The sequence below is a fragment of the Cupriavidus plantarum genome (assembly GCF_905397285.1).
In the GTDB taxonomy this organism is placed as follows: Bacteria; Pseudomonadota; Gammaproteobacteria; order Burkholderiales; family Burkholderiaceae; genus Cupriavidus; species Cupriavidus plantarum.
The window spans coordinates 975,156-1,031,402 of record NZ_CAJPUX010000002.1 but is presented as its reverse complement, the minus strand read 5'-3'; the positions used below and the strand labels follow the sequence as shown (position 1 = coordinate 1,031,402).

The window sequence follows — 56,247 nt, the reverse complement described above, 5'->3', positions numbered from 1 at the left end:
GGAAACTCCAATATTGCTTATATCTGACAAAAGTACCGTCCGTGCGATATCAGACAGACACCGACAGCGCGGCCGATTCGGGCGAACTACATTGGAACTCAGGATCTGACCCATCCTGAAACACCCCCCGAATCACCCCCTGCTCCCCGCCGGCTCCCCCGGCGGGTTTTTTTTTTGCGGGTTGCGCCAGCGGCTTACGCCACCTTCTGCCGCGGCACGTCGAACGCCCGGCACTGCGCAATCGCCTTGCCGAAGGATGCGACCGCGGCATCGACGTCCGCCTCGGTGGTAAATCGCCCAAGGCTCAACCGCACCGTCCGTTCCGCCGCTTCCGCGCTCAGCCCGATGCCGGTCAGCACGTGCGAAGGCTTGCCCGCCGCCGAATTGCATGCCGACGTGGACGACACGGCCAACTCGTCCGCCAGCATGAACGGAAAGAAGTTGGGCGAGTCCACCGTCAGGCTCAGCGTATGCGGAATGCGCGGCGCGTCGCAGGCGTTCTGCGTCACGATCTCCAACGCGCCCACGCCCGCCAGAAGCCGAGCGCTCAATGACGCGATACGGGCGTTGTCCGCCGCCATCTCCATGCGCGCCACCTCGCAGGCCGTCCCCATGCCGACGATCTGATGCGTGGGAAGCGTGCCCGACCGCAGGCCCTGCTCATGCCCGCCCCCATGCATCTGGCAGGCAATACGCGGCGCCACGTCGCGGCTCACATAGAGCGCGCCGATCCCCTTGGGACCATAGAGCTTGTGCGCCGACATCGACAGCAGATCGATGCCCATCGCCTTGACGTCGATCTCTACCTTGCCCGCGGCCTGCGCGGCGTCCACGTGCAGCAACGCGCCGGCGGCATGCACCACACGTGAGATGGCGGCGACGTCGGTCAGCGTGCCGATCTCGTTGTTGACCATCATCAGCGATACAAGTCCCGTATCGCGTCCGATCGCCGCCTCCACCGCGGCCACCGTGATTTCGCCCGACGCATCCGGCACAAGGCAGGTCACCGACGCCCCGCGCCGCTCGAGGTGCGAGGCGGTATCCAGAATCGCCTTGTGCTCGAGGCTGCTGGTCACGAGATGACGCCGTCCCTGCTCGGCCTCGAAGAAACCCTTGAGCGCCAGATTGTTGGACTCCGTCGCACCGGACGTCCATACGATCTCCGACGGCGCGGCACCGATCAGATCCGCTACCTGGGCACGCGCCGTTTCGACGAGGTGTTTCGCCTTCAGTCCCGCCGTATGCGAACTCGACGCGGGATTCCCGAACACCCCTCCGGCCCCGAGGCACCCAAACATTGCCTCCATGACGCGAAGGTCGGCGGGCGTGGTGGCGGCGTAGTCGAAGTAGCGCTGGGTGTCGGTACTCATGATTCCAATCTCCTGAACGAAGCGGTCATGCTACGACGCGCCCGCGGAAAGTGGATTCCAAGATCGCCCAAGGATGACCTCATTCAAGGAATGCCATGCCATGGATCCCCGGCATAGAGAAATTTTATTCCCGCATATGGCGCACGCGCCGCTGGAGACGAGGAAACGAAGATCCGAGCGCTCGCCTCCACACGCGTAAAATGGCGCCCGTGCCCCATACCGAAGCCAAGCTGTCCCTCGACCTCGCCCACCCCCGGGACAAGATTTCTCTCCTGCGGCGCGACATCGCCGCATGCACCCACTGCGCCGCGCATCTGCAAGCCGGCCCGCGCCCGGTGGTGCAGTTCAGCGCCACCTCTCGCATCCTGATCGTTGGCCAGGCGCCCGGCTCGCGCGTGCATGCGAGCGGCGTGCCGTTCGACGATGCCAGCGGCGATCGCCTGCGGGACTGGCTCGGCATCGGCAAGGAGGTGTTCTACGATGCCTCGCGAATTGCCCTGATGCCCATGGGGTTCTGCTATCCCGGGAAAGGCGGCAGCGGAGACCTGCCGCCACGGCGCGAATGTGCGCCGCTGTGGCATCAGCGCGTGCTGGACGCCCTGCCGGCGGACCGCCTGACGCTGCTCGTGGGCAGTTACGCGCAGGCCGCCTACCTCCCTCGGCGGCCCAGGCGCTCGATGGCCGAGGCCGTCGCCGATTTCGCGGCATTTGGGCCGAATGTGTTTCCGCTGCCGCATCCGTCGTGGCGCGTGGTGCTCTGGATGCGGCAAAACCCGTGGTTCGAGGCCACTTTGCTGCCCACTTTGCGCCGCGCCGTGCACGCCCGATTGCGATGACTCTAAAAAAATACATTGACGCGGACGGCCAGCCTCTGTATAAACAGTCCTCGCAGGATCTCAAGTTGTTGCTCGAAGTACCTGACGTGCTACGTCATTCATTGTTGCTTCCTTGATCGTCATGCCTCGGCGGTGTTTTTGCCGGCCGAGAAACTCTTTTAAGGAATCCAACATGGAAACCGGTACCGTTAAGTGGTTCAACGACGCAAAGGGCTTTGGCTTCATCACCCCGGACGCAGGTGGTAACGACCTGTTCGCGCACTTCTCCGAGATCCAGGGCAGCGGCTTCAAGTCGCTCGCAGAAGGCCAGAAGGTTCGCTACGTCGCTGGCGTTGGCCAAAAGGGCCCGGCCGCAACGAAGATCGAAGCGATCTAAGCTTGCTGCTCGCCTGATAAAAAACCCCGCCCAGCGGGGTTTTTTTACGCCCATCGTTTTTGTACGCCCGTAGCTCCTGATTCAGGATTCGCACCGGCTGGCATCGATATTGCCCCGCATCGGGCATTCGAACTCCCCGGCGTCCGCCAACCGAGGGCGCCCCATCAGCCATGCAAAACTGGCGCACCGGTCTTTCCCACTCGAGAAACTTCTTCATCCTGCTCAGAGACACGGTCTCGGCATGGCTCGACGACTATGCGCCGAGCATGGGCGCGGCGCTGGCCTACTACACCGTGTTCTCCGTCGCGCCGCTGCTGCTGATCGTCATCAGCGTGGCGGGGCTCGTGTTCGGGGCGGATGCGGCGCGCGGCGCCGTGGTGCAGCAGATCGGCGGGTTGGTGGGCACCGATGGCGCGGAGGCGATCGAGGCGATGCTCGTGTCGCTGAATCGGCCTGGCGCGGGCACGCTCACCGCGATCGTCGGAGCCATCACGCTGTTCGTTGGCGCGACGACGGTCTTCGCCGAGCTTCAGGACGCGCTCGATCGCATATGGCGCGTTCCGGAGCGCAAGAAGGCTTCGGGCATCGTCGAGCTGATTCGCACGCGCGTGCTGTCGTTCGGGATGGTGCTCGGCATCGGCTTCCTGCTGATCGTCTCCCTGGTCGCCAGCGCGGCGGTGTCCGCGCTCGGACGCGCGTGGACGACGGATGGCGAGGTGGAGGCCGTGGCGCACGGTATCGACCTGCTGCTGAGCTTTGGCCTCACGACGGTGGTCTTCGCGATGATCTACAAGATCATGCCGCACGCCAGGGTCCGGTGGCTGGACGTATGGCTCGGCGCCCTGGTGACGGCGACCCTTTTCACGATCGGCAAGGTGCTGATCGGCCTGTATATCGGCAAGACCGGCGTTGCGTCAGGGTACGGGGCCGCCGGCTCGCTGGTGATCGTGCTGGTCTGGGTGTATTACTCCGCGCAGATCTTCCTGCTGGGCGCGGAGTTCACGTGGCTGTACGCAAACCGGTACGGCTCGCTCAAAGCTGCGCCCCAATCAGGGACGACAGCGCATCCGCAAACTTCTGCCGCAACGGGCGCTGCTTCCACGCGTCGTACGTAATCGGCTGGGAGCGCTTGAGGTCGTCCTCGAAAATCGCGGTCTGCTCGGCCGCGAACTTGGGATCGAGGATGTTCAGCGTGGCCTCGTCGTTGAGCCGGAACGAGCGGTTGTCGAAGTTCGTGGAGCCGACGGACACCAGCAGCCCATCCACGATCATCACCTTGCAGTGGTACATCGTCGGCTTGTACTCAGCGATGAGAACGCCGCGTTTCAGCAGTTCTCCCCAGCGCTGGCGCGATGCGGCGCGCACAGTCTCGGAGTCGATGTGTTCGCCCGGCACGATGATGCGCACGCGCACGCCGCGGTCGATGGCGGCGAGCAGCGCATGTTCGGTGACGCGGTCCGGCACGAAATACGCGGCCGACAGGTCGATCGAGGATTTCGCGGCCGTGATCGCGAGCTGGTACATGAGCGCCATGCTCTCGCTGCCGCCGGTCGGCGAGCTGCTGAACATCTGCGCGCGCCCTTCCCCGGCCGGCTTCGGCAGCGGGAAGTATTCCGGACCATGCGAGACGCGGCCCGCCACCTTGATCCAGTTGTCGACGAATACCGCCTGCATCTGGCCGACCACGGGCCCTTCCACCTCGAAGTGCGTATCGCGCCAGTGGTCCGGGTCCTGCGCATGGCCGGTCCACTCGGGCGCGATGCCCACGCCACCCGTAAAGCCGACGGTGCCGTCGACGATCAGCAGCTTGCGGTGTGTGCGGTTGTTGAGCTTGCTCAGCGTGTACCAGCGCACGGGGTGGAACATGCGGACGTCGACGCCCGCATTCGTCATCGTGTCCAGCACAGACTGCTCGACCTTGGCGCTGCCGACGGCATCGAGCAGCACCTGCACCTTGACGCCATGGCGCGCACGTTCGCTCAGCGCTTCGGCGAACGCCATGCCGATGTCGCCGGACCAGTAGATATAGGACTCGAAGTTGATGGTCTTCCGCGCGCGCCGGATCGCTTCCAGCATGGCGGGAAAGATTTCGTCGCCGTTGCGCAGCACGCGATAGCGGTTGCCATCGACCACGGGCGGCCCGAGCAGCACGCCGAGTTCATGCGCGAACTGCGGGTCCTCCAGGCTGTAGAGGCGATCGACCCGGCGCTCGATATGCCTGTCGTCCCCCGCAATGTTCCAGACGACGGCGCCGCAGATGGCCGACAGCACCACGAGCGCCACCAGGGCGACGAAAGAGATCGCGGTACGCGGGGCGCGTCCGGCTTGGTAACGGCCGATGATCGACATGGCTTGATCGCCCTTGCGAAGCAGAGGTGCCCATCATTCCATCGGAGGTACCAAAATGCCATCGGCGCCCCTCCTACAACGTGCTCAGCCGAACCGATCGAGCAGGCTGTACCACGCCACCCCCGCGGCGACATAGAAGCGCTGGAGGCCATGCATCGGGATCGGCACGATCGGCGAGATGGGATACGGGAAGCTGTCGCCTGCCCCCGCGCCCTCACCGGTGAGCCGTCCGGCAATATGCTTGCCGAAGCTCGTGCACAGCGCGATGCCGCGGCCGTTACAGCCGACAGCGACCGTGACGCCGGGGGCGGGTTCGTGCACGTGCGGCATGAAGTCGCGCGTGACCGCGATGCGGCCGCTCCAGCGGTATGCATAGTCGAGCGGCCCCAGCTGCGGGAACAGCAGCTCCAGCGAGCGCTCCAGATGCGCGAAATCGTCAGGGCTCCGCGGATCGGCAAAGAAGCCTCGGCCGCCCATGAGCAACCGCCCTTCGCTGTCCTTGCGGAAATACAGCAGCAGGCGCTGCGACGTCGACGCCGTTTCGCCGCGCGCGAGAATGGCGTCCGCCGCGGCCGAAGACAGCCGGCGCGTGGCCACGATAAAGCTGTTGGCCGTGAGGAGCGTGCTGGACAGGCCCGGCCATAGCGGCCCGGTGTAGCCATTGGTCGCGATGACTACATGCTCCGCTTCCACGGTCGCCCCCGTGGAGAGCGTGGCTTTCCATCGGCCTTGCCCCGACGCCGCCTGCCGCGCGAGCGAGACCACGGCGGTGTCGCCATGGATCGATGCTCCCGCGCGCTGGGCCGCGTTGGCAAGCCCGCGGGTATACGACAGCGGCTGGATCGCCCCGGCACGGCCATCGAGCCAGCCGCCGGCGAACGCATCGGTGCCGACGCGCCGGGCCACGGCGTCGCGGTTTAGCATCTCCACCTTGACGCCCCGCCGCTCCCACTGCCGCGCGCGCGCGTGCATGCCGTCCACGGCCTTCGCCGTGTAGCCCAGCTGCAGCCAGCCCGCGCGGACCGGCTGGCAATCGATGCGGTGCCGCGCGATCAGGTCGAACACGAGGTCCGCGGAACCCGAGATCGCATCGATCAGCGGCTCGGCGCGCGCGGCACCGAACTTGCGTACGAGTTCGTCGGGATCGTACTTGAGCGTGGGATTGACCTGGCCGCCATTGCGGCCGGACGCGCCCCAGCCCGGCTGATGGCTATCGACGACGCGGACGGCGGCCCCCTGCTCCGCGAGGTGCAATGCGGTGGAGAGCCCCGTGAACCCCGCGCCGATGACCAGCACATCGGCCCGCGCCGATGCCGTCAGCGCCGGCGCCGGCGGCGCCTCGATGGCGGTGGCGGCCCACAGGGACGGCGGCAACGCGCGCCCGCTCATGGCGCTGTCGGTCATGGTGTGATGGGTCATGACACGCTCTCTGTTTCGCCCGCGCCCGCGGCATCCACCGGTTTCTGCAGCACGCGGCGCAGGAAGTCCTGCGTGCGGGCCTGCCGCGGGGCGCCTAGCACCTGCGCGGCCGGTCCTTCCTCCACGATCCTGCCGCCGTGCAGAAAGCAGACACGGTCCGCCACCTCGCGCGCGAAGCCCATCTCGTGCGTCACCACGATCATCGTCATGCCTTCCCTGGCGAGATTGCGCATGACCTCCAGCACGTCGCCGACAAGTTCGGGGTCGAGGGCGGAGGTCGGTTCGTCGAACAGCATCGCTTCCGGCTGCATGGCGAGCGCGCGCGCGATGGCCACGCGCTGCTGCTGGCCGCCGGATAACTGGGCGGGATGTGCGTCCGCCTTTGCCGCCAGGCCGACCTTGTCGAGCAATGCCATGGCGCGCTCGCGTGCGGCCTGCTTCGACTCCCCGCGCACGTACACCGGGCCTTCCATCACGTTCTCCAGCACCGTGCGATGCGGGAACAGGTTGAAGCGCTGGAACACCATGCCCATGCGGCTGCGCAGCCGGTGAATGTCGCGGCCCTCGCGGTCCACGCGTTCGCCGAACGCGCGGATCTCGCCGCCCTCATAGGACTCGAGGCCGTTGATGCACCGCAGTACGGTCGATTTGCCCGATCCCGACGGACCGATCAGGCAAACGACCTGACCCTTGTCCACGTGCAGGTCTACGCCATGCAGCACCTGATGGTCGCCAAATCGCTTCTGCAGGTTCTCGATATCGATCATGGTCGCTTCCTTCCGGCGCCAAAGCGGTGTTCCACGCGGCGCAGCGCATAGACGAGCGGCAAACTCATCAGCAGGTACAGCAGCGCGACGAGCGTGTAGACGGTCATGTTCTGGAACGTCGACGAGGCGATGAGCTGACCGGCGCGCGTCATCTCGGCCACCGTGATCGTGGAGACCAGCGACGAGTCCTTGAGCATCATCACGAGGGTGTTGCCATACGGCGGCAGCGCGATGCGGAACGCCTGCGGGAGGATGACGCGCCGCAGGATCAGCGGCCCGCGCATGCCCATGGCCTGCGCGGCTTCGCGCTGGCCGGGATCCACGGCCTCGATGCCCGCGCGGAAGTTCTCCGCCTGATACGCGGAATACGCGATACCGAGGCCGATCACGCCAGCCTGGAACGCGGTCAGGTGAATGCCGGCATCGGGCAGCACGAAATAGATATAGAACAGCTGCACGATGATCGGCAGCCCGCGAATCACGTTGACGATCGTGGAGCCGGTGACGGACAACGCGCGGACCGGCGACAGTTTCATCAGCGCGAGGCCCAGCCCCAGCACGCTGCTCAGCAGGAACGACAGCACGGTGACCTCCACCGTGACCACCGCGCCTTTCAGCAGGATGGGCAGGAACTCGCGCGCGTTCTCGAGGAAGGTTGCGAGCGCCATCCTCTTACATGCCCCACTTCTGCACGATCTTCGCCAGCGTGCCATCGGCCTTGATGGCGGCGATGGCCTTGTTCACGCGCGCGAGCGTCTCGGTGTCGCCCTTCCGCACGACGAGGCAGACGTCGCCGACGTTGACGGACTTGTAGCTGCCGACGAGCTTCACGCCTGGAAACGCGTTCTGGCGAATCTGATAGGCGATCAGCGGCTGATCGCCGAGGCCGGCCTTGATGCGGCCGAGCGAGAGATCGCGCGACATGTCGGCGATGGAGTCGTAGCTGCGCACCTCCTTGAAGATGCCCTTCTTGTTCAGCATGTCGAGGAAGACGGTGCCGACCTGCGCGCCGACGACTTCGCCCTTGAGATCGTCGAGCGACGTGTACGCCTTGGCATCGTCGGCCTTGACCATCAGGCCTTCGCCGTACGAATAGACCGGATCGCTGAACGACACCACCTGCTCGCGCGCGGGCGTCTTGAGCATGGCCGCGGAGATGATGTCGATCTTGTTCGAGGTCAGCGACGGAATCAGGGCCGCGAACGCGGTCTGCTGCACGTTCACCTGAAAGCCGCCTGCCTTGCCCACCGCCGTCACCGTATCGACCATCATCCCCTGGATGGTGTTGGTCTTGACGTCGAGGAACGTGAACGGAACGCCCGTGGCGGTCGCGCCGACGTTATACGTAGCCGGTGCACTGCCTTGGGCCCACGCGAGGGAAGAAACGGTGCCGGCGAGGCACAGAAGCAGTGCGTGGCGGCGGGCGCGGTTGACGATGGACATGCTGACACTCCTTGTGAAGGGGGTTCTCGGGGGCGCGCGAAGGTGCGCGGCACATTTGCTACGCAACCTGTATGCCAATAGTCGATGAACATCCATCGCTTTTTAATCCGCGAAAACCATTAGTTGCATCAGACGAATCGATATGCGATTCTTCAACCTCCTCGCCACCGGTCACGCGTGATGCCAACTTCTCAGACGGAATCGAGTCAGCTGTTCAACCAGTCGCTGGAAAAGGGGCTGGCGGTGCTGGCCGCCTTCAGCGCGTCCCGCCGCACGATGACCATCGCGGAGATCGCCGAGGTGGCGGGCATCAACAAGAGTTCGGCGCAGCGGATGGTTTTCACGCTCGAGCAGCTGGGCTATCTGCGCAAGCATCCGCAGACGCGCCGCTACCAGCTGACGCTGCAGGTGATGAAGGTCGGCTACAACTATCTGGCGGCGGATCCGCTGATCGACGTGGCCAATCCGTTCCTGTCCGAGCTGACCAAGGTCACCGCGGAGACGACCTGTCTGACGGAGCCCGATGGCGACGAGATGGTGTACCTCGCGCGTTTCGTCAGCGCGCATTTCGTGCCGGTGCACATGCCGATCGGCAGCCGGATTCCCATGTATTGCACGGCATCGGGCCGCGCCTATCTCAGCGCGCTGCCTGACGGCGAAGCGCGCGCCATCGTCGAACAGTCCGCGCGTATCGCGCATACCTCCTTCACGCTCACGTCCGTGGACGACGTCATGGCGGAACTGCAAAAGGCGCGGGTACGCGGCTATGCGATGAATTCGGAGGAGCTGTTTCTGGGCGACATGACCATCGCGTCGCCGATTGTCGGCGGCAAGGGACGGCCGCTCGGCGCCATCCACGTCGTGGCGCCTACGGCGCGGTGGAGCGTCGAGGATACCGAGCGGCGACTGGCGCCGCCGCTGCTGCAGAGCGCGCGCGCGATCAGCAGCTCCGTGCGCGCGCTGGGCTGAGCGCGCGGTGGTCGAGTGATCGGTCCGGCGCCGTCACCCGACCTGCACGGGTTCCGCCACCACCGCGATGCGCGTCGCCAGATCGTTGACGCGCGACAGGTAGTGCTGGAAATGCGGCGTGGCGCGGTGATGATCGATCGCGGCCGCATCCGCATAGAGCTCGTCCAGCACGAAGCGGTTCGCGTCCCCTACGTCGCGCCAGATGTCCCAGCGCAGGTTGCCGGGCTCCGCGCGGGACGGGGCGACCATGGTCGCGAGCAACGCCATCAGTTCCTCCGACTTGCCGTCCCGGGCGGTCAGGATGGCCATGATCTTGTGGTGCGCCATGGTCGGGCTCCTTCTCTGTATCAAGCGGTGGTGCGATTGAGGGCGGCAACGAGCTTTTCGGCGATCGGATGGTCGGAGGCCGGATTCTGCCCAGTGATGAGTTCACGATCCTCGACCACGTGCGGCGCGAAGTCCTTCGGATTGATGATTACCTCGCCGCCCGCGGTCCGCAGCGCGTAGGGCATGTCGAAGTAGATCTTCGCCTTGAGGATGTTGTCCTCGACGTACTTCTCCTCCGTGGCCGAGAACACGGTCATCTTGTAGCCCGCGTACTGCCATCCCCTGGCCCATTCCTTCGCCTTCTCCGGATCGCCGGCGATCAGCGCCGCGCGGAACTCGCGCGCGTGCGGCATCGCCGCCGCGACGGAGATCGGGCCATGGCAAAGCATCGCGGTGGGCTTGGCTTTCTCGTGGAAATGCTGAAGGATCGTCCTCAGCTCGGCGTTCTGCATCAGATCGACGACGGGCGCCTGGCCGCCGGGAATGAAGACGCCGGCATAGCGGTCGAGCCCCTCGTCGATCACGGACTGCAGCGTGCGCACGTTGTTCATGACGGGATCGCTGTCCCAGAACTGGCGCGCGCGCTTGTACGCCGCCTCGTCGCCGCCGAAATGCGCGGCGGCGTCAGACGCCGCGTCGAGCGTCATCTTGGTACCGTCCGGCGTGGCCAGCACCACCTCGTAGCCCGCCTCGATCACGGCCATGGCCGGCACGACGGTTTCGTTCAGATACTGGCCCGTGGCGCCCCAGCCGCCACCCTGTATCTCGACCTTGTTGGCATTCGAACCAACGATCAGCACTTTGCCCTTGCTCACTGCGATCTCCTTCAGTGAATAGCGAAGCCCCACGCCGCGCGTCTATCCATCCTATTCAAGCGACCGGCGGCCGGATGTTAATCGTGGTGAAGACTGAGACGATCGAGACAAAAGCTGAGCCGATCGGTCGTCCGCGTCACATGGCGACTGCATAGCATGGAGTCAAGCCAGCGCGCATCGCGCTTTCCCATCTCAGCCAGGAGTCATCATCATGAACGCACGCAACCTTCTCACCGTCGCCAGCCGGCTCGACCGCCTCGGCATCCCGCTGATCCGCATCGGCGTCGCCATCGTTTTCCTGTGGATCGGCGCGCTGAAGTTCGTGCCTTACGAAGCCGACAGCATCACGCCCTTCGTGGCCAACAGCCCGTTCATGCGCTTCTTCTACGCGCATCCCGAGCTGTACCATGCCCACCTGACGCACGAAGGGCAACTGGACCTCGCGCAACGGGCATGGCAGGTCGCCAACCACACGTACGCGTTCTCCAACGGCCTCGGTATCGTGGAAATCGTCATCGGGCTGCTCGTGCTGTCGTACCTGTTCTCCAACAAGCTCGGCCTGGTCGGTTCGGTGCTCGCATTCCTCACGCCGGTGGTCACGCTGTCCTTCCTGATCACCACGCCGGAAGCCTGGGTGGCCAACCTCGGCGATGCGCAATACGGCTTCCCCTACCTGTCGGGCGCCGGCCGCCTCGTGCTGAAGGACGTGCTGATGCTGTCGGGCGCCGTCGTCATGATTGCCGACTCGGCTCGGCGTGTGCTGCAGGAGGATTTCCCGCGTAACTGAAGGGCAACGCCTTATCCTTCCGCGCCATCGCCAGGCTCCCGATCAACCCCGCGCACGCGCCGAACAGCAGGTAGAACGCGGGGGTCATCGGGGAGCCGGTCACGTGCAGCAGCCACGTCAGGATGAACTGCGCGAAGCCGCCGAAGATCATCACCGCCACGTTGTAGCTCACGGCCATGCCGGTGGAGCGGATACGCTGCGGGAACTGCTCCGCGACCGCGGACGAGAACGGGCCGAGGAACGCCCCGAAAATGCCGCACAGCAGGATCTGCATCCACATGAAGCGCGCGAAGCCCGGGCTGGCGATAAGCCACTGGAAGCACGGATACATCAGCAGGACCGACAGGATCAACGCGGTGCGCAGCACGGTCTGCCGGCCGATACGGTCCGACAGGGCGCCGCACAGCGGAATGGTCGCGATCATCACCGCGATGCCGATGCACTGCGCGATGAACGCGCTCTCCAGCGCGATGCCGAGCGTCTTGTTCGCATACGTCGGCAGGTAAATGACCAGCACGTAGAACGAGATCGTCGCCGACGTGGTGAGCAGAAAGCTGGCCAGCAGGCCCCGGCGATGCTGCATGAGCGTCTGGCCCACCACGTTGCCGACGCTTCCAACGCCCGCCCCCGGCTCGCCACCGCCGGCGGCCTCGGCGATGTCCGCGGTCTCGCTGAGATGGTGGCGAATCCAGATGCCGACCGGCGCGATCAGCAATCCTACGAGAAAGGGAACGCGCCACCCCCATGCATGCAGGCTGTCGCGCGGCAGCAGACCCGTGATCAGCGCCGCGACACCGGCGCCCAGCAACATGGCTAGCCCCTGCCCGAACATCTGCCAGGATCCGTAGAGGCCGCGGCGATGGGGCGGCGCCATCTCCACAAGAAACGCTGTGGCGCTCGCAAATTCACCGCCGGTCGCGAGCCCCTGCAGCATGCGGGCCACGATAATCATGACCGAACTTGCCACGCCGATGGCCGCGTACGGCGGCGCGAACGCGATCATCGCGGTGGCGACGGTCATGAGGAGGATGATCAGCTGCAACGCGGCACGCCGGCCCCTGCGGTCCGCATACGCGCCGATGAGGATGCCGCCGATCGGTCGCAGCACGAAGCCAATGCCGAAGCTCGCGGTGGTCAGCAGCAGCGAGGCATAGGCGTTCTCCGCCGGAAAGAACACGGCAGAGATGACTGCCGTCATGAATCCGAAGACGATGAAGTCGTACCACTCGAGAGCATTGCCGATGACCGCTGCCGCGATCTGGTGCGTTGTGGACTTGGACATGGGGGAAGCGTTCCTGCGTTCTTTTGGGGGAATGGCGCTATGCCATGGGAAGCGCGCGTTCCGCGAGGCGCGCGAGGTACGCGCCGCCGAGCGGGATGGCGGCGTCGTTGAAATCGAAGTGGGGGCTATGGAGGCCGTGATCTCCGCCGCCCGGCGATCCGGTACCGAAGTGCACGTACGCGCCCGGACGCCGCTGCAGCATGAATGCGAAGTCTTCTCCGCCGAGACTCGGCTGCGGACGCGCCACCACCTGCTCGCGGCCGAACAGTTCCACGGCGACGTCGGTCGCGAAGGCGGCGGCCTCGGGATCGTTGACGGTCATCGGGAACAGCCGCTCGTAGGTGACCGTGGCGCGCGCGCCGAAGGCCGTGGCGACGCCCCGCACCACCTCGTGCAGCCGCGTCTCCAGCAGCGTCTGCATGGCGGCCGTGAGCGAGCGCGCGGTACCGACGATCTTCACGCTGTCCGGGATCACCGCGAAGCCGTCCATCTGCCCGCCCTGGATCGCGCACAGGCTGATGACGGCCGCATCCAGTGCTGGCACGTTGCGGCTGACGATGCTCTGCACTGCGGTAATTACGTGCGCGGCCACCAGCACGGGGTCCACGCACTTGTGCGGCGACACGCCGCCGTGTCCGCCGACCCCGAAGACCTCGATTTCGATACGATCGGTCGCGGCCATCGCGGGGCCGGGCGCGATCGACAGCGTGCCAAGCGGCAGCGTCGGCCAGTTGTGCAGCGCGTAGACCTGCTCGACGGGAAAGCGCTCGAACAGTCCGTCCTCGACCATCTCCCGCGCGCCGGCGTATCCCTCCTCCCCCGGCTGGAACACGAGGTAGACGGTGCCGTCGAACGCGCGCGTCTCGCTCAGGTACGCGGCCGCGGCAAGCAGCATCGTGACGTGGCCGTCATGGCCGCATGCATGCATCCGGCCGGGACAGCACGAGGCATAGGGCAACTGCGTCTGCTCGTGCAGCGGCAGCGCGTCCATGTCCGCGCGCAGGCCGATCGCGCGCCCGCGCGTCTGCCGCCTGCCCTCGATGACACCGACAAGACCCGTCTTGCCGATGCCGCGGTGATACGGGATTCCCAGCCGCTCCAGTTCCCCGGCGATGAGGTCGCCGGTGCGATGCTCGGCAAAGCCAAGTTCGGGGGTGGCATGCAGCGTTTGCCGAAGCTGCCGCAATGCGGGCAGCCGGGCCTCCAGCGTGTTGACGATCGACATTTCCGTTTCTTTCCTTACGCGTGCTTCGATGCGACAAAGAATGTGCGGAAAGGCAAATGCTTGAAATCATGCTATTCCCGAATATATATTCCGGAGATCGCAGCAATAACTTCATGGAATACATCAGAGAGCCATCATGGAACTGCGGCAGTTACGGTATTTCGCGAGCGTCGCGCGGGAAGGATCGATCAACAAGGCGGCGCGCGCGCACGGCCTGGCGCAACCCGCGCTGACCAAGCAACTGCAGCGGCTAGAGGAGGAGCTGGGCGTGCCACTGTTCGAACGCCAGCCGCGCGGCATGACGCTGACCGCGGCGGGCGCGCAATTCCTCCACGACACGGCAAGAGCCCTCGAAGATCTCGACGCCGCCAGGCAGCGCGCCGTAGAGGCCGCCAGCGGCAGGCTCGGCAATCTGGCCATCGGCCTGACCATCCTGCATCAGCTGTTACCCGTGGTGGCCGAGATCCTGCGGCAGTTTCGCGAGCAGTCGCCCGATGTCTCGGTATCGGTCAGGCAGGTCATCTCGGGTCCGCAGGTCGATCTGATCCGGACAGGCGAACTCGACGCGGGCTTCCTGTACTTCCGTCCGGCGGATGATCCCGCGCTCGACGGCATGCTCATCTCCACGCAGCGGCTCGCGCTGGCCGTGCCCAACGAACCGCAATGGACGGCGCGCCCGCCCCGCCGGCTCGCCGACCTCAATGGACGCGACTTCGTGTGGATTCCGCGCAGCGTCACGGCCTACTACCACGACCGGCTCATCGCGCATTTCCATGGGGCCGGCTTCATGCCAAAAGTGGTGATGGAAGGCACCGACAACAACTCGCTGCTGACGCTTGTCATGGCGGGCATGGGCTGCGCGATTTTGCCGGAGCAGGCGGCCGCGCAAGCCAGCGCGTCGGTCAAGTTCCTGAAGCTCGACGACCTCGACCTGCAACTGCCGCTCGAACTGGTCTGGCGGCGCGACAATCGCTCCCCGATCGCGCAGCGGCTGATCGCGTTGACGAAGCAATGCGTGGCACACGCGTGAGGCATGCCGCAGTTCCTGCCGCGTAATCGGCGATCGACGGAACATTGCGCTGTCATGTGAGGGAATCCATGCGGATTCGGCAGCTTGTACCGGGCATGTCTCCCTAGACTGTTTCCATTGTCCAATCGAGCCAAATGGAGCCTTTCCCGTGAACATGCCGATCGCCGAGTTTCGTGCCAAAGCCGCTGCCCCGACCGTCACCATGCGTGGCGCGGAGATGGTCGTGGAAGCACTACGGCGTGAAGGCGTATCGGAGATCTGGGGCTATCCGGGCGGTGCGGTGCTGCCGATCTACGATGCGCTCGCCGCGGAAGACGCGCCGCGCCATCTGCTGGTCAGGCACGAGCAGGCGGCCGTGCACGCGGCCGACGGGTACGCGCGCGCGACCGGCAAGGTCGGCGTGGCGCTCGTCACGTCGGGTCCGGGCGTGACCAATGCCGTCACCGGTATCGCCACCGCGTACTTCGACTCGATCCCGATGGTCGTCATCTCCGGCAACGTGCCGACGAGCATGATCGGCGAGGACGCGTTCCAGGAATGCGACGCGGTCGGCATCACGCGCCCGGTGGTCAAGCACAACTTTCTCGTGCGCGACGTCAACGACCTCGCGCTGACGCTGCGCAAGGCGTTCCATATCGCGCGCACGGGGCGGCCCGGTCCAGTGCTCGTCGATATCCCGAAGGACGTCGCGCTCGCCGAAGGCACGTTCCAGTGGCCCGAGCGCATCGATATCCGCTCGTACCGTCCGCAGCTCGAGGGGCACGACGGGCAGATCCGTCAGGCCGTGCAGGCGCTGCGGAACGCGCAGCGGCCCTACGTCTACGTCGGCGGCGGTGCGTTGATGGCGGACGCCGGCGCGGAAGTCGTGGAGCTGGCGCGCCTTGTCGATGCGCCGATCACTACCACGCTCATGGCGCTTGGCCTCGTGCCGGCGACCGAGCCGAGGTATCTCGGCATGCCGGGGATGCATGGCACGTACGAGGCCAATCGCGCGATGCAGGCGTGCGATGTGCTCATCGCGGTCGGCGCGCGCTTCGACGACCGCGTCATCGGCAAGGTCGACGCCTTCTGCGCGGTGCCGCGCCAGATCATCCATATCGATATCGATCCGGCGAGCATCGGCAAGCGCGTGAAGCCGACGGTGCCGATCGTCGGCGACGCGCGGCGCGTGCTGCGGAAGCTGAATGCGGCGCTCCGCGAACAGCCGGCCGTTGCGCCCTCGGCGCGCGAGGCGTGGTGGCGCTCGGTCGACGAATGGCGCGCGCGGCGTTGCCTCGATTACCAGCGCGACGGCGTGCTCATCAAGCCGCAGTACGTGATCGAGAAGCTCAGCGAGATTGCGGGCGACAACGCCTATATCTGTTCGGACGTCGGCCAGCACCAGATGTGGGCCGCGCAGCATTACCGCTTTCAGTCTCCGCGCAAGTGGATCAACTCGGGCGGGCTGGGGACGATGGGTGTGGGACTGCCTTACGCAATGGGCGTCAAGCGCGCGTTTCCGGATAGCGACGTGTGCGTGATCACCGGCGACGGGTCGATTCAGATGTGCATTCAGGAACTGTCTACCTGCACGCAGTACAACCTGCCCGTGAAGATCTTCACGCTGAACAACGGCTACCTCGGCATGGTCCGGCAACTGCAGCACGTGGACTATGGCCAGCGCTACTCCGAGTCGTACATGGAAGCGTTGCCGGACTTTACGATCCTCGCGCGCGCGTATGGGCACGTCGGCCTGCGGGTGGAGCGCGAGGCGGACGTCGAGCCCGCCATCCGGGAAGCGCTCCGGCTGAAGGACCGGACGGTGTTCGTGGACTTCCAGGTCGATGGCGGCGAGAAAGTCTGGCCGATGGTGCGGTCGGGCGCTGGGCTCGATGCGATCATGCTCGGCGACATCGATGGCTGAACGGCTTCACGCCGCTTCACCAGATTTAACTCGATGACGCGTGAGTCCCGGCACTACCGTTGAGGCGTGCCACACCCAGGGGACCGACATCGTGCATCACCGCCACCGATCGCTGCTTCCGATTGCCCTTCCAACCGCCCTTCCAATCGCCCTTCCGATCGCCGCCGCGCTGCTGCTGGGTGCCTGCGCTTCACCGTCGTCTCCGCCGGCGACGGCCGCGAAAGGCACGCGGGCCGAAGGCCACCTCGTCACGGTGGCTACCGTTCAGGCGAAACCTGGCAAGGAGAACGACCTGCGCGCCGCCACCGTGCCGCTGATCGCCGCCACGCGTGGCGAAGCCGGCGTGGTCACCTACGTCCTGCACGAACAACTCGATGCGCCCGGACGTTTCGTGTTCTACGAGGTATTCCGCGACGAGACCGCGTTCCAGGAGCACGTCAGGGCCGCGTACGTTCAGCAATGGCTGCAGCGCCTGCCGGAACTGACGGTCAACGGCATCACCGTCACGCGGCTCAAGGCATACTGAACCGTCAGCGCGTCCCCGCGCGTTCCCCCGCGTTCCCACACGCTTCCCTACACGACCGAATGCGCGCGCCGGCCCGTCTTTCCGGGCGGACGGTTGGCGCGCGCGATGTCGCGTGCCGCGTCGTGCAGGCATGCGATGAGCGCGGTGGCGCCCGGCGCGGGCCGGCGGTCGCGGAGCGTCATCAGGCCGATGGGCGGCAGTTCCACCTCCACCGCCATCGGCAGGACATGGAAGCGGCCCTCCGCCTGCATCTGCTGCCCCACCGATCGCGCGACGAAGCCCACCGCCTGCCGCTGGGCGACGAACGTCGTCACGGCGAAGTACGACGACGACTCGATGAGATCGGCCGGCAGGTCCTGCCCATGCCGGACGAACGCCTGCTCGATCTTGACGCGCAGCGACGCCCACGGCGGTGGCAACACCAGTGGATGCCGCGACAGATCGCCCCAGTCCACGCGTCTCTTGCGCGACAGCGGATGCCCCGCCGCGACAATCGCCACCATCGGTTCGTCGTATAACGCTTCCGTGACGAGGTCGGGCGCCGCATAGGCGGGCTCGAGCCGCCCGACGACCACATCGAGCTCGGACAATCGCAGCCGCGGCAGCAGATGCGTGAGGTCGCCTTCCTCGATCAGCACCGTCGCGCGCGGCGACCGTTGCTTGACCCGCGCCACCGCATTGGCCAGCAGCACCGGCAACGCGGCGCCCATCGATCCCACCCGCACACGGCCCGCGGCGCCGCTGGCCACGGCCTCGATCTCGTCGCGCGTCACGTCGTATTGCGCGAGCACCGAGCGCGCGAAGCGCACCAGCGACTCGCCGGCCGGCGTGGGCTCCGTGCCGCGCGTGGAGCGCGTGAACAGGGTCATGCCGAGCATCTTCTCGACCTCGGCGAGGACCTTGGAAATCGCGGGCTGGCTGACCGACAGGAATTCCGCCGTGCGGCCCAGATGCCGGAACTCGTCCAGCGCAACGAGCAGTTGCAGGTGACGCAGCTTGATGTTGGAGCGGAATGCGCGGTCGATATGGGCCATGGACGCGAGTCTACCGGTAATGCTATGTAACCGAAAGGTTATGAAGCCATGCCAATGATCTATTGGATGGTTATGGCTTTACCGATCAGAATCGCATCACGATCGCGCCGGCAAGAACCGCCGCGACGAGAACAAGGAGACCTTCCCCATGACCGACCGCCTCCCCGCGAGCCTCATGCGCCGCCGCCTGCTGCTCGGCAGCGCCGCCGCCACCGCCGCAGCCGCCACCGGCACGGCCAGCCTGCTGGCCCCGCGCATCGCCCGCGCCGCCGAGTATCCCGACCGTCCTATCACGTTCATCTGCCCATGGCCCGTCGGCGGCACCGCGGACCAGTCGATGCGCGCGCTGTGCCAGGTGGCCTCGGGCATCCTCAAGCAGTCGATCGTGGTGGAGAACCGCGCCGGCGCGTCGGGCATGATCGGCACCAAGGCGCTGGCCCGCGCCACACCCGACGGCTACACCATTGGCCAGATCCCGATCTCGGTCGCGCGGTTCTCGCAACTCGGCATGCTGCAGCTCGACCCGCGCAAGGAACTCACCTACCTCGCCCGCACGTCGGGCCAGACCTTCGGCATCGCCGTGCCCGACGGCTCGCGCTTCAAGACGCTGGCAGACGTGGTGGCGGAGGCCAAGGCGCATCCGGGCCGCGTCACCTATGCGCACGCGGGGATCGGCGGCGCCACGCACGTCGGCATGGAGCAGTTCGCGCTGGCCGCCGGCGTCAAGTTCAACGCCATCGCCTACAAGGGCGGCTCGGCCGCGCTGCAGGACGTGCTGGCCAACCAGGTGGACCTGCTGGCCGATTCCAGTTCGTGGGCGCCGCACGTCGAGGCCGGCAAGATGCGCCTGCTGGCCACCTGGGGCGAGCAACGCACGCCGCGCTTCAGCAATGCACCGACGCTCAAGGAGCTCGGCTACAACGTCGTGGTCGAGGCCCCCAATGGCATCGGCGCGCCGAAGGGTCTGCCGGCCGACATCGAGAAGAAGCTGCGCGACGCGTTCCGCGCGGCCGTGGCGAGCCCCGAGTTCAAGACCGTGGCCGCGCGCATCGACGCGCCGATCATGTACCTCGACGGCCCCGACTACCGCAAGTACGTCTCCGAGGTGTACGAGCAGGAAACGCAGCTGATCCAGCGCCTCAAACTCAAGGAGATGCTCGCGCAGAGCTGATCCTCATTCTCAAGAACCTACCGTGACCCAGCCCCCCGTCATCCGCCTGCATGCCAACGACAACGTGCTGATCGCCCGCGGCGATCTCACGCTGGGCCAGCACCTCGACGCACTCGGCGTGCGCATGCGCGCGCAGGTGCCCGCCGGCCACAAGATTGCCGCGCGCGCGATTGCCCGCGGGGAACAGGTGCGCAAGTACGACACCGTGATCGGCGTGGCGGACCGCGACATCGCCGCGGGCGACCACGTCCACAGCCACAACCTGCGGCTCGTGGACTTCTACCGCGACCCCGCGTTCTGCCAGGACGTGCGGCCGGTCGAGTACGTGCCCGAGTCCGAGCGCGCGACGTTCCTCGGCTACGTGCGGCCCGATGGCCGCGTGGGCACGCGCAATTTCATCGGCATCCTGGCGTCGGTGAACTGCTCGGCCACGGTGATCAAGCATATCGCCGCGCATTTCACGCGCGAACGGCTGGCGGATTATCCGAACGTCGACGGGGTGGTGGCCTTCGCGCAGAGCAGCGGCTGCGGCATGTCGTCGCCGAGCGAGCATTTCGATCTGCTGCGCCGGACGATTGCCGGCTATGCCCGGCATGCGAATCTGGCCGGCGTGCTGATCGTCGGACTCGGCTGCGAACGCAATCAGGTGAATGGGCTGGTCGAATCGCAGGGGCTGGCGTCGAGCCTCGCCCCCGGAGAACAGCTGCACACCCTCGTCATGCAGGACACGGGCGGCACGCGCGCCACGATCGAGGCGGGCATCCGCGCGGTCGAGTCGATGCTGCCGCGCGCCAATGCCTGCCAGCGCGAGCGCGTGAGCGCGAGCCATCTCAAGATCGGCCTCGAATGCGGCGGCTCGGATGGCTTCTCCGGCATCACGGCGAACCCCGCGCTCGGCGCGGCGATGGACATCCTTGTGCGCCATGGCGGCACCGCTATCCTGTCGGAGACGCCCGAGATCCATGGCGTCGAATACATGCTCACGCGCCGCGCGGTCACGCCCGAGGTCGGCCAGAAGCTGCTCGACCGCCTCGCCTGGTGGGAACGGTATACGGCGGGCCATAACGCACAGTTCAATGGCGTGGTCGGTCACGGCAACCAGCAGGGTGGCCTGGCCAACATTTTCGAGAAATCGCTCGGCTCGGCAATGAAGGGCGGCACCACCCCGCTGCAGGCCGTGTACGAGTACGCCGAGCCGATCGACAAGGCCGGCTTCGTCTTCATGGACTCGCCCGGCTACGACCCCGTGGCCGCGACTGGCCAGATCGCCAGCGGCGCCAACCTCATCTGCTTTACCACGGGCCGGGGCTCCATGTTCGGATCCAAGCCCGCGCCGACGATCAAGCTCGCCTCGAACACGCCGATGTATCGCCGGCTCGAAGAGGATATGGACATCAACTGCGGCGTCGTGCTCGACGGCGAACTGTCCGTGGCGCAACTCGGCGAACGCATCTTCGAACACATCCTGCGTGCCGCATCGGGTGAGCCGACCAAGAGCGAATTGCTCGGGCTCGGCGACCATGAATTCGTGCCCTGGCACGTCGGCATCGTGAGCTGACCGCCCGCCTCCAGCCCTCCGGCCGCGCCTCCAGACCTTCCTCCCACGCATCATGCTGACTACCCTCACCGTGCGCGCACTGCTGCGCCAGCAGAATTTCATCGACCAACAATGGCGCGATGCCTCGCAACGCTTCGAGGTGACCGACCCCGCCACGGGGGAGGTCATCGCGCGTGTGCCCGATAGCGATGCCGGCGACGCGAGGGCGGCGGCCGATGCCGCGCACGCGGCCTTTCCGGACTGGAGCCGCCGCACCGCTCGCGAGCGCGCGCAACTGATCAAGCGCTGGCACGCGCTGATCCTCGCCAACGAGCAGGACCTCGCGCGCATCATCTCCGCCGAGCAGGGCAAGCCCATGCACGAGAGCCTGGGCGAAGTCCGCTATGGCGCCTCGTACGTGGAGTGGTTCGCGGAGGAAGCGACGCGTATCTGCGGCGATGTCGTGGCCGAGGCAGTGCCTGGCCGCAAGATGATCGTCCTGAAGGAGCCGGTCGGTGTGGTAGCGGCCATCACGCCGTGGAATTTCCCGCTCGCCATGATCGCGCGCAAGATCGCGCCCGCGCTCGCGGCCGGCTGCGCGGTCGTCTGCAAGCCCGCCGAGGACACACCTCTGACCGCGCTGGCGCTCGTCTACCTGGCGGAGCAGGCGGGACTGCCGCGCGGCGTGCTCAATATCGTCACGGCGTCGCGCGTGCGGACCCCCGCCGTCGTCGACGCGTGGCTCGCGGACAGCCGCGTGCGCAAGATCACGTTCACGGGTTCCACGCCCGTGGGCAAGCACCTCGCGCGCGAGTCGGCCGGCACGCTCAAGAAGCTCTCGCTCGAACTCGGCGGCAATGCGCCCTTCATCGTGTTCGACGATGCGGACGTGGACGCGGCCGTGGAAGGCCTGATGGCCGCCAAGTTCCGCAATGGCGGCCAGACCTGCGTCTGCCCGAACCGCATCTATGTGCAGGCGGGCGTGCACGACATCTTCGTCGGCAAGCTGGCCAGGCGCGTGTCGGCACTGCGCGTGGGACCCGCCAGTGACGATGCATCGCAAATCGGTCCGATGATCAACGCGCGCGCCGTCGCCAAGATCGACCGGCACGTGCGCGATGCGGTCGAAAAAGGCGCCCATGTCGTGGTCGGGGGCGAGCGCGTGCGGACGGAGGATGGCCCGCACTACTACGCGCCCACGGTGCTCACGCGCGCCACGCCCGAGATGGCGCTGGCCGGCGAGGAAACCTTCGGCCCGGTCGCGCCGGTCTTTCGCTTCAGTCACGAGGAGGAGGTGATCCGCGATGCCAACGACACGCCGTTTGGGCTGGCTGCATACTTCTATTCGAACGATGTACGGCGCATCTGGCGCGTGGCACAGGCGCTGGAGACCGGGATCGTCGGCATCAACGAGGGGGCGCTCGCGTCTGAGGCGGCGCCGTTTGGCGGCGTGAAGGAGTCCGGTTACGGCCGCGAGGGGTCGCGCCATGGGCTTGACGATTACATGCATACCAAGTATCTGTGCCAGGGGCAGTTGGGTTGAATTCATCGTTCAGCCCGTCGCCATCACCCAAAAAGCATCGACACCAAGGAGACCGCATGCCCGCCCACAACCCGTTCAAGGCCGCGCTGGCCGCCGGCCAACCGCAGATCGGCCTCTGGATGTCCGCCGCCTCGTCCTATCTCGCGGAGGTCACCGCCACCGCGGGCTTCGACTGGCTGCTGGTGGACGGCGAGCATGCGCCCAATGACGTGCGATCGATCCTCGCGACGCTGCAGGCCCTCGGCCCCTACCGTTCGCAGGCCGTCGTCCGCGCGGTATCGGGCGAGACCGCGCTGATCAAGCAACTGCTCGATATCGGCGCGCGCACGCTGCTGATTCCGATGGTCGACACCGCCGAGCAGGCCGCCGGCCTCGTGCGCGCGACGCGCTACCCGCCGCTCGGCGTGCGCGGCGTGGGCAGCGCCGTGGCGCGCGTGTCGCAATGGTCGGCGCGCAAGGACTACCTTGCCGTGGCCGACGACGAGGTCTGCCTGCTGGTGCAGGCCGAGACGGTCACCGCCATGCAGAATCTGGAAGCGATCTGCGCGGTGGATGGCGTGCATGGCGTGTTCATCGGCCCCGCCGACCTGGCCGCGTCGATGGGCCATCGCGGCAATCCCGGACACCCGGACGTGCAGGCGCAGATAGAATCCGCCATGCGCACGATCGTGGCGAGCGGCAAGGCGGCCGGGACGCTGACCTCCGACAACGCGCTCGCGCGCCGCTATCTGGAGCTGGGCTGCACGTTTGTCGCCACCGGCGTGGACGTGCTGGTCTATGCCAACGCCGCGCGCCGGCTGGCGGCGGAGTTCCTGCCGGATCGCGCCGCCAATATTGCCGCGCCCGGCGCCGCCTACTAACCGCGTTCCGATTCACGATGACCGCTTCCCCCACTCCCTCCACTCCTCCCACTCCTGATACGCTGCTGGCCGCGATGCAGGACATCGTCGGCGCGGGCGGCTGCCTGACCGCCGAGGCCGACACCGAAGCCTACGTCACGGACTATCGCCGCCTCTATCGCGGCAAGTCGCCCGTGGTCGTCATGCCGGCCACGACCGAGCAAGTCAGCCGCGTCATGGCGTGGTGCCATGCGCACGATGTGCCCGTGGTCCCGCAAGGCGGCAACACGTCGTTGATGGGGGGCGCGGTGCCCGACGACAGCGGCACCGCGGTGGTCATCAGTCTCAGGAAGATGCATCGCGTGCTGGCGATCGATACGGTCAACGACACGATGACCGTGGAAGCCGGCGTGACGCTGTCCGCCGCGCGCGCGGCCGCCGACGAAGCCGGGCGCCTGTTTCCGCTCCGCATCGGCTCGGAAGGTTCCTGCCAGATCGGCGGCAATCTCTCGACGAATGCGGGCGGTACCGCGGTGCTGCGCTATGGGAATATGCGCGACCTCGTGCTCGGTATCGAGGTCGTGCTGCCCGACGGCCGCGTGTTTTCATCGCTGAAAGGACTGCGCAAGGACAACACGGGCTACGACCTCAAGCATCTGTTCATCGGTGCGGAAGGCACGCTCGGCATCATCACCGGCGCCGTGCTCAAGCTGATGCCGCAGCCGCGTTCGACCGCCATGGCGTTCGTCGCGGTGCGGAATCCGGAGGCCGCCGTCGAGTTGCTGGGCCGCGCGCGGGCGCTGTCAGGCGGCGCGGTGACGGCCTTCGAACTGATCTCCGCCCCCGCGCTGGAGCTGGTGCTCGAATACCTCGGCAACATGCCGTCGCCGCTGGAAAGCCGACACGACTGGATGGTGCTGATCGAGCTCACGTCGGGCACCGACGAGGAAACGCTCAACGGCACGCTGATGGAGATCCTGGAAGCGGGTCTCGAGGCCGGGCTCGTCGTCGATGCGGCCGTGGCGTCGAGCCTCGCCGATGTGCAGCAGTTCTGGCGCATTCGGGAGGAAATCTCCGATGCCCAGACGCGCACCGGCGGCAGCATCAAGTGCGATATCTCTGTGCCCGTGTCGCGCATCGCGCAGTTCATCGAGAAGGCGTCGGCGGAGGTGCTGGCGCTGGAGCCGGCCACGCGCATGGTCATCTATGGCCATATGGGCGACGGCAACGTCCACTTCAATCCGCTGCGCCCGCGCGATCGGGATGCCAGGTCCTTCCTGACGCAGTGGTACAAGCCCGTGTCGGACCTCGTGGATGGGCTCGCCCATGCTGAAAACGGCTCGATCTCGGCCGAGCACGGGATTGGCGTGGCCAAGCGCGACGACCTGCTGCAATACAAATCGTCCGTCGAGCTGGAACTCATGTGGCAGGTCAAGCGGGCGCTGGATCCGAAGAACCTGCTGAACCCCGGGCGGTTGCTGCCTGAAGTCAAATAAAAAGGAGCGGGGCTCGCGCCCCACTCCCTTCGTCTCTGGAAGACTTGAAGACCTGGCTTAACGCGGGTTCTTCTTCATGTCTTCCTTGGCATCGCCGTAGCCCGCCTGCGTCCGGCCGGCCACTTGCTGGGCCTTGCCCTTGATCTCGGTGGACGTCTTCCCCGTCAGCTTGCCGGCAAGTTCCTTCGCCTTGCCCTTGGCCTCGGTCACGCGACCCTTCACCTGGTCCTTGTTCATGATTACGCTCCTGTCGGTCAGTTCGTCGGCGCTTCCCCGATGTACGCTTGGCATCGCGTTGGAAGCGGCTCACTGGACAGTGTAGAAAACGCGCCGCCCGGGTTTTGTAGGACAGTCGCGCAACGTGCTGTCAGAACAGGCCGTTGATCGCGCAAAACCCGCATGCCCATATGCGGTGCGGTCCCATATCGTTCCGCAAATTCCTTCGTTCGCCGGACGCGGCACCGCCGCGTATCGTGTGTGTCGGCCTCCAACCCACCACGCGCCCCATGTCCGATCGGAACGATTTGCCCTACGCTTCGCACCTGCCGCACGCCGACACGCAAGTCGATCCCGCCCGTCGGCGGGCACTGCGGACCATCGGCCGTCATGGACTGGGCACCGCCGCCACGCTGGCCTCGCTCTCCGCGCTGACGCCGTTCAGCGCATTCAGTGCGCCATCCGCCTCAGCGCGCCCCGAGGTCATCCGTATCGGCGTGGCGCAGCCCGCCACCGGCACACCGCCGACGTTCGCTGGCAGCTCGCTTTCCATCGCCCATGCCAAGGGCTGGGTCGAAGAGGCGTTCAAGCCCGCGGGTACCCGCATCGAGTGGTACTTCTTCAAGGGCGCGGGCCCCGCCGTCAACGAGGCGCTGACCAACCGGCAACTGGACTTCGCGCTGCAGGGAGACCTCCCGGCGATCGTCGCGCGCGCCGCGGGGCTCAGGACTCGGCTGGTGCTGGCCACCGGCGTGCGCACCAACATCTATATCGGCGTCCCCCCCGATTCGCCGCTCAAGACGGTGGCCGAACTGCGCGGCAAGCGCGTGTCGCTGTTCAAGGGCACCAATATGCATCTGCCGGCACTGCGCCTGCTGGAATCGCAGGGCCTGACCGAGAAGGACGTGCGGCTGCTGAACCTCGACACCGCGGGCTACCTCGCGGCGCTGACCACGCGCGATATCGACGCGGCGATCGGCGCCATGGACATCCTGCGCCTGCGCGACAAGGGCGCCGTGCGCGTCCTGTACACGAGCAAGGGCCAGTCGCCGATCTATACGCGTCAGAGCCACGTGCTGGTGACCGAAGATTTCCTCAACCGCTATCCGGAGGCCACGCAGCAGTTCGTGCGCACCGCCGTCGAGTCCGCGCGCTGGGCTTCCGACGAGAAGAACCGCGAAGAAGTGCTCCGCACCTGGGCGCGCGCGGGCACGCCGTACGAACACTGGAAGGAAGACTTCGACGGTGAACCGCTGCGCGTCCGCCTCAATCCAAACTTCGATTCGTTCCTGGTCGCGCGGTACAAGGACGCCGTCGAGCAGGCCTATCGGTTCCGCCTGAGCCGCGCGCGCTTCGACGTCGACCAGTGGATCGACCAGCGCTACCTGCGGACTGCGCTCGAGGACCTCAAGCTGCAGACCTACTGGCCCATCTACCAGCCGGACGGCAAGATCCTGGGGGCGTAATGGCTACCGACTCGCTTGCGCTGGAGGCGCCGCGGTCCGCGGTCGCCATCGACGGTTACCGGCGCCATCTCGTGGATGTGCTGCTGGCCTGGCCCGTGCCGCTCGCGCTGCTGGCCATCTGGTATGTCGCGGCGCGCTTCGAATGGATTCCACCGCAGGTATTGCCGACGCCCGAGGCCGTGGCGCACACGCTGGCGGACCTCCACGCGAGCGGCGAGCTCTGGGACAACCTGCGCGTCAGCGCGCTGCGCGTGGCGGGCGGGTTCGGCATCGGCCTCGTCGCCGGACTGTCGCTGGGCACGGCGATGGGCCTGTCGCCGCGCTTCCGCGACTATGTCTATCCGACGTTCAAGGCATTCAGCCAGGTGCCCGTGCTCGGATGGCTGCCACTGCTGATGCTGCTCGTCGGCATCGACGAGGCGCTCAAGATCATCCTCATCGCCAAGGCGGCACTCGTGCCCATCGCGATCAATACGTACAAGGGCATCGGCAACGTGCCGGCCGCCTACCTCGAGGTGGCGCGGGTGCTTCGGCTGTCGCGCTGGCAGACGCTGTCGCGCGTGATCTTTCCCGCCGCCGCCGCGCCTGTGTGGAACGGCATTCGCTACGGACTCACGCATGCGTGGCTCGCGCTCGTCGTCGTGGAATTGCTCGCGTCGTCGGAAGGACTTGGCTACATGATCGTGTACGGACGGCAGCTGTTCCAGCTGGATATGGTCATCGCCGCCGTCATCGTGGTCGGGGCGATCGGCTTCACGCTCGACCAGTTGCTGGCGCGCGCCGAGCGCGTCGTGCTGCGGTGGCGCAAGCCCGGATTCTGAGGGAGACACGGGGATGAGCGAGTCGACATTCGCACGCGGCGGCACTGCCAGACGCAATCTGGGCATTCCGCGCGCCCTGCGCGGCTGGGTCCTGCCGGCCGTGCTGATCGCGCTCTGGTGGGCCGCCGTCGCCTTCGGGTGGTCGAAGTCGCCGTTGCTCGTAGCACCGTCGAAGGTGTGGGACACGGCGGTCGAACAGATCGCGAGCGGCAAGCTGTTCACGGCGCTGGCCGCGAGCCTGTGGCGCGACCTCGCGGGCTTTGCCATCGGTACAACCGTGGGCCTCGTGTTCGGCACGGCGCTCGGCCTCTCCCGATTGTTCGAGAAAATGGTTGGCCCCACGTTCCACACGGTCAAGCAGATCTCGCTCTTCGCGTGGATTCCGCTGATCTCGGTCTGGTTCGGCCTTGGCGACACCGCCAAGGTCGTGTTCCTCTCGCTGGCCGCGTTCTTTCCCGTCGTGCTCAATACGTTCGAAGGCATCCGCGGCGTGCCGGCCGATCTGCTCGAGGTAGCGCGCGTGCTCCGGTTCACGCGCGGGCAGACGCTGTGGCGTGTCGTATTGCCCGCCGCATCGCCCTCGATCTTCGCGGGCATCCATCTCGCCCTGATCTATGCATGGCTGGCGACGCTGGGCGCGGAATATCTGCTCGTCTCGGGCAAGGGCATCGGCAACACGATGATCGACGGCCGCGAGAACTTCTGGATGGACCTCGTGCTGTTCGGCGTCATCGTGGTCGGCCTCGTCGGCTTCACGCTCAACTGGATCGCCGGCCATATCGAGGCCCGGCTGCTGCGCTGGCGCGGCCGCTCGGTCGCGGCGCACTGACAATTACCCTTCGCACGGAGACACGCCGATGGCTCACGCCGGCACGCTCGATATCTCGCATCTGTCCAAGCAGTACGACGTCAAGGGCGCGGCCCTGCCCGTGCTGGACGACATCACACTGTCGATCCAGCCCGGAGAGTTCGTCAGCGTCGTGGGCACCAGCGGCTGCGGCAAGTCCACGCTGCTTCGGCTGATCGTGGGGCTGGAGGAGGAGTATCGCGGCGAGATCCTGCTCGACGGCAAGCGTGTCGTCGGCACGAGCCTGCAGCGCGGCATCGTGTTTCAGGAGCATCGGTTGTTTCCCTGGCTCACGGTCGAACAGAACATCTCGCTGGCGCTGCTGAACAGCGGTCTGAGCGAGGGCGACAAGTTCCGCACGGTGCAGTCGCATATCGACCTGGTCGGACTGGGCGGCTTCGAACACGCGTACCCGTACCAGCTCTCCGGCGGCATGTCGCAGCGCGTCGCCATCGCGCGGGCGCTCGTCACGCGTCCGGACATCCTGCTGCTGGACGAGCCGTTCGGCGCGCTGGACGCGCTGACGCGCGCCTACCTCCAGCAGGAACTGCACCGTATCTGGCAGGCCGAGGGCATCACGATGATCCTCGTCACCCATGACGTCGAGGAAGCGGTCTACCTCGGCGAACGTGTGGTGGTGATGGAACCGCGTCCCGGGCGCATCCGGCGCATCGTGCCGGTCGACCTGACGCATCCCCGCGAGCGCTCCGCGCCCGCGTTCTCCCGCATCCGTGATGCTGTACTGCGCGAGTTCGGCGACAAGCCCTCGGAAGCGGCGGCGCCACCGCTGCTGCCGGAGATCCCCGTCACGAACGAACACGTGCCGCTTGCGTTCCAGTTCGCCATCTGATCGGCAAGACGCTGCGGGAGCACCTCGGGCTCGCGCGTCCGCCTTTCCTGTCGCGCGACCGCGCGGCACAACGTTCCAGATCCGCATAGCGGACATATACCAACCAGAGACTCAGGGGAGTGAACATGAAAGCAGGAACGAGCCTTCGCCGGCGCACGCTGGCCATGCTGGCGGCATTGATCGCGGGCAGCGTGGTCCATGCCGCAGGCGCCGCCGACGCGGACAAGAAGGAGATTCGCTTCGGCGCGACGGCCGGTCCGTACGCGGACCAGGTCCGTTACGGGATCAAGCCGATCCTCGAGCAACGCGGCTACAAGGTGACGATCGTCGAGTTCAGCGACTACGTGCAGCCTAACCTCGCGCTGGCCGATGGCGCGATCGACGCCAACGCGTTCCAGCACGAGGTCTACCTCAGGAAGTTCTCTTCGGACCGCAAGCTTCAGCTCTCGGAGGTCGTGAAGGTGCCGACCGCCCCGATCGGCATCTACAGCCGCAAGCACAAGTCGCTGCAGGACGTGAAGGCCGGCGCGACGGTGTCGCTGCCGAACGATCCGACCAATCTCGCCCGCGCGATCGCGATCCTGCAGCAGATCGGCTGGGTCACGCTCAAGCCGGGCACGGACGCCGTACGCGCGTCGGAGCGCGACATCGAGGGCAATCCGCACAAGCTCAAGCTCGTTCAGCTAGAGGCGGCACAGCTGCCGCGCTCGCTCGACGATGTCGACTATGCCTTCGTCAATGGCAATTTCGCACTGGCGTCGGGGCTGTCGCTGACGTCGGCGCTGAAGCTCGAGGCGATTCCCGACTACTACATGAACCTCGTCGCCGTGCGCACGACGGATCTCAACCGGCCGTTTGTGACCGACATTCGCGAGGCCTACCAGTCGGCCGCGTTCAAGTCCGTGACCCAGCAGCGATTCGCGGGCTTCAATCCTCCCGCATACCAACGCTGACCTCGACGACTGAACGTCGCGCCTAGGCCAGCTGCGCATAGCCGCGCAGCTGCGCCTCGCGCTCCATCGAGGCGATGGGTAGGTAGTCGGCCACGGTCGACCGCACCACATCGCCGAGGTGGAGCCGCGCGCTGAGATCGGCGCGCTCGTGCAGCACGCTCCGCAGTGCCGCGCGCACGCGGCGCACCAGCGCCACGCTCGCGCGCTTGGACGCGATGAACGGCAGGCCCGGCACCGGGCGCGTGAATCCGATCTGCCGCACGCCGGCGACGAGCTCCGGATGATGTTCGGCCGCGAAGGCCAGCGTCACGCAGTCGATCGCCGCCACGTCCGCCTCGTCGTTGCCCAGCGCGGCCAGCGACGCGAGATGAGACCCCGTCAGGACGATTTCGCTGAAGAAGCGGCCCCCATGCGTATCCGCATTGACGAGCGGCGCCACCGCGTGGCGGAGCGCGTTCATGCCGCTGTGCGAGTCGGGGCCATTGCATGCCGCGCGCGCGCCGCGGCAATCCGCAAGCGACCTCGGTCCGCCCGCACGTACCACCAGCGCGCTGCGATAGCGCTGCCGGTGACAGCCAGGCACGTCGAACCGCGGCGTGCCGATGAGCCGTACATGCGGCGCCAGGCCGCGCACCAATGGCAGCCCGCAGGTCTGCGACAGCAGCAGATCGTCGCGATGCCAGAACGCCTGCAAGGCATCGTGGCCCTCGCCCGGGTCGACGGCCCGCAGCGCGATTGCCCCGCCGCCCGCCGCACCGTTCGCAGTGCCATCGCGTGCCAGGGCTTCACCGACGCGCTCGATCAGTTCGAGCCAGTCCGCGCGCAGCGACGCGGAAACGTTGTACATGGGCAGCGCTGCGACCCAGCGCTCGAGTATGGGCATGATCGGTCAGTGGAGGGGACGGTGGGCCGAAGCGTCCGAAGGCCCCTGGAACATGGGATGCGCCACGGGCGCCACCGCGCGCCACGCATACCGCCGCAGCCATTCGCGATAGCCCCGCACGAAGAAACCATCGTTGCGCGCGAGATAGTCGCTCGCGCGACGCCGATAGACCCAGCCGAGCGCGAACCACGGCACGGAGGGAAGATCGTGATGCACGAGGTGATAGTTGTTGTTGAGGAACAGCAGCCGCCAGCCGAGGCCCGCATCGTTGATGATGCTGCGGCCCGGATGCGAATCGCTGGGACGATGCTCCTGAAACGAGCGGATCGCCGCCAGCGACATGGCCGGATACGCGACACCGCAGAGCAGCAGCCACGCCGGGATGCCGCAGGACTGCTGGAGCCATGCGAGCAGCGCCGCCAGCGCGGACAGATGCGCGAGCCAGACCGGCACATCGCGCCAGTCCCCCGCCCTCACCTTGCCCACGGCCTCCGCGGCGATCGCGTAGATCGAGAACGCCGGCTGCAGCAGCACGCGGCCGAGCAGCGTATTGCGCGTGGCATACAGCCAGCGGCGCAGCGGGCCGGCTTGCTGCCATTCCGCCGGAAACAGGAAATAGCTCTCGGGGTCCGCATGCGGATGCGTGAGTTCGGCGTCGTGATGCTGCAGATGCGCGCGGCGATACAGGCTGTACGGCAGCCAGACGCCAAGCGGCGCCGCGCCAAGCAGCGCGTTGAGCCACGGCAGGCGCGTCGGATGTCCGTGCAGCAGCTCGTGCTGCAGCGAGAGGTACCACGTCGTAGCGAGCGTAAGCAGCACGCATGTCAGCGGCAAACCGAGCCGTTGCGCATTGGCCGCGATCCCGAACCACGATCCATACACGGCCGCCACGCGCATCCATGTTGGCATCTCCGTGCGCCATAGCCAGTGCCGGGCGGCACGCGTCAACTCTTCGCGTTGTCGGTCGTCGAGGTAGATGGCCATGGATACCGTGCAGTCATGCGCTGTGAAACAGACTGCAGGATACGACCGGTGCCATATGCGCTGGAACGAACCATTGCCGATATCCATATGCGTTCGACGGCGCAACCCGCACATGCCGCGACGGATCGCATGACGTTACGCGATCCGCGCGCGCATGTGCCGCGCGCCCCTCACGCTCAGGCCGCCGCGCGCTCCGCGCCGGTCGCCTGCGATGCGGACGCCAGCTGCGCGATCAACGCGCGCGCGACCTTGCCCACATGCGGGATATGTTCGGTCACCGCGTTCGATTCCCAGAACACGCCGCGCAGCGGATGTCCGACCGCATGGAGCCCTTCCTGCGGATGCCCGTTCGCGTCCAGCAGCGCGCAGGTGTCGCGCGACGCCTGCAAGCCGAAGCCCAGCGGGTCGGGCTGGACAAGCCCGCGCGCCAGGACGTCGCGGCTGAGCGGATCGTCGCTGCGGCGCCAGTCGTATTCGAACCCAAGGCAATTGATCACGCGATCCGCCTCGAGCGTATGCACCGCCGTGCCCCCGCGCTCCCGCCAGCGGACCGCGAGGCGCCCGTCTGGCAATGCCTCCACGGCAAACAGCTGGCCCGCCTCGTGCCGATAGCGGCCATCGGCCTTGACGCGCGTCTGCCATGCCAGCGCGACCGGCGCGGAGCGATGCAGCGACACGTCCCATACCGAACGCGACGTGCGCACGAAGCGCCGGCGTTCCGCAACCGAAGCCCGCGCCCACAGGGTGTCGACGTGCAGCCGCAAGGTCGGCACGATGCGCTGCCAGTCCTGCCCCTCCGCGCGCAGGCGGCGCAGCTGCGGATGAACCTGGCGCAGCAACGCCCGCAGCGTCAGGCCCTGCTCGGGAATCTCGAGGAAATCGGGCCAGGGTTCCAGCGCGCGCCGCTCGTTGACGGCAAGCCCCCGCCGCGAAATGGCCACATGCTCGCCGCGGAACCCCGCATGTTCGGCAGAAATCAGCCCATCCAGCGCGCTCAGGCCCGCTCCGAGATAGACGATACGCTGGCCACCCTCGATGCCGTCGAACGCGCCGGGCGCCCATTGGTCATGCACGTAGGCGGGGGAGCGCAGCGCCGCGTCATCGATGGCGAACGGCAGGTCAGCCGCGCGCCGCGGCATCAGCCCGGTGGCGAGCACCACCTTGTCGGCGTGCCGCCGGCGCCCGTCGCCAAGCGTGACGACATACGACTTGCCGACGCGCTGCAGCCCCGTCGCGCGCGCACGCAGGTGCTCCAGCGCAAAGCCCTCGCGGAGCGCGCCGGTATGCAAGGCCCATGTCTCTTGCAGGTACGCGCCATAGAGCTGCCGCGGCGGCAGGCTGTCGCCGAGCGCGATGCCTTCCGGCGGCGCCCAGACGCCCGCGCTGACCTGCCGCGCAAGCCAGTCCGTGAAGTGCCCGGGCTCGTCGTCGAACAGGCTGATCATCTTGCTGATGCCATTGATCAGATGATGCGGCAGCGTCGTGGCATAGGCGACACCGAGGCCCGGCGTCTCCGCGGGGTCGATCAGGTCGATATGCACGGGCACCGGCGATTGTCGCAGCAGGCGCAGCGCCACCGCCACGCCCGCAAAGCCGCCGCCGACGATGGCGATGCGCGGCGCCGGCGCCGATGCCAACCCCGACGTCGTCTGGATGGAATGCGTGCTCATACCGTCTCCGCCTCTCGAGTCCGATGGCTCGCCGCCACGTGCTCGTCGCCGAGCAACGCGCGACCGGCGCCGTAGAGCTTTTCCCGCAGCGTGCCGGGCCGATACGCCGTCTTGTAGACGCCGCGCCGCTGCAACTCCGGCACCACGAGGTCTACGAAGTCGCGGTGCGAGTCCGGCATGATCGTGTAGCTGAGGTTGAAGCCGTCGACACCGGTGTCTTCGATCCAGGCCTGCATCGCATCCGCGACCTGCTCGGGCGACCCGACCAGGACGGGCCCCTTTCCGCCGATCGCGTTATGCCGCGCGAGCTCGCCGATGGTCCAGACGCGGTCCGGATCGGCGATGGTGAAGCCCTCGATCGTCGATTGCATCGCCTCGCTGCGCTCGTAGGTAAACGGCGCATCGATGTCCTTGCCCGCCAGGTCTACACCCGTCCAGCGCGAGAACAGCGCCAGCGCGCCTTCGAGGCTGACATGCTGCTCGATGTCGGCGAGCTTCGCGCGCGCCTCCTCCTCGGTGCGGCCGACGATCACGGTCAGCAGCATGAAGAACAGCACGGAGGCCGGGTCGCGGCCCTGCTCGGCCACGCGGCGGCGCGTATCGTCCACCGTATCGCGGATGACCTTGCGGCTCGGCGCGCTGATGAACACGCATTCCGCGTGCTTCGCGGCGAAGTCCTTGCCGCGCGCGGATGCGCCGGCCTGATACAGCAGCGGCGTGCGCTGCGGCGAAGGCTCGCTGTAATGGACACCTTCCATCTGGAAATACTTGCCGTCGTGGTGAATTTCGTGAACCTTGCCGGGATCGGCAAACACCTGCCCGGCCCTGTCGCGCACGGCGGCGCCGTCTTCCCAGCTGCCCTCCCACAGCTTGTACAGCAACTCCATGTACTCGTCGGCCACGTCGTAGCGTTCGTCATGCCCCCGCGCGTCACCAAGGCCCACCGCCTTCGTGCCCGTGCTGCCGAAGCTCGTGACGATATTCCACCCCACGCGGCCGCCGGTCAGATGGTCGAGCGTCGACATGCGGCGCGCGAACTGGTAAGGCGGCTCGTACGTGGTGCTGCTTGTGACCGCGAAGCCGAGGTGCGTCGTGACCTGCGCCATGGCCGAGACCAGCAGGAGCGGATCGAGGCGCGGAAACTGCAGCGCGCCACGGATCGCCGGTGCGTGGGAGTTGCCATATACGCTGTACGTGCTGATGCCATCGGCCCAGAACAGCGCGTCGTAGAGTCCCCGCTCGGCGATCTGCGCGAGTTCGGTCCAGTAGGCGAGCGTGTGGTACTGCAGCGATTTGTCGCGGGGATGCTTCCACAGCCCCGGTGACAGATGGCTCGGCGCGAACGTGACGAACGCGTTGATGCGGATTTCTTTTGGCACGATGATCGGGATGGGATAGACGATAGGGAGGGTGGCTCGGGGCAGATCAAGCCGGCTGCAGCGCCGGCTGCGGAACGACCGCCGCGGGATGCGCGGGCCGCTTGAGCCCAAGATGCTCCCGCAAGGTCGTCCCCGTGTACTCGGTGCGATACAACCCCCGCCGCCGCAGTTCGGGAATCACGTGCGCGATAACGTCGTGCAATCCGCCCGGCAGATACGGCGCCATGATGTTGTAGCCATCGGCGCCGTAATGCCGGAAACGTTCCTCGAGTTCATCGGCAATCTGCACCGCCGTGCCCACGAGCTGCCAGTGGCCCCGCGCGCCCGCCACACGCTGATAGAGCTGCCGGATGGTCAGGTTCTCGCGCCGCGCGAGATCGATCACGAGCTGCTGGCGGCTCTTGGTGCCGTTGGTCTCCGGCAAGTCGGGGATAGGACCGTCGAGCGGATACTTCGACAGATCCACACCGCCGGCGATCGTCGACAACAGCGACAGGCCCACCACGGGATCGATCAGCTCCTGTAGCTGCTCGAACTTCTCGCGCGCCTCGGCCTCGCTTGCGCCAACGACCGGGAACACACCGGGCATCACGCGCAGGTCGTCGTGCGTGCGGCCATAGCGTGCCAGCCGTCCCTTGAGATCGGCGTAGAACGCCACCGCTTCCTCGAGGGTCTGCTGCGCGGTGAACACGACCTCGCCGCTGCGCGCCGCCAGTTCCTTGCCCGCCTCCGAAGAACCGGCCTGCACGACGACAGGATGTCCCTGCGGGGTGCGGGACACGCTCAACGGCCCCTGCACCTTGAAGAACTCGCCGCGATGATGGAGCACATGGCGCTTGTCGGCGTCGTAGTAGAGGCCGCGCTCCTTGTCGCGCAGAAAGGCATCGTCCTCCCAGCTGTTCCACAGGCCGGTGACCACGTCGACGAACTCGCGCGCCCGCGCGTAGCGGTCCGCATGCGCATAGTGCTTGTCGAGGTTGAAGTTGCGCGCCTCGTGCTCGTTGCCGGTCGTCACCACGTTCCACCCCGCGCGGCCGCCAGACAGATGGTCGAGCGAGGCGAATTTTCGCGCCACGTGATAGGGCTCGTTGAAAGACGTCGACGCCGTCGCGACGAGGCCGATGCGCTCCGTCACCGCCGACAGCGCGGACAACAGTGTCAACGGTTCGAACTGCGCCTGATAACTATGGGCGACACGGCTGAGGACTTCAACATTGTCGCCACGCGTGCCGACGCCGTCGGCCAGGAAGATCAGGTCGAACTTCGCGGCCTCCGCGGCGCGCGCGAGGTCCGCGTAGAACCGGAAGTCGATCCCGCCGTCGGCCTGCGCCTCCGGATGGCGCCACGCGGCGATGTGATGCCCGGAGGGATACAGGAACGCGCCAAGGCTGAGATGCCCGCTTCGTTGAGTCATGGCTGGAGGAAGGAGGTGCAGAGGAAGCCTTGTAGCGTAATCAATTCCCGCGACGAACCTAAACGCGAATTCCGCATGTCGATACCGGTTCGCGACCGCCATCCATATACGAAATGAATCTTTGTTCCGTAACGGGCGCGTTCGCAAAATGCGGGCGATGAACGTTGCCCCCGAGACTCTCCCCGCCGATCCCCGCGATACCGTCGATCCCCGCGATTCCCGCCCCGATCTCGCCGCGCTGCGCCACCTCGTGGAGACGCGGTTCGCCGCGCGTGAAGCGGTGTCGCACGAGCACGCCGCCCTGCCGCTCGACAATCTGCGCGAACTGCACGACGGTGGATGGCTCCGCCTCACATTGCCCGCATCGCTCGGCGGCGTCGAAAGCCGGCTGGGCACGGACGATCCCGGCACCTATCTGCACGCGATTCGCACGATCGCGCGCGTGTCGCCGGGCACGGCGCATTGCCTGCAGGTGCACAACCACGCGCTATGGACGGTATGGGAGACCGGCACGCCCGCCCAGCACGCGCGGTTCCTCGCGCCGCAGCGCGGCGCACTGTCGTTGTTCGCCTTTCTCGGCAGCGAGCCGGGCCTCGCCCCCGGGTCGCCGCGCTACCAGACCACCGCCGTTGCCGATGCCGACGGTTTTCGCGTCAACGGCGTGAAGCAGTACGCGACGAACGGCATCGCGCATGGCTATGGGCTCGTCTTTGCATCGATCGAAGGGCCCGACGGTCTGATCCACAATCAGCAGATGGTGCTGGTCGAACCATCGATGGCGGGTGTCACGCAGGTCGGGGGCTGGTATCGGCCGACGGGCATGCGCGTCGCGGAGAGTCCGCAGGTGCGGCTCGACGATGTGCGCGTGCCTGCGTCGCATGTACTGGGCCGCCCAGGCGACTACGTGCGTGGCCGCTGGCAGGGGCGGTTCCACCTCGGCTTTGCGGCAAACTACCTCGGCATGGGCGAAGGCATCGCCGGCTGGGCGACACGCTGGCTCCGGGAATTCCCGGAGCGCGTGGCCGACCCGTTCGTCCAGGCGCACGTCGGCGAGGTACAGGTCGCGCTACAAGCCGCGGCTGCCTCGCTCGACCATGCAATCGCGACATGGCGCGATGGAGACGTGCAGCGCGCCGAGCTGACGTCGATGGCCGCCAAGTCCACGTGCGCGCAAGCCGCGATGCTGGCCGCGGAGACCATGGGCCGCCTGACCGGGTCCACCGCGCTGTTCGACGATCATCCGCTGGGCCGGCTGATCCGCGACCTGCATACGCACGTGCTCCACGTGGGTCACGATCGCACGCATCAGACCATCGGTGCCGCCGCGCTGGGGCAGGCGTTCGACTCCACCCGGCAGCGATGACCATGCGGACGCTGACCTGCGACGTGCTCGTCATCGGATACGGCGCCGCGGGCGCCGCGGCCGCGATCGAGGCGGCCGACGCTGGCGCACGCGTCCTGCTCGTCGAGAAAATGCCCTGGCCCGGCGGGCTGTCCGTGGTGTCGGCCGGCGGCGCGCGCATGGCATTCGATGCGGATGCGGCCCTCGCCTACCTCCGCGAAACCTGCGGCGGCCGCACGCCCGACGACGTCCTGCAAGTGCTGGCGCAGGGCATGCATGACTTTCCGGCATGGCTGCGCGCGCTGGCCGATGACATCGGCGCGACGCTCGTCGTGCGCAAGGCCTCCGGAAACTATCCATTCCTCGGCTTTGACGCGCTTGGCTATGCCGAGGTGCAGGCGCTGCCCGGCGCTCTCGGGTTCCACGATGCCATTCCGGAGCACGTAACGGCGGTCTCGCCGGCTGGCGCGCGATTCTTCGGACTGCTGCAGGCGCATGTCGAGCGCCGTCCGATCGCCGTCCGCACCGGGACACGGGCCACGCGGCTGCTGCGCGACGGTGAAGGCCCCGTGCGGGGCGCCATGCTCGAGGATGCCAGCGGTGCCCTGACGGTACGCGCCGAGCGCGGCGTCATCCTCGCATGCGGCGGTTTCGAGGCCGACCTGCGCATGCAGCAGGCCTGGTTCGAACCGGCCCAGGTCCTCAACGGCAGCTTCCTCGGCAACACGGGCGACGGCATCCGCATGGCCCAGGCCCTCGGCGCCGACCTCTGGCACATGTGGCACTTTCACGGTCCCTACGGATTCCGCCATCCGGACCCGGCATTCCCATTCGGCCTCTATACGAAGAGCGTGCCGATGTGGACGCCCGGACATGCCCCCGACGATCTCCCGGTCATGCCGTGGATCCTCGTCGATCAACTTGGCAGGCGGTTCGCCAACGAGTACGAGCCCTATCCCGGCGACACCGGCGTGCGCCACTTCTCGCATCTCGACGGCAATCATGGCCGCAATACGCGCCTGCCGGCGTGGATGGTGCTCGATGAAGAGGGCTTTCGCCTGTACAGGCTTGGCCGGTTCATTGCCCATGTCACGCCTGACGCCCCCGACGCCGCGCGGACGTTCGCGTGGAGCGATGACAACGCGCGGGAAGTCACCCTTGGCATCTTCCGCAAGGCGTCGTCGCTGACGTCGCTGGCGGCGCTGAGCGATATCCCCGAACCCACGCTTGCCGCCACGCTGCAGGCGTGGAACGACGCGTGCGCGGCGGGGCGTGACGAGGCGTTTTGCCGACCGCCATCGACGATGCGCCCCATCGCGCGCGCGCCGTTCTATCTGGCGCAGGTCTGGCCGCTTGTCATCAATACGCAGGGCGGTCCCGTCCACGACGCGAATCAGCGTGTGATCGATGTGGAGGGGAACGCTATCGACGGACTCTACGCGGCCGGCGAGCTCGGCAGCGCGTTCGGTCATCTCTATATGGCCGGTGGCAACCTCGCCGAATGCCTTGTTGGAGGCCGCCGCGCCGCGCGCCATGCGGCCTCGCGCCATGCCGCGCACGGTCCTTCGGTCCGGGTGTTCCACCCCGTATCCGACCCTGTCGTCCCCCTTTGATCAGCCCAGGCGCGAACGCGCGCCGCAATGCAAACGAGTCTTTCACCATGACGTTGGCCCTGCCCTCCCCGCATCGCTCCTTTGCCCTCACCGCCATCGCCGCCGCGCTGCTCGCCGTGGCGGGTCCCGCCAGCGCCATCGACGGCAAGCCCGCCGTCGACAAGCAGACCGTCGTCGTCGCGATCACCGCGCTGCCGGCCAACCTCGACCCGCTGATCCCGCCGAGCGTCGAATCGGCCAAGTACGCTTGGAACGCCTTCGATGCGCTCTACGGGTTCGACCGCCAGGGCAACCTCGAACCGCGGCTCGCCACGGGATACGACATCGGCGGCGATGGCCTCGTCTGGACCTTCAAGCTGCGCAAGGGCGTCAAGTTCCAGAACGGCGACCCGTTCACCGCGGACGACGTCAAGTTTTCGATGGACCGCGTGCTGCAGCCGGAATCCAAGAGCACGCGCCGCCCGTTCTTCGCGCCGATCATCGAATCGACCACGGTCAAGGACCCGCAGACGGTGGTGTTCCGCCTGAAGAAGAAGGACGGCGCATTCCTGAACAAGCTGGCCGGTTATCTCTATATCGTGCCGCACAAGTACGTGCAGTCGCTGCCCAACGCCGACGCGTTCGCGCAGGCGCCGATCGGTACCGGCCCGTGGAAGATCGTCCGCAATCAGGTAGGCCGGGAGCTCGCTTTCGAGCGCTTCGACGGTTTCTGGGGGACCAGGCCAGCGGTCTCGCGCCTCGTCTACAAGGTCGTGCCCGAGGCGAGCAGCCGCGCCAGCGCCCTGCTCGCGGGGGAAGTCGACCTGGCCACCGAGGTGCTGCCGACCGACCTCGAGCGGCTGCAGGCCAACAAGGGCCTGTCCGCCGAAGTCGTCGACGGTGGCAGCCCGCTGCATATCCGCATCTATTCCAACGACCCCGCATCGCCGCTGGCGAAGCGTGACGTCCGGCTCGCGTTGAACTATGCGGTGGACAAAAAGGCGCTGATCAAGAGCGTGCTGCGCGATCAGGCGGCCGAACTGAACTCGCTGATTCCTTCCAGCTATCCGTATGGCAGCAATCCGTCGCTGAAGCCGTTCGCATTCGACATCGCCAGGGCGAAGCAGCTGCTGGGCGACGCGGGCTATGCGAAGGGCTTCGACACGAGCCTCACGTGCCCGAGTAACCAGCCGCGCGTCATCTGCGAGACGCTGGCCGCGTACTGGGGACAGGTGGGCGTCCGCACGCAAATCAAGGTCATCGACTCGGTGGCCTACAACCGGCTCAACAATACGCACCAGAGCGGTCCGCTCGTCGTGATGGGCTTTGGCAATGCGATCTACGATCCCATCCACGTGATCGGCGGTGCGGCCACCAAGGATGGCACATGGTCGGACTACTTCAACCCCGAGGTCGAGAAACTCGTGGCGCAGGTCGATGGCGAGCCCGAGAAATCGAAGCGCGATGCGCTGTTCCGGCAGATCCTGCAGGTCACGCGCGACGACGGCCAGGCGGTACTGCTGGCCGAGCCCAAGGTCATCTACGTCAAGGATCCGCAGCTCGACTGGAAGCCGCAGGTGGCCGGCTGGAGTCTGAACTTCCGCGAAGCGGCGTGGAAGTAAACGGATAGCGGCTGGCTCATCCATGCTCAACTACCTTCTCCGGCGGCTCGCGCAATCGGCGCTGACGGTCCTGCTCGTCATCGCGCTGATCTTCACGATCGTGCGCGCGATCGGCGATCCCACGCACCTGATGCTGCCACCGGAGGCGACGGAAGCGGACCGCGTCGTCCTGCGCCAGCAGATGGGGCTCGACCGGCCGCTGCCCGTGCAGTTCGCCAGTTTCCTCGGCGACCTCGCGCATGGGGACTTCGGCACATCGTACCGGTTCTCGCGTCCCGCGCTGGGCGTCGTCGCGGAGGCGCTGCTGCCCACGCTGATCCTCGCGGTAGCCGCGCTCGGCGTCGCCATGCTCATCGGCCTGCCGCTCGGCATCGCCTCCGCGCTGTGGCCGCATGGCGTCGTCGATCAGTTCGCCAAGGTCTTCGGCGTGCTCGGACAGGCCGCGCCGCCGTTCTTCTTCAGCCTCATCTTCGTCAAGCTGTTCTCGCTCGAGTTCCGCTGGTTTCCGACGGGCGGCTATGGGTCCGTATCGCATCTGGTGCTGCCGATGTGCGCGCTCGGGTGGTACGCGGCGGCCGGCGTCGCCCGGCTCACGCTGTCGAGCATGACCACGGTGCTGCATTCGGAGTACATCCGGTTCGCGCGCATCAAGGGTGTGCCGGAATCCGTGATCGTGTTCCGGCATGCATTGCGCAACGCGATCCTGCCGGTCATCACGTTTGTCTCGCTGCAGTTCGGCGTGCTGCTGGGCGGCGCGGTATCGGTCGAGGTGGTGTTCGCGTGGCCCGGTGTCGGCCAGTTGATCCTCGACTCCATCAACAACCTCGACTACACGATCGTGCAGGCTGCCGTGACCATCGCGGCCGTCGTGTTCGCACTCGTCAATCTGGCGGTGGACCTGCTGTACGCCGTGATCGATCCTCGCATCCGTTATGCGTGATGTGTTATGCCTGATGTGCTATGCCTGATGTCCTGCCACTGATACGGGAAATTCCCGCCGAACCGATCGCCGTGCCGGCCGCCCCGCCGCGTTCGCGCCGTCTTGCCGCGCGCGTGCAGAAGTGGGCCGCGATCGTTGCCGTGCTCGTCATTGGCGTCTGTGCGCTGCTGGCACCGTGGATCGTGCCGTTCGATCCCGTGGCCATTTCGCTTGCCGATACCTTCCAGCCGCCATCGGCCGCGCACTGGATCGGGACCGATCCCCTCGGCCGCGACATCCTGTCGCGCGTGATCGCTGGCGCGCGCGTGTCGCTGACAGTGGCGCTGATCGTCGTGGGCCTTGCCGGGGTCATTGGCACGACGCTCGGCGTGGTGGCCGGCTACGTCGGTGGCGCGGCGGATGCGGTGATCATGCGGCTGACCGATATGCAACTGGCCTTTCCGGCCGTGATTCTCGCGCTCGTGCTGGCGGGCGTCATCGGCGTCGATATGACCAATCTCGTGGTCGTGCTCACGCTCGCCAACTGGGCGCGCTTCGCGCGCGTCACGCGGGGCGAGGTCCTGTCGCTGAAAACGCGCGAGTTCGTGCTGCTCGCGCGGCTGGCCGGCGCGGGCACCAGTTGGATTCTGCGCCGCCATATCGTCCCCAACGTGCTGGGCACCCTGATCGTGCTCGCCACGCTCGACCTTGGCAGCGTGATCGTGCTGGAAGCCACGCTAAGCTTCCTTGGCCTCGGCGTGCAGCCGCCGCTCGCCTCGTGGGGCTCGATGATCGCCGAGGGGCGCAGCCATCTGAGCAATGCGTGGTGGATCTGCGTGCTGCCGGGCGCGGTGCTGATCGTCACGGTACTGGCCGCGAACCAGCTCGGCGACATCTTGCGGGAGACGCTCAACCCCGTCATTCCCGAAACGTGGTGAGAGGCGCGACAGCCATGGACATCCTCCTCGAAACCCGCAATCTGACCACCCAGCTCGTGACGCAGGACGGCACGGTGACCGCCGTCGATCATGTCAACCTGAAGGTCCGGCGTGGCAAGATCCTCGCGCTGGTTGGCGAGTCCGGCTCCGGCAAGAGCATGACGTGCGCTTCGCTGCTCGGCCTGCTGCCGCCGAATGGCCGGATCGTGGAAGGCGAAGTGCTGTTCGACGGCGCGGACCTCGTCCGCATGCGTCCCCGTCAACTGCGCGCGCTGCGCGGCAAACGCATCGGCATGGTGCTGCAGGACGCCATGACCGCGCTCAACCCCTTGCTCACGATCGGCGACCAGATTGCCGAAGTCTTTCGCTGGCACCATGGCATCACCGACCGTGCCACGCTCCAGCGCCTCAGCATCGAAGCGCTCGAGGCCGTTCGCATTCCCGCGGCGGCCGAACGGCTGGACAGTTATCCGTTCCAGTTCAGCGGCGGCATGCGCCAGCGTGTCTGCATTGCGATCAATCTGGCCTGCGCGCCGGATCTGCTGATCTGCGACGAGCCCACTACCGCGCTCGACGTCACCGTGCAGATGCAGATTCTCGGCCTGCTCAAGTCGCTGCAGGCATCGCGGCAGCTGACGATCGTCTTCGTCACGCACGATTTGCAGCTTGCGTCCCAGTTCTGCGACGATGTGGCGATCATGTATGCGGGACGTGTGGTGGAGCAAGGGCCCATTGCCGACGTGTTTGCACAGCCCGTGCATCCCTATACCGAGGGACTGTTACGGGCGATTCCCTCGCTGCATGACCGCGATGCGGCGCTGCGTACGATTCCCGGCACGCCACCGCTGGCGCGGGCGTGGGCCGATGGCTGCCGCTTCGCGGCGCGCTGCCCGGAAGCCGATGCGCGCTGCCATGCGCGCTATCCCAACTGGTTCGCGTGGCAGGAGGACCAACGGCGGGTGGCGTGCTGGCATACGGTGCAGCGCGTGCAACGCTGGGCTTCGCGTTTCGAGCCCAACCGCGAGACTGACCACGAGCCCAACCACGAGCCAGACCACGAGAGCGACCACGCTCGGAGGGTGGCATGACCTCGCCGTCCCCCTCTCCCTTTCTCTCCGCCCAGGCCCTGCAAAAAACCTACCGCGTCCGCAGCGGCATTTTCGGCGCCAGCCAGACGCTGCACGCCGTCAGCGGCGTCGGCTTCGACGTCCCGGCGGGCACGACCTTTGGCCTCGTCGGCGAATCCGGCTCGGGTAAAAGCACCCTCGCAAGACTCCTGCTCGCGGCCGAGCCCGCCACGGCCGGCACGCTGCACATCGACGGCGCGCCCCTGTCGCTCGGCAACGCGCGCGAACGCAAGGCCTTTCACCGCCTCGTCCAGCCGGTCCTGCAAGACCCGTACGCCGCGCTGAACCCGATGATGCGCATCGGCGAGATCGTCGCCGAGCCGATGCGCGTGCATGGCCTCTATCGCGGCAAGGCGCTCCACGCGCGCGTCGCGTCGCTGCTCAAGGCCGTGGGACTGATGCCCGAACTTGCCGAAAGATATCCGAACCAGTTGAGCGGCGGACAACGCCAGCGCGTCGCCATCGCCCGCGCACTGGGCCTTTCTCCACGCGCGCTCGTGCTGGACGAGCCCGTCTCCGCGCTGGACGTTTCCATTCAGGCGCAGATCCTGAACCTGCTCAAGGAAGTCCAGCGCGCGCAGGCGCTGACCTACGTCTTGATCTCGCATGACCTGGCCGTGGTCGCCTACATGAGCGACCAGATCGGCGTGCTCTATCTCGGCGAGTTCATGGAGGTCGGACCACGCGACGAAGTGCTCCGCCATGCGGCGCATCCATATACGCGCGCGTTGATCGCCGCGAGCGAGACGCGCGTCGACACGGCGGCCGGCGGTGGCGCGCCCGCGGAGATCCCGTCCCCGGTGGCATTGCCCGCGGGCTGCCGCTATCAGGCCCGCTGTTCGCATGCCACCGCACGCTGCCGCGCGGAGAAGCCCTTGCTTCGCGCCATCGGCACGGGGCATCGGGTCGCGTGCCATATCGATCTGCCTCCCACTATCCCAGCCCAACACGAGGTACACCCATGACACAAACTCAACTCGCCGCGGCCGACGCGCCCAGCGATGCCGACAACGCGGATATCGGCGCGGCCCACACCGGCTTGCATAACGGCCTCCATATCGCGCCGCTTTCCGCCCATATCGGGGCGGAGATCCACGGCGCGGATCTGACCCAGCCGCTGCCCGCCGCCCAGGTCGCCGCGATCCGCCGCGCGCTGCTGCGCTGGAAAGTGGTGTTCTTCCGCGACCAGGCGCTGACCCACGAGACGCAGGTTGCCTTCGCGCGCCAGTTCGGCGAGCTCACGGTCGGTCATCCGGTCTTCGGCCATGTGGAAGGACATCCCGAGGTGTACTCGATCGGCAAGCACCGCAAGGTCAACCGGTTTCAGGGGCAGACGAACGTGCGGCCGTGGACGGGCTGGCATACCGACGTCACGGCGGCCGTCAATCCGCCCGCGGCGTCGATCCTGCGCGGCGTCACGATTCCGCCCTATGGCGGCGACACGCAATGGACGAATCTCGTCGCCGCCTATCAGGCCCTGTCGGCGCCCCTGAAGGCATTCGTCGATGGGTTGCGCGGCATTCATCGCTTCACGGCGCCGGCCGGTGCCAGCGCCACGCGCGAGTTCGACTCGCTCGTCAACCGCGCGTCGCTCGTCAGCGAGCATCCGCTCGTGCGCGTGCATCCGGAAACCGGAGAGCGCGCGCTATATGTGAGCCCGTCATTTCTGAAGTCGGTCAAGGATCTGACGCCGCGCGAAAGCCAGCAGATCCTGGAGCTGCTATGGGAGCATGCGATCCGCCCCGAGTTCACGGTGCGGTTCAAGTGGGAGCCGGGCAGCGTCGCGTTCTGGGACAACCGCTCCACGGCCCATCTGGCCCCGACCGATATCTTCGACCTTGATTTCGATCGGCAGCTCTATCGCGTCACGCTGGTTGGCGATGTGCCGGTGGGTCCCGACGGACGCGCGTCGGTGGCGCTGGAGGGCGACCCCGTGCTCGCTTCGCACGGGGCGGCCAGCTGATTGGTCAGCGGCGGCGATCGAAATGACGGGCCAGCCGTTCGCCGCTGAACTGCACCAGCGTGACGAGTGCCACGAGAATGATGATCACGTTGAACATCACCGATGTCTCGTAGCGCTCGTATCCATAGCGGATAGCGAGGTCTCCCAGCCCGCCCGCGCCGACGGCGCCAGCCATGGCGGACGAGCCGATCATCGCGATGACCGTGACCGTCGCGCCGCCCAGCAGCGCGGGCAAGGCCTCCGGCAGCAACACGTGCCGCACGATATGCCAGCGGCGGCAGCCCATCGCCCGCGCGGCCTCAACGAGGCCCGGGTCGATTTCGTTGAGCGCGACCTGCGAGACGCGCGCGAAGAACGGAATCAGATGGGCGCTCAGCGGTACCACCGCGGCCCACGTGCCCATTGTCGTGCCGACGATCATGCGCGTGACGGGCAGCATCGCAACGAGCAGGATGATGAACGGTATCGCGCGGAACATGTTCACGAGCACCGATAGCACGCGATGCAGCCGTGGGCGCGGGGCCAGCCCACCCGGCGCCGTGACCGTCAGCACGAGCGCCAGCGCCATGCCCGCCAAGAACACCACCGCGCAGGCGGCGGTCGTCATCAGCAGCGTTTCGCCGAAAGCCTTCACGTACTTGTCAAACACTGGCAGCCACATGGCGTGGGGTCTCCGGTTGCGGTGTGGCAAAGGGATGCGCAACATTAGGTGCAGAAGTGTGCGGGGCGCGGGCCTGAGGCGTCCGCTCGGGCGGCTCGGGCGGGCGCAGCGGCCGCAACGGCCGCAGCAACGCGATGGTGGCCTCCGCCTTCGGCTCGGTAAAGACATCCCACACCGTGCCCTGCTCGACGATGCGCCCATGGTCGAGCACGAGCACGCGGTCGCAGGCCTCGCGAATCACGGCCATGTCATGCGTGATGAGCACGACCGTGAGGCCGATCTTCCGATGGATATCGCGCAGCAGGGCCAGGATCTGTTCGGTCGTCTCCGGATCGAGCGCGGACGTCGCTTCGTCGCACAGCAGGATCTCGGGGTGATGCACGAGCGCGCGCGCGATGCCCACGCGCTGCTTCTGGCCGCCCGACAGCTTGGCCGGATACACGTGTGCCTTGCCCTCGAGGCCGACCAGCGACAGCACCTCGGTGACGCGCGGCGCGATGTCCTGTTTCGCCACGCCCGCCACGCGGAGCGGCAGCGCCACGTTCTCGAACACGGTCTTGGCCGACAGCAGGTTGAAGTGCTGGAAGATCATGCCGATACGCTGGCGCAGGCCCACTAGCCCATCTTCATCGAGCTGGCCGATCTCGCGGCCGTCGATCGACACGCGGCCGGTGTCGGGACGCTCCAGCATGTTGATGGTCCGCAGCAGCGTGGACTTGCCCGCGCCGCTGCGGCCAATGATCCCGAACATCTCGCCGCGCGCGACGCTGAACGAGATGTCGGTGAGCGCGGGCGCCGCGGCGCCGGGGTACGTCTTGCCGATGCGGTCGAAGACGATATGCCCCTCGTCCGCGTGGTGGGCGTGGTGGGCGCGATTCGGGTTAGGGTCTGTCATCGCGCATCAGAACGCCGGGATCACGGAGCCCTGGAACTTCGTCAGGATGAACTGGCGCACTTCGCCGGAGTGATAGGCCTTGACGAGCGGCGCGACCCACGGCGCCGACTTGTCCTTCTCGCGCACGGCGATGACGTTGACGTACGGATTGTTCTCCTTCTTTTCCACCGCAATGCCGTCGCGCGTGGCGATGAGGCCCGCCTGATAGGCAAAGGTGTTGACGATGGCGGCCGCGTCGACGTCGGGCAATGCGCGCGGCTGCACCACGCCGGCGGTCTCGATGAACTCGAACTTCCTCGGGTTCGCCGTGATATCGGCGAGCCCGGCGGTGCCGGTGAACGGATCGAACCCGTCGCGCAGCTTGATCAGCCCCTTGTCGCGCAGGATCACGAGCGCGCGGGTCTGGTTGCTGGGATCGTTGGGCAGGCCGATGCGCGCGCCATTGGGGAGCGCGTCGAGCGACTTGTACTTCTTCGAATAGAACGCGATCGGCGAGATCAGCGTATGGCCGACATCGACGATCTTGTACCCACGCTGCTTGATCTGATCGCGCAGGAACGGGATGTGCTGGAAGGCGTTGGCGTCGAGGTCGCCGTTGTTGAGCGCTTCGTTCGGGCTGGCCGTGCCGGTAATGATGATCGGCTGCACCTTGAGCCCCTGCTTCTCAGCAACGCGCGTGACTACCTCCCAGATCTCCTCATCCACGCCGCCGCGCACGCCGACCTTGAGCGGCCGATCGGCACGCTGCGCGTAGGCAGACGTCGTAGTGGCAACCGCGGCGAGCGCGAGGGCAATCGTGGCAAGAACGTGGCGTCGTTTCATGTTGGCGGCACAAAGTCATGGAAGCGCCCAGTCTAGGCAGCGCGCCGCCACGGGTCCACGAAGGATTCCGACGATGCAAATGCGCTCCGTGACAACGCCATGGCCACCACCCCACGTCGGTGGGGGGCCTCGCCCCGATGCCGCTTGATACATTACCCGCCGACCCGACAGAGCGCGGGCGAGCCAGATTCCAATAATAAGATTCCGGGGAAGCATGCGGTTATCGGTCATTTCGGTCATTGCCGGCGCCAGCCTGGCGGGCGGCTGCGCGTCCATCGTCAACGGCACGTCGCAAGTCATCACGGTGGAGACGCACCAGAGCGCGACGCCGGTCAGCGGGGCGAGCTGCGAGATGGCCAACAGCAAGGGCACGTATCACGTGACCACGCCGGGGTCGCTCACCGTCCACCGCGCGTATGGGGACCTCACCGTGACCTGCACGAAGGAAGGCATGCCGGACGGCATCGCCAAAGTGACGTCGTCCACCAAGCCCATGGTCTTCGGCAACATACTCTTCGGTGGCGCGATCGGCGTCGTGGTGGACACCACGGGCGGCGCCGCGTACGACTATCCCGAGGTCATTCGCATTGTCATGGGCGAGAGCATCGCGCTCAAGAAGGGCGATGCGGCGCCGGACTATCCGGCCGGTGCGCCGGCTGCGGGGTCTGCATTGGCCGCGGCGGCGCCCTCGGCGGTGGCAACGCCCACGCCTGCCCCTTCTGCAACGACCGCCGCCACGACCGCCCCATCCTCGTCGGCCCCGGTATCGATCAACGACCTCCGCTATCTGCTGCCAGCGCGCTGAAACCCCAACCCATGACACGCTTCATCTATTCCCATCGCCTCGGCATGTCCCATCGCACCCCGCCACTCGCTGCGCTCGCCACCTTCGCCACCCTCGCCTTCACCGCCACGCATGCGAGCGCCATCGGCCTCGATCAGATTACCGGCAATGTCTACGCCGTCCGCGCGGTCGGTGCGCAAGGGAACGCCATTGGCACCGGCTCGGGTGTGTTGACGGGACAGAACCAGATCGTCACCGCCTGCAACGTGCTGGCGGGCGCTCGCACGATCGCGGTCGTGCGCGAGAACGTTTCGTATGAAGCGACCCTCGCCGCGCCCGACGTCGAGCGTAACCTGTGCCTGCTCAAGGTGCCGAACCTGCCGGGCGCGGGCGCGACCCTCGCCGCCGGAAACACGGCGCCTTCGCTCGGGCAGAAGATGGTGCTGGCATCGGCCGCGGGCAGCGCGGTCGCCGTACGGGAGTCGGTGGTGACGGGCCTGCAGGCAGGCGCCGACAACAAGCTCGCGAGCATCGAGCTGTCGGCGGCGCAGGACGGAGCCGCCAGCGGCGGTGCGGTGTTCGACGACGCGGGCCGGCTTGTCGGCATTCTCGTCTCCGGCACGGGCAACCCGCCCCCGCGCCAGCGCGCGGTCCCGGCCGCGTGGGTACGCGACATCGGCACGCGCGGTGCGGCGGTGCTGGCGAGCTACCAGCCGTCGGCCAACGACACGACAGGCGTCTTGCGCGCGGCAGGTCTCGGCACGCCGGCATCCGCCGCGCCCGGCACCACCGCTGCGGGACAACCTGCCACGGACGGCTCCCCGCGCGTCGGCGAAGTCTGGCAATACCTGCTGACCGACAACCTCACGCGCCGCCAATCGGAAGTCCGCTACCGCGTAGACCGCCTCGACGGCGACCGCGTCATCTTCAACCAGGGCGGCCGCATCGAACGCACGAACGGCATGCTGGAACGCATCGTCACCCCCGCCGGCGGCGACTTCGACGCGGCCTCCCCGCCCACAGGCTGGGTCCCCGACGGCGTCCGCGTCGGCCAGCGATGGAAATACTCTTACCGCCAGCCCGGCACGGGATTCCAGACCGACATCGAAGGCAACGCCGGCAGCGAATCCGAAATCTCCACCCCCGCCGGCCGCTACCGCACCATCCGCATCGCGTACCGCGGCTACGTCCAGCGCACGATCAACGGCGGGGGCGGCACCACGAGCCACGCCTACACCGCCACGGCGTGGTACGCGCCGGACATCCACCGCGTCGTCCGCTTCCAGATGAACTCGGCGCAAACGGCGGAAACGCTGGAACTGGCGGCGCACAGGTTCGAGTAGCGACCGAAAAACCACCATAACATCAACGATGTTTCAACTGAAATCGTTGTCTGGATCGGCTGATCGCCGATGCGCGTACGGCGTTCGCGTACAGTGAATGGCTCGCGCAGCATTAGCCGCAAGCCTCTCTCGATGAGATCCGTCGAGCAGTCTCGGCTCACTCTGTACCCATATCCATCACCCCACCCATCGCCTGATGTTGTCCCGCATCACCGCTGTGGAGATTCCATACCGGTCATGCAGCGTCGGCAGTGCACCGGCGTCCAGGAACGCGTCGGGCAAGGCGACCTGCTGGAATGGAACGCTGATGCCCGCGCGGAGCAGGACGCCGGCTACGGCTTCGCCGAGGCCGCCGATGGTGGTGTGGTTTTCCGCGACGACGACCAGGCGGCCGGACTTGCGGGCTTCTCGCGCGATCGTTTCGACGTCGAGGGGCTTGATTGTTGGCACGTGCAGGACCGCCACGTCCACGCGGTCCGCCTCCAGCGCGGTGGCGACTTCCAGCGCGCGCATGGTCATGATGCCGGATGAAATGATCAGCACGTCGTTGCCATCGCGCAGCAGCTTGGCCTTGCCCAGTTCGAAGGTGTAGCCATACTCATCGAGCACCACCGGCACGTTGCCGCGCAGCAGCCGCGCGTAAACAGGCCCCTTGTGCGCCGCGATGGCGGGCACCATCTGCTCGATGTCGATGGCGTCGCACGGATCTATCACCGTCATGTTCGGCATCGCCCGCATCAGCGCAAGGTCCTCGGCCGCCTGATGGCTGGGGCCGTAGCCCGTGGTCAGGCCAGGCAATGCGCAGACGATCTTCACGTCGAGGTCGTCCTCGGCGATGGTCTGATGCATGAAATCGTACGCGCGCCGCGTCGCGAACACGGCGTACGTCGTGACGAACGGCACCGCGCCCTCCTTTGCAAAGCCCGCCGCCGCCCCCATCAGCAACTGCTCCGCCATGCCCATCTGGTAGTAGCGTTCCGGATAGGCCTTCGCGAAGATATGCAGATCGGTGTATTTGCCAAGATCCGCGGTCATGCCGACGATGTCGGGCCGTTCCGCGGCCAACGCCGTCAGCGCATGACCGAACGGCGCGGACCGGGTAGCCTGCCCCTCGGCGGCAATGGAGGCAATCATCGCAGACGTCTTCAGGCGCGTCTTGCCGGTGCTGGTATTGCTCATGCTTGTCTCCCGGCTTCCAGCGCCTGCAGCGCCATCTGCCATTCGTGGGCTTCCACCCGGATGAAGTGATTTTTCTCGCGTTGCTCGAGGAACGGGACGCCACAGCCCATGCGCGTATCGCAGACGATCATTCGCGGCTGGGGCGCGGTGTGCGCGCGTGCGTTGTCGAACGCCGCCGCCACCGCATCGATGTCGTTGCCATCCACGCGCTGCACGTACCAGCCAAATGCCTCCAGCTTCGGAACGAGCGGTTCGAATGCGAGGATCTGCGTGGACGGGCCATCGGCCTGCTGATTGTTCACGTCGACCACCGCGATAAGGTTATCCAGCTTCCAATGGCTCGCGGAAAGGATGCCCTCCCACACCGCGCCTTCGTCCAGCTCGCCATCGGAGAACAGCGTGTAGACGAACGCATCCGACTTCTTGCGCTTGAGGCCCAGGCATCGGCCCACGGCGATCGTGAGGCCCTGTCCGAGCGAGCCGCCCGACATCTCCATGCCGGGCGTATAGCTGGCCATCCCGGACATCGGCAGGCGGCTGTCATCGCTGCCATACGTTTCGAGTTCTTCCGCGGGCAAGATGCCCGCTTCGAGCAATGCGGCGTATAGCGCGATCGCGTAGTGGCCGTTGGACAGCAGAAAGCGGTCGCGCCCTTCCCAGTCGGGATCGTTCGGCCGGTACTTCATGGCGCCGAAGTAGGCCACCGCCAGAACGTCGGCAATATCGAGCGCCTGCCCGACGTAGCCCTGCCCCTGCACTTCGCCCATCAGGATGGCGTTGCGGCGGATACGGTAGGCGCGCTCGGCCAGCGATACGGGCGCTTCAAGTTCGGTACGACTCATGATGACTCCAGGTAAGGAAAAGCTGCCGGTACTTAGCGGTTGACGGTACGCGCCGGTACGAGGAAGACCAGCAAGGCGCCCAGCACGACCGTGGCCGAGATGAAGACGAGGCCCGCGGTCGATCGGCCGGTCAGGTCGTTCAGCCATCCGACGATCGCTGGCGAGAAAAAGCCAGCGAGGTTGGCCACGCAGTTGACCGCCGCGATGCCCGCGGCCGCCGACATGCCGCCGAGCATGGCCGTAGGCAACGCCCAGAACTGCGCGGAGGAACTGATGATCCCGGCGGCGGCAACGCAAAGGCATGCGATGGCGGCGGGGATGCTGCCGAGCATCGGCAGCGTGGCGAATGCGGCCGCGGCAACGAGCATCGGCAGTGCAAGATGCAGGCGGCGCTCACGACTGCGGTCCGCGGAGCGCCCGATCAGCGGCAGCGCGACAATGGCGCACAGGTAAGGCACCGCGGTGAGCACGCCCACCCAGAGGGGATCCGCCACACCGGTCTTGCGAACGATCGTGGGCAGCCAGAAGGTGAGACCGTACTGACCCAGTACCACACAGAAATAAATCGCGGCCATCAGCCACAGACGGCGGTCCGCCATGAACGCCCGGACCGAGATGTGCTTCACCTTCTGCGCGTTGTCCCCCTCGACATTGCGCAGGAGCAATTGCTTCTCCTGATCGCTGAGCCACTTCGCATCCCTGATGCCGTTGTCGAGGTAGGAAAGGATGGCGATGCCGAGCAGCAGCGAGGGCAATGCCTCGATGAGGAACAGCCACTTCCATCCCGCCAGATCGTGCGCGCCATGGAACGCATGCATGATCCACCCCGAGAGCGGGCCACCCACGATGCCTGCAAGAGCAATCGCCATGAAGAACATCGACAGTGCCTTGGCCCGTCGCTCGGACGGAAACCAATACGTCATGTACAGGATGACACCTGGTGCAAAGCCTGCTTCCGCCACGCCGAGCAGAAAGCGCAATACATAGAACTGTGTGGGCGTGGTCACGAAGGCAAAGCCCGCGGAGATCACCGCCCACGTCAGCATGATCCGGGCAAGCCAGTTGCGCGCGCCCACCTTGTGCAGGATCACGTTGCTCGGGACTTCGAAAAGAAAATACCCGAGGAAGAAGATGCCGGCGCCGAGGCCATAGATGGTCTCGCTGAACTGCAGGTCGTTAAGCATCTGCAGCTTGGCGAACCCGACATTGACGCGATCCAGGTACGCACCGAGATAACACAGCATCAGGAACGGAATGAGCCGTCGCGTGACCTTGCCGTACGTACGCGATTCGAATGACGCCTCTTCGGCGCGCGGCATCCTCACGCCGGCCCCGATGGCCGGCGCTACGTATTTGGTCTTCATGGAATGTCTCCTGCCGGTGCCCCGGGTGGTCCCGGGTGCGTTGACATGGTGTGCGCGGCCCGCGGGCCGCCGGGATTCAGTGGATCAGCATGCCGCCGTTGACGTCGAGTGTGATGCCAGTGAGATACGAGGAAAGATCGCTCACGAGGAACAGGCACGCGTTTGCCACGTCCGTTGCCTCGCCGAGCCGGCCGAGCGGGATGCCCTTGATGATGTCCGCCCGCATCTCGGCGGTCAGCTTGTCCCCCGTGATGTCCGTCTGGATCAGCCCGGGCGTGACGGAGTTCACGCGGATATGGTCGCCGCCGAACTCGCGCGCCATCGCCTTGGCGAGCCCGAGGACGCCTGCCTTGGCCGCGCTATAGTGCGGACCGCCGAAGATACCGCCGCCCCGCTGCGCGGACACCGACGACATGCAGACGATGCTCCCCCGCTTCTGTTCCTTCATTTGCGGGAGCACGGCCTGCGACATGTAGAGCGTGCCGCGCAGGTTCACGTCGATCACCGCATCGAAATTGGCCGCGCCGATGTCCAGCGTGCGGACCGGTTGGGTGATGCCCGCGTTGTTGATCAGGCCATCGATGCGGCCATAGCGCGAGATCGTGTCGTGTACGGCAGCCTCGCACGATGCCTTGTCCGTGACGTCGCACCGCAGGCCCAGATGGCCGTTGCCCAATTCGGCCGCGGCAGCCTCCGCGGCATCGCGCTGCAGATCCACGATGACGACCTTCGCACCCTGCGCCGCCAGCACGCGCGCCGTTGCCTTGCCGATACCGCGCGCCGATGCGGCCCCCGTGACGATCACTACCTTGTTCTCGACCAACATTCTCGTCTCCTTGGTTTTGACTTGATGATGGGTCGAGTGTTGTCTCTGCGTCGCCTCCGATCAATGCATTCGGCCTCAACTATCGTTGAGAAATTTTCAGATATCGCCCGCTGCAGGTGGGTAGAAACCCTTGGTCGGGCTCAGAGCGAGGCCTCGTCGCGGGAGCGGTTCACCTCCCGGTCCAGCCAGGCGAGAAATCGCGACACGCGCGGCAAGTCCGCGTGCTGCGCCGGGTAGACGACGTGGTGGCTGGCGACCTCGACGGCATACTGGCCCTCGAACACGGGCACCAGCGCACCCTTGCGCAGCAGTACCGACGCGAGCAACGAGCTCTCCAGCGCGACGCCGAGCCCGAGCGCGGCCGTCTCCAGCGACATGTAAGAGCGGTCGAACGAAAAATCGAACGAGGAATGCACCGCCGCCACGCCGAAGCGCGCGAACCACTGGTGCCACCTCACCAGCGGCGTTTCGGAATTGATGAGCCGGCAGTTCAGCAAATCCGCGGGATCGCGGATCGGGTTCTTGCGCAGATAGTCCGGCGACGCCAATGGCAGCACGCGCTCGTGCCGCAGCGTCCTGACCTCGATATCCCGCCAATGCGCGTGCCCGTGGCGCACGTCGACGTCGTAGAAGCCGGCGGTGAACGACACATCCTCATACGAGCAGGAAAGGTTGAGCTGGATATCGCCGTTGTCCGCCTGGAACGACTCGAGCCTGGGGAGCAGCCACATCAGCCCAAAGCTTGGGCTGGTATGTACGCGCAGGATATCGACGGCCGATGGCGTGGCCGCGCGCTCGGTGGCGCGATGGAGTTCCGCGATGACGCCCGTCACGTCGCGCAGATACTGCTCGCCCACTGGCGTCAGCACGAGCCCGCGCCCCTGCCGGAAGAACAGGGACTGGCCGATGAAATCTTCCAGATTGGCGAGCTGATGGCTCACGGCCGACGCGGTGAGGCCAAGCTCCTCGGCGGCCTTGCCGACACTCCGGTTGCGGGCAACACTCTCGAAGGCAACGATGGCCTTGACTGGCGGAATTCGCATCTGGACGATCTGCGCATGACGATGACGGAATGGGGACCATTATGCCAATCCCGGCAAGGTCCCCCTATCCGCCCCGCGGATCGTGTCGATCACTCCGCCACGATCTTCTTCTCCGACGCCACGCGCTGCCAGCGCACCACCTCGGACTTCAGGTAGTCGCGTGCCGCGGCTGGGGTGCCTCCGCCGATCTCGGTGCTCAGGGCGCTGAGTTTATCGCGCAAGTCCGGGGACTTCAGCGCGTCGTTGACGGCCTGGTTCAGCGTGTCGCGGATGTTGTCCGGGAGGTTGGCCGGGCCCATCAGCATGTACCACGCGCTAATGGCGAAACCCGGGACGCCGGCTTCCGCGACCGTGGGAATGTCGGGGAGCGCGGCGACGCGCGTGGGGGTTGTGACGGCCAGCGCGCGCAGTTTGCCGCTGCGGATGTACTGCAGCACCGTCGGCACCGTGTCGAAGTT

General features: G+C 66.6%; 53 protein-coding genes and 1 pseudogene (1 of these 54 cut by a window edge). 28 read left to right on the top strand and 26 right to left on the bottom strand.

The features are described from left to right. Positions 1–224 precede the first annotated feature (224 nt). Positions 225–1,370: pseudogene (locus KHP16_RS13375) on the bottom strand (cysteine desulfurase family protein); the annotation flags it as partial. A gap of 200 nt (positions 1,371–1,570) precedes the next feature. On the opposite strand from KHP16_RS13375, the gene KHP16_RS13370 reads away from it, so the two are divergent. From KHP16_RS13370 to KHP16_RS13360, 3 genes are all read left to right on the top strand, one after another. After that, the gene (locus tag KHP16_RS13370) at positions 1,571–2,206 is read left to right on the top strand and encodes a uracil-DNA glycosylase family protein (RefSeq protein WP_211960368.1); all 636 of its coding nucleotides are present in this window, start codon (positions 1,571–1,573) and stop codon (positions 2,204–2,206) included. A 172-nt stretch (positions 2,207–2,378) separates the two neighbouring features. Next, positions 2,379–2,582, top strand: coding sequence for a cold-shock protein (locus tag KHP16_RS13365; RefSeq protein ID WP_109582846.1), 204 nt, complete (start codon positions 2,379–2,381; stop codon positions 2,580–2,582). A gap of 170 nt (positions 2,583–2,752) precedes the next feature. Then, the gene (locus tag KHP16_RS13360; protein WP_211960367.1) at positions 2,753–3,697 is read left to right on the top strand and encodes a YihY/virulence factor BrkB family protein; all 945 of its coding nucleotides are present in this window, start codon (positions 2,753–2,755) and stop codon (positions 3,695–3,697) included. Here the strand turns inward: KHP16_RS13360 and KHP16_RS13355 are convergent. From KHP16_RS13355 to KHP16_RS13335, 5 genes are all read right to left on the bottom strand, one after another. Continuing rightward, positions 3,615–4,931, bottom strand: coding sequence for a phospholipase D-like domain-containing protein (locus KHP16_RS13355; RefSeq protein ID WP_109582848.1), 1,317 nt, complete (start codon positions 4,929–4,931; stop codon positions 3,615–3,617). The two genes, KHP16_RS13360 and KHP16_RS13355, sit on opposite strands and share 83 nt — an antisense overlap. Before the next feature lie 84 nt (positions 4,932–5,015). Next, a complete protein-coding gene (locus tag KHP16_RS13350) occupies positions 5,016–6,320 on the bottom strand; it encodes an NAD(P)/FAD-dependent oxidoreductase (protein ID WP_430392568.1) in 1,305 nt (434 codons plus the stop codon). A 26-nt stretch (positions 6,321–6,346) separates the two neighbouring features. Further along, positions 6,347–7,117 (bottom strand): amino acid ABC transporter ATP-binding protein, encoded by a 771-nt coding sequence (locus KHP16_RS13345; protein ID WP_109582850.1) that lies wholly within the window; start codon positions 7,115–7,117, stop codon positions 6,347–6,349. Then, a complete protein-coding gene (locus tag KHP16_RS13340) occupies positions 7,114–7,785 on the bottom strand; it encodes an amino acid ABC transporter permease (RefSeq protein ID WP_109582851.1) in 672 nt (223 codons plus the stop codon). Before KHP16_RS13340 ends, KHP16_RS13345 begins: the two co-directional genes overlap by 4 nt. A gap of 4 nt (positions 7,786–7,789) precedes the next feature. After that, the gene (locus KHP16_RS13335; RefSeq protein WP_109582852.1) at positions 7,790–8,560 is read right to left on the bottom strand and encodes an ABC transporter substrate-binding protein; all 771 of its coding nucleotides are present in this window, start codon (positions 8,558–8,560) and stop codon (positions 7,790–7,792) included. A 180-nt stretch (positions 8,561–8,740) separates the two neighbouring features. Between KHP16_RS13335 and KHP16_RS13330 the strand changes: the two genes are divergently transcribed. Further along, positions 8,741–9,529, top strand: coding sequence for an IclR family transcriptional regulator (locus tag KHP16_RS13330; protein ID WP_121491374.1), 789 nt, complete (start codon positions 8,741–8,743; stop codon positions 9,527–9,529). A gap of 33 nt (positions 9,530–9,562) precedes the next feature. Here the strand turns inward: KHP16_RS13330 and KHP16_RS13325 are convergent, their stop codons facing one another. Together KHP16_RS13325 and KHP16_RS13320 are read right to left on the bottom strand one after the other, a co-directional pair. Continuing rightward, a complete protein-coding gene (locus KHP16_RS13325) occupies positions 9,563–9,856 on the bottom strand; it encodes a putative quinol monooxygenase (RefSeq protein WP_109582854.1) in 294 nt (97 codons plus the stop codon). Positions 9,857–9,876: 20 nt separating this feature from the next. Beyond that, positions 9,877–10,671 carry a type 1 glutamine amidotransferase domain-containing protein gene (locus KHP16_RS13320; protein ID WP_109582855.1) on the bottom strand — a complete coding sequence of 265 codons (795 nt, stop codon included), beginning with the start codon at positions 10,669–10,671 and terminating at the stop codon, positions 9,877–9,879. Positions 10,672–10,882: 211 nt separating this feature from the next. Here KHP16_RS13320 and rclC point away from each other — a divergent pair, with 211 nt between their 5' ends. Then, positions 10,883–11,458, top strand: a complete 576-nt coding sequence (rclC, locus tag KHP16_RS13315) for a reactive chlorine resistance membrane protein RclC (RefSeq protein ID WP_115952951.1) — start codon at positions 10,883–10,885, stop codon at positions 11,456–11,458. On the opposite strand, the gene KHP16_RS13310 is transcribed toward rclC, so the two are convergent. After that, complete coding sequence (locus KHP16_RS13310; RefSeq protein WP_211960365.1) at positions 11,403–12,740, bottom strand: MFS transporter; 1,338 nt, start codon at positions 12,738–12,740, stop codon at positions 11,403–11,405. The genes rclC and KHP16_RS13310 overlap by 56 nt on opposite strands. Before the next feature lie 37 nt (positions 12,741–12,777). Continuing rightward, positions 12,778–13,965, bottom strand: a complete 1,188-nt coding sequence (locus tag KHP16_RS13305; protein WP_115952953.1) for a M20 aminoacylase family protein — start codon at positions 13,963–13,965, stop codon at positions 12,778–12,780. Between the two features lie 136 nt (positions 13,966–14,101). Here KHP16_RS13305 and KHP16_RS13300 point away from each other — a divergent pair, with 136 nt between their 5' ends. The 3 genes from KHP16_RS13300 to KHP16_RS13290 all read left to right on the top strand — a co-directional run bounded on the left by KHP16_RS13300 (position 14,102) and on the right by KHP16_RS13290 (position 17,424). Beyond that, complete coding sequence (locus tag KHP16_RS13300) at positions 14,102–14,995, top strand: LysR family transcriptional regulator (RefSeq protein ID WP_115952954.1); 894 nt, start codon at positions 14,102–14,104, stop codon at positions 14,993–14,995. A 148-nt stretch (positions 14,996–15,143) separates the two neighbouring features. Beyond that, on the top strand, positions 15,144–16,898 hold the full coding sequence (gene ilvB / locus KHP16_RS13295; protein ID WP_415831081.1) for a biosynthetic-type acetolactate synthase large subunit: 1,755 nt from the start codon (positions 15,144–15,146) through the stop codon (positions 16,896–16,898). Positions 16,899–16,989: 91 nt separating this feature from the next. Continuing rightward, positions 16,990–17,424, top strand: a complete 435-nt coding sequence (locus tag KHP16_RS13290; protein WP_211960364.1) for a putative quinol monooxygenase — start codon at positions 16,990–16,992, stop codon at positions 17,422–17,424. Positions 17,425–17,471: 47 nt separating this feature from the next. On the opposite strand, the gene KHP16_RS13285 is transcribed toward KHP16_RS13290, so the two are convergent. Then, positions 17,472–18,458, bottom strand: a complete 987-nt coding sequence (locus tag KHP16_RS13285) for a LysR substrate-binding domain-containing protein (protein ID WP_179593659.1) — start codon at positions 18,456–18,458, stop codon at positions 17,472–17,474. A gap of 148 nt (positions 18,459–18,606) precedes the next feature. On the opposite strand from KHP16_RS13285, the gene KHP16_RS13280 reads away from it, so the two are divergent. From KHP16_RS13280 to KHP16_RS13260, 5 genes are all read left to right on the top strand, one after another. Next, positions 18,607–19,629, top strand: a complete 1,023-nt coding sequence (locus KHP16_RS13280; protein ID WP_109582862.1) for a tripartite tricarboxylate transporter substrate binding protein — start codon at positions 18,607–18,609, stop codon at positions 19,627–19,629. A 22-nt stretch (positions 19,630–19,651) separates the two neighbouring features. Beyond that, the gene (locus KHP16_RS13275; RefSeq protein WP_211960363.1) at positions 19,652–21,187 is read left to right on the top strand and encodes a UxaA family hydrolase; all 1,536 of its coding nucleotides are present in this window, start codon (positions 19,652–19,654) and stop codon (positions 21,185–21,187) included. 52 nt (positions 21,188–21,239) lie between these two features. Continuing rightward, the gene (locus KHP16_RS13270) at positions 21,240–22,709 is read left to right on the top strand and encodes an NAD-dependent succinate-semialdehyde dehydrogenase (RefSeq protein ID WP_211960362.1); all 1,470 of its coding nucleotides are present in this window, start codon (positions 21,240–21,242) and stop codon (positions 22,707–22,709) included. A 56-nt stretch (positions 22,710–22,765) separates the two neighbouring features. Then, the gene (locus KHP16_RS13265; RefSeq protein WP_115952959.1) at positions 22,766–23,569 is read left to right on the top strand and encodes an aldolase/citrate lyase family protein; all 804 of its coding nucleotides are present in this window, start codon (positions 22,766–22,768) and stop codon (positions 23,567–23,569) included. 74 nt (positions 23,570–23,643) lie between these two features. Then, the gene (locus tag KHP16_RS13260; RefSeq protein WP_179594024.1) at positions 23,644–25,044 is read left to right on the top strand and encodes an FAD-binding oxidoreductase; all 1,401 of its coding nucleotides are present in this window, start codon (positions 23,644–23,646) and stop codon (positions 25,042–25,044) included. A gap of 57 nt (positions 25,045–25,101) precedes the next feature. Here KHP16_RS13260 and KHP16_RS13255 read toward each other — a convergent pair whose 3' ends face one another. Continuing rightward, positions 25,102–25,281 carry a CsbD family protein gene (locus KHP16_RS13255; RefSeq protein ID WP_109582867.1) on the bottom strand — a complete coding sequence of 60 codons (180 nt, stop codon included), beginning with the start codon at positions 25,279–25,281 and terminating at the stop codon, positions 25,102–25,104. A 269-nt stretch (positions 25,282–25,550) separates the two neighbouring features. Here KHP16_RS13255 and KHP16_RS13250 point away from each other — a divergent pair, with 269 nt between their 5' ends. The 5 genes from KHP16_RS13250 (at position 25,551) to KHP16_RS13230 (ending at position 30,197) form a co-directional block, all read left to right on the top strand. Continuing rightward, positions 25,551–26,726: an ABC transporter substrate-binding protein gene (locus tag KHP16_RS13250; protein WP_211960361.1), complete on the top strand. Its 1,176-nt coding sequence runs from the start codon at positions 25,551–25,553 to the stop codon at positions 26,724–26,726. Next, positions 26,726–27,547, top strand: coding sequence for an ABC transporter permease (locus KHP16_RS13245; protein ID WP_179593661.1), 822 nt, complete (start codon positions 26,726–26,728; stop codon positions 27,545–27,547). The genes KHP16_RS13250 and KHP16_RS13245 overlap by 1 nt, the downstream gene beginning before the upstream one ends. Positions 27,548–27,560: 13 nt before the next feature. After that, entirely contained in the window at positions 27,561–28,376 is an 816-nt protein-coding gene (locus tag KHP16_RS13240) for an ABC transporter permease (RefSeq protein ID WP_211960360.1), read from the top strand. A gap of 28 nt (positions 28,377–28,404) precedes the next feature. Then, entirely contained in the window at positions 28,405–29,244 is an 840-nt protein-coding gene (locus KHP16_RS13235) for an ABC transporter ATP-binding protein (RefSeq protein WP_211960359.1), read from the top strand. A gap of 125 nt (positions 29,245–29,369) precedes the next feature. Further along, positions 29,370–30,197, top strand: a complete 828-nt coding sequence (locus KHP16_RS13230; protein ID WP_115952962.1) for a MetQ/NlpA family ABC transporter substrate-binding protein — start codon at positions 29,370–29,372, stop codon at positions 30,195–30,197. Between the two features lie 22 nt (positions 30,198–30,219). Here KHP16_RS13230 and KHP16_RS13225 read toward each other — a convergent pair whose 3' ends face one another. From KHP16_RS13225 to KHP16_RS13205, 5 genes are all read right to left on the bottom strand, one after another. Continuing rightward, positions 30,220–31,044: a phosphate/phosphite/phosphonate ABC transporter substrate-binding protein gene (locus tag KHP16_RS13225; RefSeq protein WP_211960358.1), complete on the bottom strand. Its 825-nt coding sequence runs from the start codon at positions 31,042–31,044 to the stop codon at positions 30,220–30,222. A 42-nt stretch (positions 31,045–31,086) separates the two neighbouring features. Continuing rightward, a complete protein-coding gene (locus KHP16_RS13220; protein WP_211960357.1) occupies positions 31,087–32,064 on the bottom strand; it encodes a fatty acid desaturase in 978 nt (325 codons plus the stop codon). 176 nt (positions 32,065–32,240) lie between these two features. Then, the gene (locus KHP16_RS13215) at positions 32,241–33,734 is read right to left on the bottom strand and encodes an FAD/NAD(P)-binding protein (RefSeq protein WP_211960356.1); all 1,494 of its coding nucleotides are present in this window, start codon (positions 33,732–33,734) and stop codon (positions 32,241–32,243) included. Beyond that, complete coding sequence (locus KHP16_RS13210; protein WP_211960355.1) at positions 33,731–35,113, bottom strand: LLM class flavin-dependent oxidoreductase; 1,383 nt, start codon at positions 35,111–35,113, stop codon at positions 33,731–33,733. Before KHP16_RS13210 ends, KHP16_RS13215 begins: the two co-directional genes overlap by 4 nt. A gap of 46 nt (positions 35,114–35,159) precedes the next feature. Beyond that, on the bottom strand, positions 35,160–36,527 hold the full coding sequence (locus tag KHP16_RS13205; RefSeq protein ID WP_211960354.1) for an LLM class flavin-dependent oxidoreductase: 1,368 nt from the start codon (positions 36,525–36,527) through the stop codon (positions 35,160–35,162). Positions 36,528–36,684: 157 nt separating this feature from the next. Between KHP16_RS13205 and KHP16_RS13200 the strand changes: the two genes are divergently transcribed. Genes KHP16_RS13200 through KHP16_RS13165 form a run of 8 tightly spaced genes read left to right on the top strand, consistent with a single transcriptional unit; the run spans position 36,685 to position 46,030 of the window. Further along, entirely contained in the window at positions 36,685–37,890 is a 1,206-nt protein-coding gene (locus KHP16_RS13200) for an acyl-CoA dehydrogenase family protein (protein ID WP_211960353.1), read from the top strand. 2 nt (positions 37,891–37,892) lie between these two features. Next, on the top strand, positions 37,893–39,482 hold the full coding sequence (locus tag KHP16_RS13195) for an FAD-dependent oxidoreductase (RefSeq protein WP_244835784.1): 1,590 nt from the start codon (positions 37,893–37,895) through the stop codon (positions 39,480–39,482). Positions 39,483–39,529: 47 nt separating this feature from the next. Next, complete coding sequence (locus KHP16_RS13190; protein ID WP_211960351.1) at positions 39,530–41,083, top strand: ABC transporter substrate-binding protein; 1,554 nt, start codon at positions 39,530–39,532, stop codon at positions 41,081–41,083. Positions 41,084–41,105: 22 nt separating this feature from the next. Next, positions 41,106–42,023 carry an ABC transporter permease gene (locus KHP16_RS13185; RefSeq protein WP_211960350.1) on the top strand — a complete coding sequence of 306 codons (918 nt, stop codon included), beginning with the start codon at positions 41,106–41,108 and terminating at the stop codon, positions 42,021–42,023. 20 nt (positions 42,024–42,043) lie between these two features. Further along, positions 42,044–42,940: an ABC transporter permease gene (locus tag KHP16_RS13180; protein ID WP_211960349.1), complete on the top strand. Its 897-nt coding sequence runs from the start codon at positions 42,044–42,046 to the stop codon at positions 42,938–42,940. A 14-nt stretch (positions 42,941–42,954) separates the two neighbouring features. Beyond that, positions 42,955–44,028 carry an ABC transporter ATP-binding protein gene (locus tag KHP16_RS13175; protein ID WP_211960348.1) on the top strand — a complete coding sequence of 358 codons (1,074 nt, stop codon included), beginning with the start codon at positions 42,955–42,957 and terminating at the stop codon, positions 44,026–44,028. Beyond that, a complete protein-coding gene (locus KHP16_RS13170) occupies positions 44,025–45,032 on the top strand; it encodes an ABC transporter ATP-binding protein (protein ID WP_211960347.1) in 1,008 nt (335 codons plus the stop codon). The genes KHP16_RS13175 and KHP16_RS13170 overlap by 4 nt, the downstream gene beginning before the upstream one ends. Beyond that, on the top strand, positions 45,029–46,030 hold the full coding sequence (locus KHP16_RS13165) for a TauD/TfdA dioxygenase family protein (RefSeq protein ID WP_121491393.1): 1,002 nt from the start codon (positions 45,029–45,031) through the stop codon (positions 46,028–46,030). The genes KHP16_RS13170 and KHP16_RS13165 overlap by 4 nt, the downstream gene beginning before the upstream one ends. Before the next feature lie 4 nt (positions 46,031–46,034). On the opposite strand, the gene KHP16_RS13160 is transcribed toward KHP16_RS13165, so the two are convergent. From KHP16_RS13160 to KHP16_RS13150, 3 genes are read right to left on the bottom strand one after another with little or no spacing between them, the layout of a single operon-like run. Further along, positions 46,035–46,691 carry a methionine ABC transporter permease gene (locus KHP16_RS13160; RefSeq protein ID WP_121491394.1) on the bottom strand — a complete coding sequence of 219 codons (657 nt, stop codon included), beginning with the start codon at positions 46,689–46,691 and terminating at the stop codon, positions 46,035–46,037. Further along, positions 46,672–47,586 carry a methionine ABC transporter ATP-binding protein gene (locus KHP16_RS13155; protein ID WP_121491395.1) on the bottom strand — a complete coding sequence of 305 codons (915 nt, stop codon included), beginning with the start codon at positions 47,584–47,586 and terminating at the stop codon, positions 46,672–46,674. Before KHP16_RS13155 ends, KHP16_RS13160 begins: the two co-directional genes overlap by 20 nt. A 6-nt stretch (positions 47,587–47,592) precedes the next feature. After that, a complete protein-coding gene (locus KHP16_RS13150; RefSeq protein ID WP_211960346.1) occupies positions 47,593–48,408 on the bottom strand; it encodes a MetQ/NlpA family ABC transporter substrate-binding protein in 816 nt (271 codons plus the stop codon). Between the two features lie 214 nt (positions 48,409–48,622). On the opposite strand from KHP16_RS13150, the gene KHP16_RS13145 reads away from it, so the two are divergent. Both KHP16_RS13145 and KHP16_RS13140 read left to right on the top strand, forming a co-directional pair. After that, positions 48,623–49,213 carry a hypothetical protein gene (locus tag KHP16_RS13145; protein ID WP_211960345.1) on the top strand — a complete coding sequence of 197 codons (591 nt, stop codon included), beginning with the start codon at positions 48,623–48,625 and terminating at the stop codon, positions 49,211–49,213. A gap of 11 nt (positions 49,214–49,224) precedes the next feature. After that, complete coding sequence (locus tag KHP16_RS13140; protein WP_211960344.1) at positions 49,225–50,535, top strand: S1 family peptidase; 1,311 nt, start codon at positions 49,225–49,227, stop codon at positions 50,533–50,535. Between the two features lie 177 nt (positions 50,536–50,712). On the opposite strand, the gene KHP16_RS13135 is transcribed toward KHP16_RS13140, so the two are convergent. The 6 genes from KHP16_RS13135 to KHP16_RS13110 form a co-directional block, all read right to left on the bottom strand. Then, positions 50,713–51,714, bottom strand: coding sequence for a transketolase family protein (locus tag KHP16_RS13135; RefSeq protein ID WP_211960343.1), 1,002 nt, complete (start codon positions 51,712–51,714; stop codon positions 50,713–50,715). Then, positions 51,711–52,556: a transketolase gene (locus tag KHP16_RS13130; RefSeq protein WP_109582892.1), complete on the bottom strand. Its 846-nt coding sequence runs from the start codon at positions 52,554–52,556 to the stop codon at positions 51,711–51,713. The genes KHP16_RS13135 and KHP16_RS13130 overlap by 4 nt, the downstream gene beginning before the upstream one ends. Positions 52,557–52,588: 32 nt before the next feature. Next, on the bottom strand, positions 52,589–53,920 hold the full coding sequence (locus KHP16_RS13125; RefSeq protein ID WP_211960342.1) for an MFS transporter: 1,332 nt from the start codon (positions 53,918–53,920) through the stop codon (positions 52,589–52,591). A 76-nt stretch (positions 53,921–53,996) separates the two neighbouring features. After that, complete coding sequence (locus tag KHP16_RS13120) at positions 53,997–54,746, bottom strand: SDR family NAD(P)-dependent oxidoreductase (protein ID WP_115952979.1); 750 nt, start codon at positions 54,744–54,746, stop codon at positions 53,997–53,999. Between the two features lie 140 nt (positions 54,747–54,886). Further along, positions 54,887–55,789: a LysR substrate-binding domain-containing protein gene (locus KHP16_RS13115; RefSeq protein ID WP_109582895.1), complete on the bottom strand. Its 903-nt coding sequence runs from the start codon at positions 55,787–55,789 to the stop codon at positions 54,887–54,889. Positions 55,790–55,878: 89 nt separating this feature from the next. Next, positions 55,879–56,247 carry the 3' end of a Bug family tripartite tricarboxylate transporter substrate binding protein gene (locus tag KHP16_RS13110; RefSeq protein ID WP_211960341.1) on the bottom strand. 603 nt of this gene lie beyond the right edge of the window, so 369 of the gene's 972 nt are visible here — the last part of the coding sequence; its start codon lies beyond the right edge, outside the window; the stop codon is at positions 55,879–55,881.

Bases quoted from the DNA above. Each gene is read 5' to 3' on its own strand.
- KHP16_RS13370 (WP_211960368.1), top strand. From the start codon at position 1,571: ATGGCGCCCGTGCCCCATACCGAAGCCAAGCTGTCCCTCGACCTCGCC.
- KHP16_RS13365 (WP_109582846.1), top strand. From the start codon at position 2,379: ATGGAAACCGGTACCGTTAAGTGGTTCAACGACGCAAAGGGCTTTGGC.
- KHP16_RS13360 (WP_211960367.1), top strand. From the start codon at position 2,753: ATGCAAAACTGGCGCACCGGTCTTTCCCACTCGAGAAACTTCTTCATC.
- KHP16_RS13355 (WP_109582848.1), bottom strand. From the start codon at position 4,931: ATGTCGATCATCGGCCGTTACCAAGCCGGACGCGCCCCGCGTACCGCG.
- KHP16_RS13350 (WP_430392568.1), bottom strand. From the start codon at position 6,320: ATGAGCGGGCGCGCGTTGCCGCCGTCCCTGTGGGCCGCCACCGCCATC.
- KHP16_RS13345 (WP_109582850.1), bottom strand. From the start codon at position 7,117: ATGATCGATATCGAGAACCTGCAGAAGCGATTTGGCGACCATCAGGTG.
- KHP16_RS13340 (WP_109582851.1), bottom strand. From the start codon at position 7,785: ATGGCGCTCGCAACCTTCCTCGAGAACGCGCGCGAGTTCCTGCCCATC.
- KHP16_RS13335 (WP_109582852.1), bottom strand. From the start codon at position 8,560: ATGTCCATCGTCAACCGCGCCCGCCGCCACGCACTGCTTCTGTGCCTC.
- KHP16_RS13330 (WP_121491374.1), top strand. From the start codon at position 8,741: ATGCCAACTTCTCAGACGGAATCGAGTCAGCTGTTCAACCAGTCGCTG.
- KHP16_RS13325 (WP_109582854.1), bottom strand. From the start codon at position 9,856: ATGGCGCACCACAAGATCATGGCCATCCTGACCGCCCGGGACGGCAAG.
- rclC (WP_115952951.1), top strand. From the start codon at position 10,883: ATGAACGCACGCAACCTTCTCACCGTCGCCAGCCGGCTCGACCGCCTC.
- KHP16_RS13310 (WP_211960365.1), bottom strand. From the start codon at position 12,740: ATGTCCAAGTCCACAACGCACCAGATCGCGGCAGCGGTCATCGGCAAT.
- KHP16_RS13305 (WP_115952953.1), bottom strand. From the start codon at position 13,965: ATGTCGATCGTCAACACGCTGGAGGCCCGGCTGCCCGCATTGCGGCAG.
- KHP16_RS13300 (WP_115952954.1), top strand. From the start codon at position 14,102: ATGGAACTGCGGCAGTTACGGTATTTCGCGAGCGTCGCGCGGGAAGGA.
- KHP16_RS13285 (WP_179593659.1), bottom strand. From the start codon at position 18,458: ATGGCCCATATCGACCGCGCATTCCGCTCCAACATCAAGCTGCGTCAC.
- KHP16_RS13280 (WP_109582862.1), top strand. From the start codon at position 18,607: ATGACCGACCGCCTCCCCGCGAGCCTCATGCGCCGCCGCCTGCTGCTC.
- KHP16_RS13270 (WP_211960362.1), top strand. From the start codon at position 21,240: ATGCTGACTACCCTCACCGTGCGCGCACTGCTGCGCCAGCAGAATTTC.
- KHP16_RS13265 (WP_115952959.1), top strand. From the start codon at position 22,766: ATGCCCGCCCACAACCCGTTCAAGGCCGCGCTGGCCGCCGGCCAACCG.
- KHP16_RS13260 (WP_179594024.1), top strand. From the start codon at position 23,644: ATGCAGGACATCGTCGGCGCGGGCGGCTGCCTGACCGCCGAGGCCGAC.
- KHP16_RS13255 (WP_109582867.1), bottom strand. From the start codon at position 25,281: ATGAACAAGGACCAGGTGAAGGGTCGCGTGACCGAGGCCAAGGGCAAG.
- KHP16_RS13250 (WP_211960361.1), top strand. From the start codon at position 25,551: ATGTCCGATCGGAACGATTTGCCCTACGCTTCGCACCTGCCGCACGCC.
- KHP16_RS13245 (WP_179593661.1), top strand. From the start codon at position 26,726: ATGGCTACCGACTCGCTTGCGCTGGAGGCGCCGCGGTCCGCGGTCGCC.
- KHP16_RS13240 (WP_211960360.1), top strand. From the start codon at position 27,561: ATGAGCGAGTCGACATTCGCACGCGGCGGCACTGCCAGACGCAATCTG.
- KHP16_RS13235 (WP_211960359.1), top strand. From the start codon at position 28,405: ATGGCTCACGCCGGCACGCTCGATATCTCGCATCTGTCCAAGCAGTAC.
- KHP16_RS13230 (WP_115952962.1), top strand. From the start codon at position 29,370: ATGAAAGCAGGAACGAGCCTTCGCCGGCGCACGCTGGCCATGCTGGCG.
- KHP16_RS13225 (WP_211960358.1), bottom strand. From the start codon at position 31,044: ATGTACAACGTTTCCGCGTCGCTGCGCGCGGACTGGCTCGAACTGATC.
- KHP16_RS13220 (WP_211960357.1), bottom strand. From the start codon at position 32,064: ATGGCCATCTACCTCGACGACCGACAACGCGAAGAGTTGACGCGTGCC.
- KHP16_RS13215 (WP_211960356.1), bottom strand. From the start codon at position 33,734: ATGAGCACGCATTCCATCCAGACGACGTCGGGGTTGGCATCGGCGCCG.
- KHP16_RS13205 (WP_211960354.1), bottom strand. From the start codon at position 36,527: ATGACTCAACGAAGCGGGCATCTCAGCCTTGGCGCGTTCCTGTATCCC.
- KHP16_RS13200 (WP_211960353.1), top strand. From the start codon at position 36,685: ATGAACGTTGCCCCCGAGACTCTCCCCGCCGATCCCCGCGATACCGTC.
- KHP16_RS13195 (WP_244835784.1), top strand. From the start codon at position 37,893: ATGCGGACGCTGACCTGCGACGTGCTCGTCATCGGATACGGCGCCGCG.
- KHP16_RS13190 (WP_211960351.1), top strand. From the start codon at position 39,530: ATGACGTTGGCCCTGCCCTCCCCGCATCGCTCCTTTGCCCTCACCGCC.
- KHP16_RS13185 (WP_211960350.1), top strand. From the start codon at position 41,106: ATGCTCAACTACCTTCTCCGGCGGCTCGCGCAATCGGCGCTGACGGTC.
- KHP16_RS13180 (WP_211960349.1), top strand. From the start codon at position 42,044: ATGCCTGATGTCCTGCCACTGATACGGGAAATTCCCGCCGAACCGATC.
- KHP16_RS13175 (WP_211960348.1), top strand. From the start codon at position 42,955: ATGGACATCCTCCTCGAAACCCGCAATCTGACCACCCAGCTCGTGACG.
- KHP16_RS13170 (WP_211960347.1), top strand. From the start codon at position 44,025: ATGACCTCGCCGTCCCCCTCTCCCTTTCTCTCCGCCCAGGCCCTGCAA.
- KHP16_RS13165 (WP_121491393.1), top strand. From the start codon at position 45,029: ATGACACAAACTCAACTCGCCGCGGCCGACGCGCCCAGCGATGCCGAC.
- KHP16_RS13160 (WP_121491394.1), bottom strand. From the start codon at position 46,691: ATGTGGCTGCCAGTGTTTGACAAGTACGTGAAGGCTTTCGGCGAAACG.
- KHP16_RS13155 (WP_121491395.1), bottom strand. From the start codon at position 47,586: ATGACAGACCCTAACCCGAATCGCGCCCACCACGCCCACCACGCGGAC.
- KHP16_RS13150 (WP_211960346.1), bottom strand. From the start codon at position 48,408: ATGAAACGACGCCACGTTCTTGCCACGATTGCCCTCGCGCTCGCCGCG.
- KHP16_RS13145 (WP_211960345.1), top strand. From the start codon at position 48,623: ATGCGGTTATCGGTCATTTCGGTCATTGCCGGCGCCAGCCTGGCGGGC.
- KHP16_RS13140 (WP_211960344.1), top strand. From the start codon at position 49,225: ATGACACGCTTCATCTATTCCCATCGCCTCGGCATGTCCCATCGCACC.
- KHP16_RS13135 (WP_211960343.1), bottom strand. From the start codon at position 51,714: ATGAGCAATACCAGCACCGGCAAGACGCGCCTGAAGACGTCTGCGATG.
- KHP16_RS13130 (WP_109582892.1), bottom strand. From the start codon at position 52,556: ATGAGTCGTACCGAACTTGAAGCGCCCGTATCGCTGGCCGAGCGCGCC.
- KHP16_RS13125 (WP_211960342.1), bottom strand. From the start codon at position 53,920: ATGAAGACCAAATACGTAGCGCCGGCCATCGGGGCCGGCGTGAGGATG.
- KHP16_RS13120 (WP_115952979.1), bottom strand. From the start codon at position 54,746: ATGTTGGTCGAGAACAAGGTAGTGATCGTCACGGGGGCCGCATCGGCG.
- KHP16_RS13115 (WP_109582895.1), bottom strand. From the start codon at position 55,789: ATGCGAATTCCGCCAGTCAAGGCCATCGTTGCCTTCGAGAGTGTTGCC.